Consider the following 57,325-nt stretch of genomic DNA (forward strand, 5'->3'; position numbering starts at 1 on the left):
CGTGTGGTTGTTGCTGCGAGCCTTTGCCGCCGGCTGTACAGCGATGACGGGGGTGGAGGCGGTGAGCAATGGCATGACCGCGTTTCGCGATCCGACAGTGAAATACGGTCATCGGACGCTCACAGCGATCGTCGGCGTCCTCGGTCTGCTGTTGGTCGGAATCGCGTACCTTGCGACAGCCTATCGAATCGGCGCGATGGATCAGGCTCAGGCAGGCTATCGCAGCGTGCTTTCGCAACTCGCGAGCGCCGTCGTCGGCAACGGTCCGCTGTATTACGTGGCAATCGGCTCGTTGCTCTGTGTGCTGGCGCTCTCGGCAAATACCAGCTTCGTGGACTTCCCACGTCTGTGTCACGTCGTAGCCGAGGATGGTTATTTGCCACGGCCGTTCGCAGTGGCGGGTCGCCGGTTGGTGTTTTCCGTGGGCATTCTGTATCTCGCCGTAACCGCCGGCGGATTGCTGATCGTGTTTGGCGGAATCACCGATCACCTGATTCCGCTGTTCGCCGTCGGCGCATTCATGACTTTCACCCTGTCACAGAGCGGCATGGTGATTCACTGGTTGCGTTTGTTGCGTAAACCCTCGGCGGGACGGACCAGGCGCAGTCAACAGATGCACCTCGCGATCAATGCCGTGGGCGCAGCGACCACGGGGACCGCACTCGTCGTCATTGTGGCGGCGAAATTCCTCGGCGGTGCATGGATCACGGTGCTGATCATTCCGGCCGTCATCCTGTTGCTCAAATCGATCCGCCGTTACTACGACGAGGTAGCGTCGCGCGCTCACCAGCCATCGCCGTTGCAAGTTGCCAACGTCGCGCCACCGGTCGTGCTGGTGGCCATCGACGATTGGAATTCGCCGGCGGAAAAAGCTGTCGCGCTGGCATTGAGCTTGTCTCCGCAGGTGATCGGTATTCATCTGGCGCACCTGGAAGGGCCGGATTCGGAGCAGCGACACAACGATTTGCGCGAGCAATGGCAGCGGAATGTGGTCGACCCTTGTCATGCCGTCGGACGCGAACCACCGGTGTTATGCATTTTGCAGGCGCAATACCGCACCATTCACCGGCCGATCCTGAGATTGTCACGTGAGTTGCAAGTGACACATCCGGGACGGGCTATCGCCGTGCTGATTCCCGAGTTGATAAAGCAGCACTGGTATCAGCGTCTGTTACACACGCAACGGGCCAGGCATTTGCGACGCCAGCTGCTGGAACATGGCGGCTCGCTACTCACTGTCATCGATATGCCCTGGTATCTGGACGAGGCGCAGGTGCGGGAACCACGCCAGCTTGGCGCGTCTTATGTGAGTACGGAGCGTGGCAACACGGGATAGTTGGCCGCGCATTCGCGAAAGCGAACATCGCCGAACCCATCTGGAGCAGATGTGAGAATCAGTCCTTCCGCTGCTGATTGCTGGACGGGGCCTCGGCCCGCCAACGCGGCGCGCGAAGCGAGCGACGAACTTCCCCAGCCGGGTGGGTTGGGGCGCCTGCTCGGCGAATGCACGCTGATGACGGATTTGTTTCATCGCTTGCAGCGGGTCGCACCCACGGCGGTCAGCGTCCTGCTCACCGGCGAGAGTGGCACGGGCAAGGAGCTGGTCGCCGAGACCATCCATTCCTTGAGTGCCGGTCGCGATGAGCCGTTCGTTGCCGTGAACTGCGGGGCAATCCCCGCGACATTGGTGGAGGCCGAGCTATTCGGTTATGAGCGCGGCAGTTTCACCGGTGCGGTCCGCTCACAGGCTGGCTACTTCGAGCGCGCCGGCCGCGGTACGTTATTTCTCGATGAAGCTGGCGAAATGCCGCTCGAAATGCAAGTGAAGCTGCTGCGGGCCCTGGAGACGCGACGTTTCTGTCGCGTCGGCGGCGATCGCGACATTCCACTGCACGCCAGAGTGATCGCGGCGACCAATCGGCCGCTCGCGGATGCGCTGGCCGAGAACAAGTTTCGCGCCGATCTGTTGTATCGACTCGCGGTGTTTCATCTGCACATTCCGCCGTTGCGGCGGCGTGGCGAGGATGTGTATCTGCTGGCGAAGAGTTTTCTCGATCGGCTGAACCAGGCCGAAGGCTCGAACAAGGAATTTTCGGTGGATTCGGTGCGCTATCTGCAGGAGCACAGCTGGCCGGGGAACGTTCGCGAGCTGCACAACACGATGCAGCGGGCTTTCATTCTCGCCGACGACGAAGTCGATCTGCGAGGCGCGTCGGAGTACGGAGCCGAGATCGCGGAGCCCGGTGTGATCGCGGATTCCGAAGTGACTTTCCGGCAGGGCATGTCGCTGTCCGCTGTCGAGCGCGTGGTTATCAAGGAAACATTGCGCCGCTGCTCGGGAAACAAGACCCGGACTGCGGCTGTGCTCGGCATCAGCGTCAAGACCCTTTATAACAAGCTCAACGAATATCGAGCGCTCGACTGAACGGGCTCAGTGCACCCGGTGCGCGAGCTCGTCATGCACCTGTTCGATGACCGTGCTCCAGTCGCCCGCCATGGGCTGACGAAACAGTCGCATCGTGGGATACCACGGCGTGTCGTCGCGGCCGAGCATCCAGCGCCAGTCGGCATCGTGGGGCAGGAGCAGCCAGACTGGCAGCCCGAGCGCGCCAGCAAGATGTGCCGTCATCGTGTCCACGGTGATGATCAGGTCGAGCAACTGCATGCGAGCCGCCATTTCCGCGATATCGAGGGAAGCGATCGGGGCGGCGGGTAGCGAACAGGTCGCGGGCGGAAACTGCAGACTGAACCAGCGTATGTCGCTCAGTTTCCCCCAGTAGCGCAGTTCGGCCGTACTCAGCGATCGTTTGGGATCCCATTCGCCAGCCGACCAGCACACACCGATCCGCCGCCGCCGCGAGGCCGCTGCCCGGATCGCCGAGGCAGGCACATAGATATAGGGCATGGGGCCGGGCAGCTCGTCCACGGCCAGCCGCAATGCATGCGGCAGTTCCATGATCTCTATGTCGACGTCGTAGTCCAGGCCCGGATTGCCCTCGTGCAGCGGCAGGATGCGATCGACGCCATGCACTGTTTGCAGCAGTTTGATCAGTGCGGGCTGCACCCATAGTGTGATTTCAGCAGCCCGCAAGCGGGGATGCGCGAGCAGTCGCACGAACTGCAATGTATCGCCCAAGCCGTGATAGCAGCGGACGAATATCCGCCGGCCGGTCAGTGGCTCGCCGTTCCAGACGAATTGCTCATGTCGGGGCAGGTGCGTGCAAATATCGCCACGACCGATGCGCTCGTGCAGAACGTGGTCGCTGATGGCCCAGGCGGAGCCAAAATCGCCTCGGCGCATGGCTTCGGTCCATGGATCCATGGCGGGCTACCATATAAATGAATGGCCACGGCCGCCTGCAGGCAGCGCCAGGTGCCGAGCGACCGTCGCGCCCATGTCCGCAAAGCTGGCGCGCTGGCCGAGCGATCGAGGTTGCGAAAGACCCGGGCCGAAGGCGAGCACCGGGACGCATTCGCGGGTGTGATCCGAACCGGTCCAGGTCGGATCGCAGCCATGATCGCCGGTAATGATGGCGAGATCGCCCGCGTCGAGCTGCTGCAGGAACTCGGGCAGGCGCGCATCGAAAGTTTCCAATGCAGCTGCATATCCCGGCACGTCGCGGCGGTGGCCGTACAGCGTGTCGAAATCCACGAGGTTCACGAACATCAGTCCCCCCTGGCCAAGCTGGCTCATCGCATCGAGGGCCTGATCGAACACTGCGTCGTTGTCCTTGCCGTGCAACTCGCGGCCGGTCGCAGTGTGGCAGAACAGGTCGCCGATCTTGCCGACTGAGATCACCTCGCGTTCGTCATCTCGAGCGCGGCTCAACAGCGTGGGGAAGGGAGGAGGCACTCCGTAGTCGCGACGATTCGACGTTCGCCGATAGCCACGCTCGGTGGTCACGAAGGGGCGGGCGATCACTCTACCGACGCGCATCTCGTCGAGCAGTGCGCGAGCAATCTCACATGTTCTGTACAGGCGCTCCAGGCCGAAGTGCTGCTCGTGAGCTGCGATTTGGAAGACGCTGTCCGCGGAGGTGTAGCAGATGGGCTTGCCCGTGCGCAGATGCTCGTCGCCGAGCTCGGCAATGATTTGCGTGCCCGACGCATGTTTGTTACCGAGCACGCCATCGAAGCCGCCACGCTCGCACAGCGCGGCGATCAATGGCTGCGGAAAGCACGGCTCCCGGCGAGGAAAATAGGTCCATTCGAAATCGACGGGACTGCCCGCGATCTCCCAATGGCCGGACTGCGAGTCCTTGCCGGTCGAAACTTCGGCCGCTGCGCCGGCATGCCCCTGTCGCCAGCAGGATATTTCCAGCCCCGAGGGCGCCGTCCCCGTGGCCACATGACAACACTCGCCGAGGCCGAGCGCAGCGAGATTGGGCACGTGCAAGGCGCGCCGACGGACACCGCTACGATCCGCATCGCCCTCGGCACAGCGTTTTGCGATGTGACCCAATGTGTCAGCGCCGACATCGCCATAACGGTCGGCATCCGGGGCGCCACCGACACCGAGTGAATCGAGCACGATGATGAACGCGCGTTTCATGCCACTGCCACTGCGTTGGTTATGGGCGTATCGCTCGCTGTCGAAGGTGCGTAGCGCTCGATCATCGACGCGCAGAATTCGGCGAATCGCTCCGGCTCGCGCGGCGCGCTGGTGTGATGAGGCATGATGCCCAGGTGCTCGGGCGTGAAGCAGAACGTCACGGTGACATCGAAGTCTCGTAACGCCTCCATCTGCCGATCGAACCAGGCGAGTGCATTCGGCCGGAAGCTGTCGGCCCAGGACAAGCCGGTGCGCAGATGGCGCACGCCCAGGCGTTTCAGCCAGACCACTGCGTCATCGAGCCTGTGGTCCTCGAAATGAAACCACTGACAGATGCCCATCGCCGGCGTGTGCTGTCCGAACCGTTCCAGCGACAGCTTGGGCGTGCCATCCTCACGCAGCAGGCCCATATAGAAATGTCTGTAATAGGAGGAGCCCTCGGCTTCGCGATGCCGCGTGGTCGCAGGCCAGGCTCGCGGCAAATCGTAAAGACTGTACCAGTGAATGCGCGGCGCCTTGCCGTGAAGCAATGAGGCCGTTCGATCCACGCCCCAGGCTTGCACCTCCTCGGCACCGAAGCTCGAAACGCCGACCTCCGTGACCCAGACAGGCAGGTGCGTTGCCGCTCGAATCTCTGCAATCTTCTGCGGCCACTCATCGATGCACCAAAGATTCCAGTCGAGCGGAAAACCGTGCACTGCCACCACATCGACCTGGTCGAGCGCGCCGCGCCCGGCGAGATTGTGCAGAAAGCACGGATCGATCGGCGACATGCCGCCCAGCACGCGGGGCAAGCGAGCGTTGGCGGATTGAATTGCCTGACCGGCGAGCCATGCCATCTGCGCGAAGCGAGCCCAACCCGGATCGACGTCCGGATCCCAGTGCGACTTGTTGTTGGGCTCGTTCCAGATCATGGCGGCTTCGATCATGTCCGCACCTCGATACGAGCGGACTCAGGTGCGGCCGAAGCCGGCATTGCGTCGCAGCCCGGCGATGTCTCGCTCAGCATCAGCATGGCAGCCCGATAGCCCTGCAACGTGCCGACATCGACGTAGGCCTCGCCAGCCTTGATGCCGAGTGCCTCTCCGCCATTCGCCAGATAGGCATTGATCAATGTGCCGAAGTATTCGTCACGCTCGTTACGCTGCTGCCATAGGTGATGCAGCTCGTGCAGAACCACGCCGGGCATCTTGAATGCGCCCCAGATCCAGTGCGTGCCCGGATCGGGTTGCTTGACCCGGATCTCGGTCACGTGCAATTGATCGTCGGCCAGCATCACCGCGTCGAATTGTTCCGGACGTTGCACCGGAAACAGCAGGAACGACAACTTGTCGGCAGGCAATGCGGCCAGGCCGTGATCTGGAAACCAAACGGTGTCCGGCAATCCGATAGCGACGGTATCGCTCGGCGCGATCAGGGCACGCGCGCGAAACACAGCGTCGCATAGCCCGGCAGGCTGGGGTTGCACGACGTAGGCGAGATCGGCGCCCCCAAATTGGCCGCCGAAGTACTCGAGAATGTCGGACTTGCCTGCGCCAATGACAAAACAAATCTTGTCGGCACCGCCGCGAATCATTCGCTCCAGCAAGTACTCGCTGACAGCACACGGACGCTGCGTGTCATTCAGCGTGCGCGACCCAACGGGTAGCAGCTCCTTCGAGAAAGCCAGCGGTTGGATGCGACTGCCACGACCCGCGGCAGGAACGATGCCCCACATGGTCATGGCCTCGCGTCGAAACTCGATAGGGGAGACTGCAGTATGCGAGCTCGCGATGGTGACCGAAGCTCCTCCAGGTAACCGATCAGCTGCTTGGCTCGATGCAGGCTGGTGTGCTCGTCCAAAGTGCGCTCGCGCGCGGCGCGCCCGATTGCCCGTAGCTCCGCGTCGCTCATGTTCAGGGCGGCCAACGTTTCGGCGCTGGTGCGCGCGACCAGAATCTGTTCGCCCGGTGCGTAGAACTCGTCCAGACCGCACCATTCGTCCGAAAGCACTGCCGCCCCGCATGCCGCGGCCTCGAACAGTCGCCCCGATGGACACCAGCCCATACGAGCCATCGGCTCGCGTGTGACATTCAATGTCAGGCGCGACGATGAAAAGAATGCGGCATGCTCCTGCGGCGGCAGGTGATAAACAAAGTAGACGTTGTCGCTCCAGGGAAAGTGATCCGGATACTGCGCACCGCCGATCAGGAATTTCTCGCGAGGACGCAGCCGGGCCGGCGCAACGAACAGCTCTTCGAGCGTCGCCTGTCGATCCGCGGAGTAGGTGCCTAGCCACGACAGCACGGCGCGATAGCGGTCTACCGGAGCAATCGATAGATGAACGTCCGGATCCACATGGCCATACAACGTACGAACCCGGCGCGCGGACAGGTCGCTTCGCAATGCGTCGAGCGCGGCGCCACCGGTGTAGCTGAGCACCAGATCGAAATCGGCGAGACCGCGCCAAGGCAGGTATGACACCTGCTTGCCCGAGCGCAACGCATCCAGCGTGACCGGCGTGTCCAGGTCGTAGAACACTGCTAGTGGGTCTTGGGCATCGAGGATGGCATCGGTCGCAGCTTGCGCGTCGAAACAGTACGACGAGACGATCGCGGTATCGCAGTCGGCCAGCTCACGACGTGCGTCCGCTTCGACACTGGCCCAGTCCGAGTACAACACCAGCTTGCTGTCACCCAGCGAGGGTGGCAGCGACGGCCAATCGCGACTGCTGGCGTAGTAGGGCATGTCGCGTTCGAAGAAGACGACCTCGTGTCCGAGGCGTGCCAATGCCTTGCACAGGCCCCGCCACAATGTGGCGTGGCCGTTGCCCCAGGAAGAGCTGATGGTCAAACCGAAGATGACGATTCTCATAACGGTGCCCGATGGTTGATGCCGTCGATGCGCGGACCCCGGTCGCTCAGACTCACGCGACTGACGGAAGCAGGGCTGATGGCCAGTCGTCGATAGGCATCTGCCGGCGCTTGCAGCCAATGCAGGAGCGCAGCGCGAATGACCTCCCCGTGCGTCACCAGGATCATTGGCCGGCCGGGAAAGGCCTCGCGCAGCTGATGCAGATGGTGCAGCACTCGTTCCTGCACGTCTGCGATTCGCTCGCCTGCTGGGGTCGCAGCGGTGTCGCGCTGCTCGTTCCAGCGACGCCAGGCTGGATCCTGGTCGAGCTCGCTGAATGTTTGCCCCGACCAGTGGCCAAAGTCCAGTTCGTCAATGTCGCAAGCGGTGACGAACTCGCACTGACTGCGTGCCGCGATGGCTGCCGCGGTTTGTTGCGCGCGGCGTCGCGGGCTGGCCACGAGCAATATTTCCTGCGGAGGTGCGAGCATGCAGGTCATTGCTTCGGCTTCCCGAAGGCCGAGGGCGGCGAGCGGTGCGTCGACCGTGCGTCCCAGCAACATCTCATCCATGTGCTCGCACGTGGCGTGGCGCACGAGCACGAGCTCGTTGGTCATGAGTTTGATCCTGAGGCTGGTCCTGAGTGGCTTTGCCTGCGATGAAGTCGAGCGTCAGCTGGCGTGCGACGTGATCCGTGAACTGCTGCGGCGGTGACTTCATGAAATAACTCGAAGGCCCCGTCAGTGCGCCGCCGACGCCGCGATCGAGCGCGAGCTGCGCGCAGCGTACAGCGTCGATCACGACACCCGCCGAGTTCGGTGAGTCCCATACTTCCAGCTTCAGCTCGATGTTCAGCGGCGAGCCGCCAAACGACGTGCCTTCCATGCGGATGTAGGCCCACTTCCGATCGCTCAGCCACTCGACGTGGTCGCTCGGGCCGACGTGAATATTGGCGGGCGCTACGTCGATCTGACTGGCGACCGAACGGGTCTTGGAGAGCTTCTTCGACGCCAGCCGCTGCCGCTCCAGCATGTTCTTGAAATCGGCATTGCCGCCGAAGTTGAGCTGATACGTATGATCCAGGCGCACGCCGCGCTCGCGAAACAAAGTGGCGAGCGCACGATGCACTATAGTTGCACCGACCTGGCTCTTGATGTCATCGCCCAGCAGCGGCAGCCGGGCCACTTCGAAACGACGTCGCCAGTCGGCATCCGAAGCTATGAACACCGGAATGCAGTTGACGAACGCACACCCCGCTTCGAGAGCGCGCAGTGCGTACCATTCCGTCGCAAGCTGCGAGCCCACTGGAAGATAGGAGACGAGGATCTGCGTACCGCTATCCCGCAGAACCTTTACAACGTCGGCTTCGGGGGCGTCCGACTCGATCAAGTCGTCTTCCAGGTACATGCCGATGCCATCGAGCGTGCGGCCGCGTGCGACCTTGACGTCCAGCGGCGGGATTGGCGCGAACACTCGTGTGTTGTTGGGCGCCGCGAGCAGCGCATCCGACAGATCTTTGCCGACCTTGGGCGCAGTGATGTCGAATGCTGCAGTGATTCGGATGTCACCGACGTGATACGGACCTACTCTGGCGTGCATCAAGCCCGGGATGTCCGCATCGTCGTCGACATCGCGGTAGTAGTGCAGGCCCTGCACGAAAGAAGATGCGCAATTGCCGGCGCCGACGATGCCAACATTCACTGTCTCTGCGTTCAATGCCGTCTCCCGCGAAGTGGGCCGGTCGCTATCGGTGACCGCGTACCAGACTGATGCACGAACCATGCAAGGTACAAACCCTCCGGTGCGCGTGCGAATGGCGCGTCACTACCCGCAGCGAAGTGTGTAAGCGCTCCGTAGCTCGGTAACTTTTTTTCCCGGTCGGTTGCGCGTGAGTGGTTCGTTCCCTGCTTTCGCGCTGCCTGCAGCATGTCGACAAGGCGGGCACGCTTGTTGCTACTTACCTTGCAGATCGGCTCAGCACTGGTGAGCCAGCACTGACAGGCATCGCGGAGACCCTAGTGGGCAAGCTTGGGACATCGGATAAAACCATCCAGTTCTCCGGGCACGACGGCAATGGCAGCGGTTCCAGGGATTCGCTCGTGCTGGTGACTGGCGGGGCGGGTTTCATTGGCTCGCATGTGGCGAATCTGCTCGCGGAAAGTGGCTCGCGCGTGCGCGTGATTGACGCGCTCGAAGCGCAGGTGCACGGCACGGCGCCGGGATTTCCATCCCATTTGCATGCAGATGTCGAGCGCGTCGAAGGTGATATTCGCAATCCGGATGCTTTGTCGACGGCGTTACAGGGGGTCACGCACGTATGTCATCTCGCTGCCGCGGTCGGCGTCGGTCAGAGCATGTATGAGATCGAGCATTACGTCGATGTGAACAACCGTGGCACCGCTTTGTTGCTGGAGGCGTTGATGGAGCGTCCGATTCGGCGATTGGTGGTTGCCTCGAGCATGAGTGTGTATGGCGAAGGGTTGTATCGGCAACCAGGCGGTAACGGCGCAGCGTGCTGCGAGCCGCCGCTGCGATCGCGTGAGCAGCTCAGTGAGGGCCGCTGGGAGATCGAGACCAGCCACGGCAGGCTCGAGCCGGTCGCAACTCCGGAAAGCAAGCACGTCGCGCCGGCCTCCGTGTACGCGTTGTCGAAGTACGATCAGGAGCAAATGTGCCTGATGTTCGGATTCGCCTACGCAGTGCCAACCGTGGCGCTGCGCTTTTTCAACGCCTATGGGCCGCACCAGTCGCTGTCGAATCCTTACACCGGCGTGCTGGCGATCTTCGCGTCGCGCTGTCTCAACAGCAATTCGCCGTTGATCTTCGAGGACGGCATGCAACGACGCGACTTCATCAGCGTTCGGGATGTCGCTCGCGCATGCCAGCTGGCACTCACGACAGCGGCGGTCGGCCAGACTTTCAACATCGGGTCGGGCGAGCCGCGCACCGTGTTGGAGGTCGCCAACGGCGTCATCGACGCGGTGAACGCACCGGTCGAGCCACTGGTCACGGGTAAATATCGGATTGGCGACATCCGGCACTGCTTCGCGGATATCTCGAAGGCACAGCGACTGCTGGGGTACCAGCCGCAAGTGAAATTCCAGGAGGGCCTGGTCGAGCTGGCCGAGTGGCTCGCGAGCACGTCGGCAAATGACAACTTCATGCGCGCCAGCGCCGAGCTCGATCGCAGAGGGCTGACCCTGTGACCGCGGCGGCCAGCAGCGGGCGACATTGCAGCGTCCTGATCACCGGTGGCGCCGGATTCGTCGGCGTCAATCTCGCGGCACATTTGCTGGCGAACGGTGAGCGCGTCCGCGTCCTTGATTCGCTGGTGCGGGCCGGCAGCGAACGAAACATCGAATGGTTGCGACGAAGTCACCCGCAGCAGGTCGACTTTGTCGAGGCAGATGTCAGAAGTCCGCAAGCCGTGGCTGCAGCAATGAACGGTATCGAGCACGTGGTGCACCTCGCCGCCCAGGTGGCTGTCACCAGCAGCCTCGTCGATCCGGCATTCGACTTCGACGTCAATGCATTCGGCACGATGAATGTGCTGGAAGCGGCACGACGGGCCACGCACGCGCCGTCCCTGATCTTCACGTCGACCAACAAAGTGTATGGCGGGCTGGACGATTTGCGAGTTCGATCCGAAGGGCGACGTTATATGCCTACGGGCCCGCGTGTGCGCTCACATGGCATCGATGAATCGCGCAGTCTGGATTTTCACAGCCCGTACGGCTGCTCGAAGGGGGCCGCCGAGCAATACGTGCTGGATTATTCACGCAGCTTCGGCTTGCGCACGGCAGTGTTTCGCATGAGCTGCATCTACGGGCCGCATCAGCATGGCAACGAGGACCAGGGTTGGGTGGCCCACATGCTGCGCGCCGCTCTGGCGGGCGAGCCCATCACGATCTATGGCGATGGCAAGCAGGTGCGCGACGTGCTGTTCGTCGACGATCTGGTGAATGCGTTGAGCCGCGCCCGACGCGATATCGATCGCTTGTCCGGACGCGCATTCAACATCGGGGGTGGGCCAGCCAACACCGTCAGCCTGCTGGAACTGATTGAGCAGTTGGAGCAGTTGCTGGCACGACGCGTCGAGCTGAGCTTCGCTAGCTGGCGAGTCGGTGACCAACGCTACTACGTGTCCGACACGAGTCGGTTCCAGACGGCGACGGGTTGGCTGCCGCGCACGACAGTGGCCGAAGGAGTAGAGGCTTTGTACGAATGGTTGACCTCTTCTGAGCTGCATCCTGCGCAGCGGCGGCCGGCGGCGATGCGCGTGCAGGAATTGGGCGCATCGGGGTAAGCGCATGCATCAATCGCAACACGCAGCCACGTTGATTCGGCCGATGACGACGCGAGTGAGTGAGGTACGGATGCCGGAACTCGGCGAGAGCGAAGTGCGCGTCATGCTGGAAGGCTGCGGCATCTGCGCTTCCAGCTTGCCCGTGTGGGAAGGGCGTGCGTGGTTCAAATATCCGCTCGAAGCAGGATCGCCAGGCCACGAAGGCTGGGGCATCGTCGCTGCCGTCGGCTCGGCAGTAAAGGACATCGATGTCGGGCAACGGGTGGCGTTGATGTCGGGTCATGCGTACGCCGAATACGACATTGCCTCGCGCGATTGCGTCGTGCCCCTGCCAGAGGAACTGGACGACGAACCGTTTCCAGGCGAGCCGTTCGGCTGCGTGATGAATATTTTCGAGCGCAGTGACGTTCAATCCGGTCACACGGTAGCGGTCGTCGGTGGAGGTTTCATCGGATTGATGTTGACGCAGCTGGCAGCCGATGCCGGCGCGCATGTGGTGGTGCTGTCGCATCGTGAGTCGGTGTTGCAGCTCGCGTTGACGATGGAAGCGGAGGACATCGTCGCCACGAAAGATGACGGTCACGATGCGCAGCGGGCCATGCAACTCACCAGCGGGCGGGGCTTCGATCGTGTGATCGAAGTGTCGGGTGTGCAAGCAGGTCTCGATCTCGCAAGTGACATCGCCGCGGAGCGTGCACGACTCATCATCGCGGGCTATCACCAGGATGGACCTCGTCACGTAAACATGCAGCAGTGGAACTGGCGCGGCCTGGATGTCATCAATGCGCACGAGCGCTCCATGGATCGCTACGTCGCCGGCGTGCAGAAGGCGATTCAGGCGGCGCTGGAAGGCCGACTCGATCCCTTTCCGTTACTGACCCACACGGTCTCGCTCAACTCTCTCGACCATGGGTTCAAGCTGATGCGGGAGCGGCCGGAAGGGTTCGTCAAGGCGCTGCTGCTCAACGAGGTCGATTTATGAGCGCGCGGCCGAGAGTGTCTCACTCGCCGCCGCGGGTGGGATTTGTGGGATTGGGTTGGATCGGACGCAAGCGTCTCGATGCGCTGACTGCAGACGATGCCGGCAGCATCGATGTTGCCGCCTTGGTCGATAGCGATGCCGATCGGCTGCGCGCGGCTGCGAGGGCTCATCCGGGCGCGGCGACCGCGCCGACTGTCGATCCCTTGTTCGACGCAGACCTGGATGCAGTCGTGATCGCGACGCCCAGCGGGTTGCACGCTCATCAAGTCATCGCCTGTCTCGAACAGGGCTTGGCCGTGTTCTGCCAGAAGCCGCTGGCGACGACGCTGCTCGATGTGCATCGAGCGCTGGCGGCGGCGCGGGCGTCCGATCGTCTGCTGGGCATCGACTTCTGCTATCGCCACATCACCGGCATGCCCGAGTTGCGACGTCGGCTCATGTCCGGCGCGATCGGCGAAATCATCGCGATCGATCTGGTCTTCAACAACGCGTATGGGCCGGACCAATCGTGGTGTCGGAATCGTGCACTCGCTGGCGGCGGGTGTTTGCTGGATCTGGGCGTGCATTTGCTCGATCTGGCGCTATGGGTGCAATGCATGCCGCCGATCGAGCGGGTGCGCAGCCGGTTGTTTGCTCACGGACAACCGACGCAGGGCTGCGATGGCGAGCTGGAAGATCTTGCGTACGCCGAATTCGTCCAGGCCAATGGCGCGATGGTGCGGCTGTGCTGCTCATGGCACGCACACATTGGTCAGCCAGCGCAGATTCAGATGGACATTACCGGCACCCGTGGCGGCGCTTCATGGTGCAACGTCAATGGCTCGTTCTATGACTTCGACGTCCATTGGCTTCAAGGCGCAAACCGCGAGCAGCTCGGGGCGTCACGGGACGATTGGGGAACTCGGGCGCTACGTGCGTGGCTGCGGCAATTGGCAGCGAGCAACCGCTTCGATGTCGAGGCCGAGAACATCGCTCGCAGCGCCGCTCTCATCGAAGAGGTCTATCGAGCATGAGGCTGCTGATGACAGCCGATGCGGTTGGGGGCGTGTGGACGTACGCGCTCGACCTGTGCTCGGCATTGGCCGAGCATGATGTCGAAGCGGTGTTGGCCACCATGGGACCGCGACCGACGGAAGCACAACGCCGTGGCGCGCGAGCACTCGACAATGTGCAGCTCATCGAATCCGACTATCGCCTGGAGTGGATGGCCGATCCTTGGGGCGATGTTGCTGCGGCTGGCGAATGGTTGCTCGATCTCGCGGCGTCGAATGCCGTGGACCTCATCCACGCGAATGGCTATTCACACGCCGCGCTCCCGTGGCGACGGCCAGTGGTCTGCGTGGCGCACTCATGTGTGTCGACTTGGTGGCGGGCGGTGTATGGCACGCGGACGCCGGGGCAATGGGATGAATACCGTCGCCGCATCACCGATGGATTGAACAGCGCAGATGCTGTGATTGCGCCAACGGCTGCTTTTCTGCAGGACCTCCGGTCCGCCTATGAGTTCACGCGCCCAGCGCGCGTCATTCGAAATGGTCGCGCATCGACTGCTTACAGCTGCGATGTCCCGCGCGAGCCCATCGTGCTGGCTTGCGGTCGGCCATGGGACACTTCTAAGAACATGCGTGTGCTCGACGAAGCTTCGCAGGGTGCGCCATGGCGTACATATGTCATCGGCCACACGGCCGGGCCGGAGGGTCAGATGTTTACGCCCTCGGCAGTGCGAGCCATCGGGGTTCAACCGGAGCATGAAGTTCGCACCTGGATGCATCAGGCGAGTGTATTCGTCCACCCCGCACTGTATGAGCCGTTCGGTTTGGTCGTGCTCGAAGCGGCTGGCGCTGGCTGTGCGCTCGTGCTCGCCGACATCCCGACTTTACGCGAGCTGTGGAACGGCGCGGCGGAGTTCTTCGAGCCCAAGAGCAGCAGCGAGCTACGCGCCACATTGGACGCGCTCCTGCGCGATCCAGCACGCCGGCAAGCGCTGGCGATGGCAGCACGAACCCGGGCCGATTCCTGCCGCATCGAGTCGGTCGCGCTGGAATATCTGGAAACCTATCGAACGTTGCTTCGCGAGCGCGACAACAAGGAGCGAACCGCCGCATGAAGTTCGTTCTGTTCTATCACTCGCTGATCTCGGATTGGAATCACGGCAACGCGCATTTCCTGCGGGGTGTCGTCAGCGAGCTGCTGCACCGTGGCTATGAGGTCCAGGTTTACGAGCCCGAGTCGGGCTGGAGCCTGACCAATCTGCGTCGGGAGCAGGGCGAGCGGGGCGTCGCTGACTTTCATGCGGCGTTCCCGGAGTTGAGCAGCACAGCTTTCGACGCGGCGTTGGACGTCGATGCGGTGCTGGATGGCGCTGATGTGCTCATTGTTCACGAATGGAACGAGCCTCGATTGATCCAGCGGCTGGGCGAGAGTGCCAGCCAGCGGGGTTGCACGGCGTTGTTTCACGATACCCACCATCGCAGCGTCACCGATGCATCGGCAATGAGCGCCTTGGATTTGCGTCATTACGATGGCGTGCTGGCGTTTGGTCAGGCAGTGGCGGATCAGTACACGCGTCACGGCTGGGCTGCGCATAGTTGGGTGTGGCACGAAGCCGCGGATCTGCGACGCTTCACGCCGCTGCCCGCTTCCGACGACCGTGCCGATCTGGTTTGGATAGGCAACTGGGGCGACGATGAGCGCAGCGCCGAGTTGCACGAGTATCTGATCGAGCCGGTGCGGCAGCTGAGCTTGCAAGCAACGGTACATGGCGTCCGCTATCCAGAGCATGCGCTCAAAACATTGCATGAAGCCGGGATCGGATATCGAGGCTGGTTACCGAATCATCGTGTGCCCGAAGTGTTCGCGCGCCATCGGTGCACCGTGCACGTGCCTCGACAAACCTATGCCCGCCAGCTGCACGGCATTCCGACGATTCGCATGTTCGAAGCCCTCGCTTGTGGCATTCCGTTGGTCACTGCGCCCTGGCATGACTCCGAGAATCTGTTCAGACCAGGCGTCGATTATCTGGTGGCCACCCGTGGCGAGGAAATGCAGCGTCACCTTTGGACCATTCTCAATGACGCCGGGCTTGCCGCCAGCCTTGCGCATCACGGCTTGGAAACCATCCGCGCCCGCCATTCCTGCGCGCATCGAGTCGATGAACTGTTGCAGATACTGACGACGCTGCAGACGGCTCCGCTGCGGCGCTCGGCTGGGGGATCGTTATGACGGCGAAAGTAACATTGGCCATGTTCGGGTCCAGTCTGGTGTCGGCGTACTGGAACGGTGCGGCCACTTACTATCGCGGCATCATCCGCGCCCTGGATCGATGCGGTTTCGATGTGACGTTCTACGAGCCGGACGCGTTCGATCGGCAGCAACATCGGGACATGCCCGAGCCAAGCTGGGCGAAAGTGGTGGTCTATCCCGCCACGGTCGACGGCCTGCACGGCGCGCTCGAGCGGGCGCGGCACGCTGACATTATCGTCAAGGCCAGTGGCGTCGGTGTCTTCGACGAGGAGCTGGAAGCAGAGGTGCCGCGGCTGAGGCGCGCGGCGAATCTGACTGTTTTCTGGGATGTGGATGCGCCGGCCACGCTGCAGCGCATGCGAGCCAACGGGTCGGATCCGTTCCGCGCGCAGGTGCCGAAATACGATCTGGTGCTGACTTACGGCGGCGGGCCGCCGGTGGTCGAGGCTTATTCGAACTTTGGGGCACTCTGCTGCGTTCCAATTTACAACGCGCTTGATCCGACAACCCACCATCCAGTGCAGCCGGACCCGAGGTTTAGCGGCGCGCTGGGTTTCCTCGGCAATCGGCTGCCCGATCGCGAGGCCCGCGTGCGCGAGTTTTTTTTCAAACCTGCGACGTTGCTGCCGGATGAGCAATTCCTGCTGGGTGGCTCGGGTTGGGATCGTAACGTTGCCGTCTCGCCCAACGTCGATTGGGTCGGCCATGTCTATACGCGCGATCACAACGCCTTCAACTGTTCGACGCTCGCGGTGCTCAATATCAATCGCGACAGTATGGCGCAGGTCGGATACTCGCCGCCGACCCGGGTCTTCGAGGCGGCCGGCGCGGGCGCTTGTTTGATATGCGATGCATGGCAGGGACTGGAGCAATTCCTGGAGCCCGGCAAGGAGGTTTTGCGAGTTGCGAGCGGCGAGGAGGTCGCGACGGTACTGCCCGGTCTGACTGCGGCCCACGCACGACGCATGGGCGAGCGGGCCCGGCAGCGTCTGCTGAGTGAGCACACCTACGAGCATCGCGCGATAGAAGTCAAAAGGCTGCTGGTGGAGCAGTTGTCCCGCTGCGTCGTTCCGACCCGATACGACCAGGAGGTGCACCATGCGGCGCTCTGACGAAATCATATTCATCGGCCTGTCCATCACCTCCTCATGGGGCAACGGCCACGCCTCCACCTATCGTTCGCTGATTCGCGGCCTGCATCGGCTAGGTCACAAGGTTTTGTTCCTCGAGCGGGATCAGCCGTGGTATGCGAGCAATCGCGACGCGCCCATTCTGCCGTACTGTCAGTCGCGTCTGTATCTGGACGTTGATGAGCTGTGTGCCAGGTACACGCCTCGCCTGCGCGCAGCAGCGGCCGTGATCGTCGGCTCTTACGTCGACGATGGCCGACGGGTCTGCGATTGGGTGCTCGATCACGCCAACGGCGTGAAGGCCTTTTACGACATCGATACCCCGGTGACCGTGGCCCGATTGAAGGACGACAGCTGCGAATATTTGCGCGCGTCTCAGGTTCCGGAGTTCGATCTGCTGTTGAGCTTCACGGGCGGTCCCATCTTGGAGCGCCTGGAGCGAGACTTTGGCGCGAGAGCGGCGCAAGCGTTGTATTGCAGTGTCGATGTCGACCAGCATCAACCCACAGGCTCTCATCGTGACATCGAGCTGGGCTATCTGGGCACCTACAGCGACGATCGTCAGCCGGCGCTGGAGCGCTTGTTGAATGAGCCCGCGCGTCGCCTGCCGAAGCGACGCTTCGCTGTCGTTGGGGCGCAGTATCCAGAGCAGCTGGTGTGGCCGAAAAATGTACAGCGCATCGATCACATGGCGCCGGGCTCACACGCGCAGTTCTACGGCCGCCAGCGATTTACGTTGAATCTCACGCGCGCCGACATGCGCAAGGCCGGGTACTCACCCAGCGTGCGGTTGTTCGAAGCGGCGGCCTGTGGCACGCCCATCGTTTCGGATGAGTGGGCCGGGATCGACGAATTGCTGGAGCCGGGCAGGGAAATCCTGCTGGCGAATTCCACGGAGGAGGTGACCCAGTTCATCGAGAATGTGAGCGACGCTGAAGCTGAGCGCATCGCTGCCGCCGCGCGGGAACGAATCTGCGCCGAGCACAGCAGCGTGCATCGTGCCGAAGAGCTGGAAAGCTATCTGCGAGCGGCGCGAGAATCCAAAGTTCATACGCCACTGTCAGCAGTCGCCGGGGTGTCCGGCGAGCGCGCCATCGCTGCGCATTGAGGGCTCGATGATGTCGCTGCAAAGCTCGATGCACGAGCAGATCGCCGGGCTGGGGCCGTGGTTTCACAATCTCCATCTACCCGACGGCACCCAAACCTCGCCCCATCATCCGTTCGGCGACTTTCCGAGTTTCAAATGGCAACACGTGGCGGGTGCAGTGCCCGACGATCTGTCGGGATGGTCGGTGCTCGACATCGGTTGCAACGCCGGGTTCTACAGCTTCGAGCTGGCGCGGCGCGGCGCGCATGTGTTGGGTGTCGATGTCGAACCGATGTATGTACGGCAGGCCCGATGGGCCGCGCGCGAGTTCGATCTGGATGATCGCGTCGATTTCATCGAAGGCGATGTGTATGGGCTGCTTGGCTCGAACCGGCGCTACGACCTGGTGTGGTTCACCGGCGTGTTCTATCACTTACGCTATCCAGCGCTGGCGCTGGATCTGGTGCGCCGGGCCACGCAGCGACTGATGGTGTTTCAGAGCATGACCCTGCCGGGCGACGTGCGCGACGTGGTGCCGCAGGATGTGCCATTGAATCGTCGCGAGCTGATGCTGGACGAGGCCTGGCCGAAGATGGCGTTCGTCGAGCATCGGGTTGCCGATGACGATAGCAACTGGTGGGTGCCGAACGCCAGTTGCGTGGAAGCGCTGCTACGCTCGGCTGGTTTCGAAGTGATGTCCCGGCCGGAGCACGAGTTCTATGTTTGCAGGCCGGTGCCGGTGCCGGCGGAATCCAGTCGAGATCTGGCGCGGATCACAACGACTTCAGCAGTGCGTGACTGTAGCGGTCCTTGATCAGGCCTTCGCCTTCCAGATGCAGATAGCCTGGGTCGAACATGGCCAGCGCGCGCAGGCCGGCGAAGTCATGAATGGCCAGCGACTTGCTGCTCATCGATACCAACCCCACGCGCCGCAGTTCTTTCAGCGTGCGGTTGACGTGTACAGTCGATAGCGCGACGGTGTCGGCCAGCTCCGATTGCGTCACGGGCAGCTCGCACCCGTCCGGTGTCGCAAGCCCAACGGACTGCAGCCGAACGTAGATCTCGCAGAAAAGGTGAGCGACGCGCTCCAGCGCCGTGCGCTGACCGATGCTGACCAGCCACTGGCGGCCGATCGCTTCCTCCACCAGAGTGTTCCACCAGAACGCGCGCGTCAGACGCGGAAAGCGCGATGTGATCTCGAGAATGGCTTCGCGCGACAACGTCGTCACCGACGAGGGAGCCAGCGTGCTGATGGTGTGGTCCATCTTCTTCAGGATGAACACACGCGCATCGCACATGTCGCCGGGCAGGAAATAGCCGATGATCTGGCGGCGTCCGTCGGGCAGCATCTTGTGCCGGCAGGCAAAGCCCGAGACGATCACGGAGACACCGCTGGCCTGCTCGCCCTCGCGAATCAGGTCCTCGTGCGAGCCGTACGTGCGCACCGGGCCGGCCGCATCCAACAACGCGATCTTCTCTTCCTCCGTCAGTTCCGCAAAGTTCTCCAGCTTGCGGATCAGCAGCTGAATGGGGCTGGTTTCGGACACGAACGCGCGCACTCTCATAGCGATATCCGGTCAGTGTTGACAGCGGTACGCTCGTTGATCGGCAAATCGATCTCGCAGTACGCACCCCCATCGGCAATGGTGTAGCGGGTGATGGCACCGAGCTCGTAAGGCAGCACGCGTTCGATCAATTCCATGCCGAAGCCGCGCCTGCGCGGTGTCGTCTGCACGATGGGTACGTTCGATTCGATCCAGCGCCAGCGCAAGTGCGGCGTCGGCGAGCCTTCGATACTCCACCTCACCTCGAGCCGTCCCTCAGGCGTCGCGAACGCGCCGAACTTCAATGCGTTCATGGTCAGTTCGTGCAGCGTCAAGGCCATCGTCTCAGCGACCTGCGGCGCCAGGCGCCACGATGGCCCGGCGATGACGACCTGGCTGTCTCGAATTGCATTCGCAGTCAGCTCGGCACGGATCAGGTCCTCGAGCTCCGGACCGGAGCGCTGATCGATGAGTAGAGCGCCCTGGGCACGGGCGAGCGCACTGATGCGCGCCTCTAGATGAGAGGCAAATTCGGACTCGCCCGTCTGGCCCGAGCGTCGGATGATCGAGCGCACGGTGGCGAGCAGGTTGCGGGCACGGTGTTCGATTTCGGCAAGCTGCGAGCGTTGCTCGATGCGCAGCTCGTGCACGTTGCTTTCCTGCTGATGCGAGCGGAGCGCCAGACAGCAGGTCCATGCCAGCCCCGACAAGAGCGTCAGCTGGGCGGCCGTGGGCATGAGGCCATCACGCCAGAAGAACGCCAGACCCTGGTAACCCGAGTCGTCGCTGGTCGGTACGGTGAGCAATGTCTCGGCAAGCAGACGTTGGCCCGACGCCAGCTGCACTTCCAGGAACGGACGGTGCTGCACGATCGTCTCGCCTTGCGCAGCCGCGTCCCTCACCAGTTGTTGTAGCGAAGAGTCGCCATCCAGCGTGCACACGCTGGCATGAGAGGGAGTTGATATCACGCAGTGAGATTGATCTGTCGACACGGCACAAAGTCCGGCTGTATTGGCCAACTCCCGCGCGGCGGCTGTGGTCGCGAGCAATATCGCATCCACACCACGAGCAGACGCAACGCGCCTCAGCCCGCTATTCAAACGGCGGGCGAGATCGAGGTCCGGACTATCCACGGATGTCATGACACGGATCTCAGGCTGGACGTCGGCCAAGGGCGGGAAACGGTAGGCGCCGCCGGGCAGGTCTGCCACTAAACGGCTCAGCATCTGAATTTGGTCCGCTCTATGTGATTAACCTATGTTAATTGCCGGCATTCTTTTCGTTGGGGTCGGGCCCCGTGCATTCAGCGCGGCAGCGGAGAGTAGTCCGCGCATCGCGCTACTCTCAATAACATAAGTAAATGCACCACGCTTTGCAGGGATTCGTGCGGATTGGGTCGAGATCCTGCTGAGGAACTTTGCTCTCGGACTTGGCTTCCTCGCATAAGCACCGGCGGAGCGTGAGCATGACAAATAAAGCTGGTCTGGTTTGCTTGGGAGCTTGCTTGGGAATATTCGTGAGCGTGCTGCCGCCTGCGCTCAGCGCGCCGCACGTGATTGCCAGGGAAGTTTTCGACGCGCCATCGACCATCGCCGTATCTTCCTCGGCGATTCCGGCCGGCGGCGCGATCGATGTGAGATACAGCGACTACGGTCAAGGCATCTCGCCGCCGCTGCAGTGGGCGTCGCTGCCGTCGGGCACGCGGTCAGTGGTGCTGGTGATGGAGGATCCCGACGCGGGCTCGCCGCCGTTCGTGCACTGGATGATGATCAATCTGCCGCCGTCGCCAAGCGCATTGCCAGAGTTGCACGGGCAGTCGGTACGGGAGGGAAGCAACTCAACAGGCAAGCGCGGCTATTTCGGTCCGCGTCCGCCGGTGGGCGATCCGCCCCATCACTATCACTTCCAGCTCTTTGCCCTGGATGACAAGCTCGACCTGCCGGCGGGCTTCAGCCGTGATGCGCTGTTGCAGGCCATGCATGGCCACGTGCTGGCCCAGGGCGAGCTGGTTGGATTGTTTCAAGCGCCGCAGGGCGCCGGCTCCCGCCATTAGCTAGCCTGTGATCTGATTCTCCGGTGCGGCCTGCTTTTGCTGGTCGGCCGCGTCTATCTCTTTCTCTGCCTGCAACCAGTCGCTCAGCTCGGCCCCTGGTGCGAAGCCGCGGTGTTGCGCCAGTTCATAGGCGCGCCGTGCAATGCGCGACCAGCGCGTCTGCGAGGTTTCCGGCGTGGTTTGTTGCACATTCGTGCGGACGACATCGGGTACTAAAGCTTCTGGCACGCTCTCATCAGCGTTGGCCGGTCGGTGCAGGCTGGGATCGACTTTGACGACAGGTTCCGAGAACGATTTTCTTGCCGGACGCATGGTGACTCCCCCCAAGAAAATACGGCGCTGGGTCCTCTGACTTATGCTCTTCCGCTTCGGAAACGCGGCGGAAGTCAATCGGATCCCTGCGTGAGCGAGGTTTCAGCATTTGCGCCGTTACTGCATGGCGCCATTGCGGCGCATGCTTCGTGGTCGGCGCGCTGGAAGCCAACCAGCCCGGTTGGCTTCCAGGCTCGTCTTACATCTTGCCGAGCTTCGCGTCGATCTGCTGCGCGTCCGACAGATGCTCCTGCAACGTCGGCAGCGTCTTTTTCGCGAACGTGCGCAACTGCGGATCCAGCGTCGTGTCGTTAGCCGCTGTCTGGAACAGCTTCACGTCCGTCTCGTGGTCCTTCACCATGTGTTTCATGTAGTCCTTGTTGAAGTCGCTGTCGGCCGAATGGTGCTTGAACTTTTCCATCGTGGCCTTTTGCATCATTCCCGGCTCGGTCGGCACTTCCAGGCCCTTGCCGGAAGCGACGGTCATCAGCTCCTTATTGGCTTTGCTGTGATCCGTCACCATTTTTTGCGCAAATGCTTTCACGTCGGGGTCGGTCGCCTTTTGCGCTCCGAGCTTGCCCAGTTCGACTTCCGCAACGCCGGATTCGCCGGCTTTCTTCACGAATTCCTTTGCTGAAATCGTGTCGGCGCCGAATGCAGCCATGCTGGTACTCAGGGCTCCTAGCAGCAACAGGGTTGAAAATCTCATGACCCACCTCGTTTATAACTTTTCGTAACAAGTGATACTCGACGTCATTGGTTCGGTATCAGGCGAACGCGCCGCGCGCAGGTCGGTTCCGATCAGGTTGCGGGCGGCGCACCGTCACCCGGTGGGTATAACAGTCGTCGCAACTCGATGCGGTTGCGCTCGCAAAACTCATCCATCGCACGGTCGCGCGGATAATTCTTCGCACCGGGCAGCGAAGGACTACTTTCGTAGTTGGAGCGAACGATACGTAGCCGTGGCAGGGCAGCAACGCAACGCGTTGCGCGCAGCGCCGAAATCGTTCTGGCATCGTCCCAGGTCAGCAGATCGAAATCGCGAGCGACCGCGACGTCCAGATCTTCCAGCCACCATTCAACGAGATAGACCAGATTGTCGATGGTCTCGTCGATCACGACGATAGGGTCACGGTAGTTCATGGCGAGGCAATGCAGCGGTCGGGGCCTGTTGTTATATACAGGTGATTGGGACAGTTCAATAGGCAGTGTTTGGGCGCCCGTCGTCGCTCCATGACGACTGTTCGGGCCGCCTCCAGTTGCGCTGAGATCGCGAATAGACGGACGGGAAGAATGCATGGAGACCAGGCAAATGAAGACATCGGGCAACCCGCTGGTGGTGCTTCTGGGAGCAGCATTGCTAGCGGCGGGAACGGCTGGCGCGGCGGAGGTCTATCGCGCTCATTACGAAATTCGCGTGGCCACCCAGGGCACCGACAACAAGGTGCGCTCCACGTTCGAAACGCGACCCGGCGAGCGCTTTACGTTGGATCTGCCGCCCAATGTAGTGGCCATGGCGGTGCGCCGCCTGGGCGCGGAAAACTATGAATTACACGTGACGGTGACGCCGGCCAAGGCGGACAGGAAGGTGGCCTCGTTCAGCCACACTTATCAGGGCGTGCTCGGCCGACCTTTGGAGCTGCGGAACAGCGTGGACGGCGTCAATGTGGATGGCGCGATTTCGGTGGTAGTGCTGAACCGCTGAGCGGATCGCGATGGCTCAAGTCACCACGATCGGGCGATCGCGCGTGATGATCATCGTATGTTCGAACTGCGCACCTCGGCTGCCGTCCGGGGTGCGCAGGGTCCAGCCGTCCGAAGCGGTCACTGCCGTGGTCGCGCGTGTCGTCAGGAACGGCTCGATGGTGATTACCCAGCCTTCCTGCAGCAGTCTGCGATCGCGCGGCTGAAACGTATTCGAAACGTGCGGCTCTTCGTGGATGTAACGACCCACGCCATGCCCGCCCAGATTGCGAATGACTCGGAAGCCACAACGCTTGGCCCGACGCTCCACCGCGCGGCCGATGTTGTGCAGCGGGGCGCCGGCGGTCGCCTGTTCCATCGCGTCTTGCAATGCCTGCCGGGTGGCTTTCAACAGCTGCGCAGACTGAACGGATACGGCACCGACGGCAAAGCTGGCACCGGTATCGGCCCAATAGCCGTCGAGCTCGGCGGAGACGTCGATGTTGACCAGATCGCCCTCACGCAGCACCCGCTGCGGGGACGGGATACCGTGCGCCAGATCGTCGTTGACGCTGATGCAGGTGGTGCCGGGAAAGCCGTACGCCAGTTGTGGGGCCGAGCGCGCGCCATGGCGATCCAGAACTTCCTTGCCGATCGCATCCAGCTCGGCCGTGGTGACGCCGGGCGCCACGCGGGCCCCCATAGCATCGCGCGCCTCAGCCACAATGGCGCCAATCCGCTGCAAACCCTCAACATCGTGCCGGCCGTCGATCGACATATCATTCACCCGAGCATTCGAGAACCGGAAGGGTACTCCACTCGGAGGTGATTTGCTGGCGTAGCTCGATCAGCGCGGACTGGCCCGCCGTGCGATCAATCCAAACAAGCGGCGCACGACTTCCAATAGCACCAGCGCCGCTGCACCGACTTCGAGCAGGATGGTTGTATTCATCATCGACGTGTGCGACGAGAGCGGCGCGACCACGTAGTGGCCGAGGCTGTCCAGTCCGAGCGCGGCGTACACCGCCAGCACCATCAGCCCGATCGATTCGCGTCCTCGGTATACCAGCAACGCACCGAGCCCGCCGATGGCCGTCATTCCAATCCAGGCCAGGTACACGCCGGCGCGCGACCACGAGTCCGGCAGCCCCGGGTAGTCACCGAGGAATTCGGCGTTGTGTACAAAATGAACCAGGCTTGCCGTTGCATAGACGGTGAGCAGCAGGAACAGGAGTCGGTTCGGGCGATCCACGGAATATTTCACTCGCGACGGCATATCGGTGACGTGTATGTAACAACGTTAGTGCGTATGGGTAAAGCACTTAGCAAACATCGCGGGTATCGGCAGCAATGCGTCTTGAATCGCCGCGTGCGTCGGCGTAGCGTCGGCCGAACGTGAGCATTCACGTACAAAGATCCGATGTGTTTCGGGCGCATCGTCGCCCCGATAACAACAACGATCTGGCCTCGTCGGAAACAAACACGGAGTAAGTTTCATGAGTAAGCATGAGGGATTGCGTTGGCTGCGATCCGGCGCATCGCGCCTGGCCGCGCCCACCCTGGTTCTAACAGCCGCAGCGCTGGGATTCTCGCCCCTGACCGTCGATGCCAAGCCCGCCGCGAGCAATCTGGGCGGCGGACTCGAACAGCTTGCGCAGCCGGCCGCCGCCGCACGCCGGGCCGCGGTTAGCGAACTTCAACTGATTCATCCAATCCAGTTCGACGATGCTGGCCGCGCGCTGGTTCGCATCTCACTCGATGGCAAGGTGCCTGCTGCAGCTGTGATAGAAAGTTTGCAGAGCACGGCGGGCGTCGAAGTGGCCGCCACCGACCTGAGTTACCGCTCGGGCGTGGTCGAAGCGTATGTTCCCAGCAGCTCGCTGTTGAGCATCGCCGGCAAAAAGGGCGTGCTCGCCGTCGTGCCGTCGAGCCCGATGGTGACCAACGTCGGCTTGACCGACAGCCAGGGCATCGTCCAACACCGCGTTGACAAGATTCCCGGCATCGAGGGCAAGGGCATCACGGTCGGCGTGATGTCGGACAGCTACGATACCAACATCGCACCGAACAGCGCCGCCGCCGATATCGCGACCGGCGATCTGCCGGGCGCAGGCAATCCATTCGGCAATACCCAGCCCGTCGTCGTGCTGCAGGATTGGCCGGCTTCGTCGGATGAAGGCCGCGCGATGCTGCAAATCGTGCATGACATGGCGCCGAAGGCGCGCCTCGGCTTTGCGACCGCCAATGGCGGCGAAGTGAATTTTGCAAATAACATTCGCGCGCTCGCCGGCTTGCCGGGGGCGCCGAACGCGGTGCCGGGTTTCAAGGCCGACGTCATCGTCGATGACATCATCTATCTGGCCGAACCGTTCTTCCAGGACGGCATCGTCGCGCAGGCCGTGGATGAAGTGGCAGCCAAGGGCGTGTCGTATTTCTCGTCCGCAGGCAATCGTCCGGCGACTCAGGCGTACGATTCCAAGCTGCGCCTGGTGCCGGGCAATGCGTCGTCGTGGACCGGCACGAATCTGGACTTCAGCGGCGTGGATCCGGCGTTGTATGCCGGCGGCTTCCACAATTTTGCCGAAGGCCGCGATGTCGACATCGCGCAGACCATCGCGTTCAACAGCGGCAGCACGATCGTGTTCCAGTGGAACGAGCCGTACGATCCGATACCGCCGAGGCCGGTGGGATCGCCGATCGTCTCCGGCGTGAGCACGGTGCCTCCGGGAGGAACGTCGACCTTCACCTTCCCGGGTGCGGTAGGACAGCTGGTGGAAATATTCGTCGATGCCGACAGCTCGACCACCGGCACGCCGAATCCGGATCTGACGCTCACCTTGCTCGATCCGAACGGTCAGCAGATCCAGTTTGTCGACACCGGTACCAATCCGGAATCGTTGACTCTGGAGCTGCCGCTGGCCGGCACATATACGGTGGTGGTGGACAGCTTCCAGCCGGCACAGTTTGGCGATTACTCCTATCGCGTGCAGCAGGTGGAAGTGGTCGAGCAGGTGCTCTCCGATTTCAACTTGCTGTTCTTCCTGTCGAACGGCACGTACATCGGCTCATTCGCCGAGCAGAACCGCTTCACCAATCGCCCGGTGGAAATCGGGCAGCTGCCGGGCGCGACGCTGCAGATGGTGATCGCGCGCGCCAATACGCCGAACAGCAAGAACCGGAATGTCGCCGATCGCATTCGCTACGTCGGCTTCAGCGGTGTGAATCCGCAGGAGTACTTCAGCTATCTCGGGCCGGTGACCTATGGTCACAATTCGGCGCAGGGCGCGATGGGCGTCGCGGCCTATGCGTTCTATGCGCCGTTCATTCCCGAAGCGTTTACGTCGCCGGGGCCGTCGACGATTTATTTCGACAAGAACAACAAACGGTATCGCACGCCGCAGATTCGCCAGAAGCCGGACATGGCGGCGATGGATGGCGCCAATACCACGTTCTTTAGCTCGGACTCGATCGTCGATCCGGATACGTTCCCGAACTTCTTCGGCACCAGTGCGGCCGCTCCCCATGCAGCGGCAATCGCGGCGCTGGTGCTGGATGCGGCGGGCGGGCCGGGCTCGGTGAAGCCGGACCGGATGCGCAAGATCCTGCAAGACAGCGCATTCCGTCATGACCTCGATCCGTTCTTCTCGTCGGGATTTGCGTTGTCGGGCGGCAGTCTGGTCGCGATCAACGCGGCGGCGGATCAGAACTCCATCAGTCAGTTCGATCCCAATGTGTTCACGATCACGCAGCTGGGCTTGAGGAAACTGGCCAGCCTGTCGATCAATGGCAGCGGCGGCAACGTGACCCAAGCGCCCAAAGGCATCGTGTTCGACGAGCGGACCACGCCGGCTCCGGCGCCGGGTCAACCGTTCGTTGTCGGTCGCACGGTGGGATTGAATGCGTCCGATGTCACGGCCTCGTTGTCGATTGCAGCGGATCTGCCGGGTGTCGCGGGACAATGGAAACAGCTGGATCTGAAATTCCGTCCGGGATCGTTCCGTAGCGGCGACTTGCTGTCGTTCGGTATCGATCGCGACGAAGCCGATGCGGCCGGGCCGAATCTCGCGGTCGGCGGCAATTCGGCCGACTTGTTGGGCGGCGGTGTGATGATTCCCTCGGGTGACGTTATCCCCGGCGGTGCCAGCTTCTTCGGTACCTACGAAGGCGGTGGCGGCTTCCGCGGCGAGTTCTTCAACCTGATCGGCAAGGGCTACAGCCCGCTCGACGGTTACGGCTTCGTCAATGCTGAAGCGGCTGTAAATGCCGTGCGCAAGAAGAAGTAGCCAGAGTTTTCACGACATCGTGAGGATGGGGAGGCCCGCAGCGTGAGTTGCGGGCCTTTTTATTTCGGATCCTCACCCGTTGGTGGGAATCGGGTCGTTAGATAGATTGACTGCCTGGATCGCAGAGGGACGCGACATGCTCCTCCGTAAGCTGACAATGACTCTGCTGCTCTTCGTTGCCTGCACGCCGGCCATCGCGGATGAAGCGGCGGACCGGCAGGCCATCGAGTCGCGCGCTCAACAATGGGTCGCTGCATTTGATGCGCAAAACGCCACCGTGCTTGTGTCACTCGCAACAGCGGACGTTACGGTGCTGGATGGCACCGACCGTCTCCTGCAAGGCGCGAATGCCGCCAGTCAGGCTTGGCTGCGTGCCGCTGCTATTACTGGCGATACACTTGTCTCCACGACCAAGGAAATCGTTGTCTCGCACGATGTTGCCTGGCGCGCCGGTCTGCTGTCGTATCAACGATCCGGCGCGCAGAAGCACTCCGGGCAGACACTGGAAATCTGGAAACGCACCAGTGAGGGTTGGAAGCTGCATCGACAGATGTCTTCCAATATCATCGACGCCTCCCTGCGACCGGCGCCGTCGGAGCCGATGCTCGACCGGCCGGCTCACTGACCGACTCCCATGATGTTTTTGTGACGGCGCCCCTGTCGCGCATTGCCTCCCGCATTTGTAATATCGCGCAGGGCCTGTGAACACTCATTGGATGGGCTGCGACGAGCTATTGCGGTTCAGGGCTAGGCGCGACGACCGCCGTGTACTCTCCGTACACAAGGGAGGAGTAACGACGTCCTGAACCGCAATAGCTCGTCCCATCTAAGGATATTTATTCATTAAATGGGTTGCGCCTCCAATCGCCTGCCGCTGCGTTACAAAGCTTGCCCTTATCGACATAAGGGCTGCGCTTTGCGCCTTGCTGCAGGCGATTGGAGGCGCAACGCAGTTCATCCAATGAGTGTTCACAGGCCCTACTACGGGAGGAGCGAATAACAATGCTGGTGGGCATCGACCTGGGCACGACCAACAGCCTGATCGGCGCGTGGGTCGACGATAAACCGCACCTCATTCCAAACGCGCTCGGGACGGTCCTGACGCCTTCGGTCGTCGGCCTGGACGATGCCGGCGGCCTGCTGGTCGGCGCCGCCGCCAAGGATCGATTGATTTCCCATCCGCACGTCACCGCAGCCGGTTTCAAGCGCTACATGGGCACTCAGTATGAAGTGCAGCTCGGCACGCGGCGCTTTCGCGCGGAGGAATTGTCGGCGCTGGTTTTGCGCTCGCTGAAGGAAGATGCGGAGGCATTTTTGGGCGCACCGGTCACGGAAGCCGTCATCACAGTGCCCGCGTATTTCAACGACACCCAACGCAAAGCGACGCTCGCGGCGGGCAAGCTGGCGGGCCTGCACGTGGAGCGCTTGCTCAATGAGCCAACGGCAGCGGCGCTCGCTCATGGCCTCGCCAACAAGCACGCCGAAACCAAATATCTGGTGTTCGATCTGGGCGGCGGCACCTTCGACGTCTCCATCGTCGAGCTGTTCGACGGCGTCATCGAAGTGCACGCCAGCTCCGGCGACAATTTCCTGGGCGGCGATGATTTTCGGGATCAACTGGTCAAGCTGTTTCTCGCCGAGCATGCCACCGCGCTGAAGATCGATCCGCTCAAGCCGCCGCAGGCATTGCTCGAGCGCACGTCTCGCCAGGCCGAGTTGGCCAAGCGCAAGCTTTCCAACGCGCAGGCTGCACAGATGTGCGTGACGTGGGAGGAGCAAGAACTGCGGTGGGATATCGCCGCGGCCGAGTTCGAGCGTCATTGCGAGGCGTTGCTGAACCGGCTTTCGCGTCCGATTCAACAAGCATTGCGCGATGCGCGGCTGCGTACCGGTCAGCTCGATGAAGTCGTGCTGGTTGGCGGCGCTACCCGCATGCCGATGATCCGAAAGCTGGTGACAAAGCTGTTCGGCCGGTTCCCGGTGGTCGACATCAACCCCGACGAAGCAGTCGCGCAAGGTGCGGCGATTCAGGCGGCATTGAAGGCGCGCAACTCGGCGCTGAACGATGTGGTGATGACCGACGTGTGCCCGTACTCGATGGGCGTGGAAATCGCGCGTCAGGTGGGCGAGCAGCAATTCGAGCAGGGCCTGTACGCGCCAATTCTCGAGCGCAACAGTCACATTCCGATCAGCCGTGAAGAGCGCTTCAATACCCTGCAGGACGACCAGACGATGATCAACCTGCGGGTGTTCCAGGGTGAGAATCCGCTGGTGAAGAACAACATCCTGCTCGGCGAGATCAACGTGAAAGTGCCGAAGGGACCGGCCCGGGAGCAGTGCGTGGATGTGCGCTTCACTTACGATCTCGACGGGCTGCTGGAGGTAGAGGTGACGGTGGTCGCGACCGGGCACAAGCAACGCCTGGTCATCGAAGGCAATCCCGGCGTGCTCAGCAAAGAGGAAATCGACCGGCGCTTCGCCGAGCTGGCCAAGCTCAAGCTGCATCCCAGAAACGATCTGCTCAACAAACAAGTGCTGGCTCGTGCCGAACGCGCGTACGAGGAATCGCTCGGCGCGGCGCGCGAGGCGATTTCGTCCCGGCTGGTGCATTTCCAGAATACGCTCTCGCGCCAGGAGCGGCGGGAGATCGCCCGGGTTCGCGAAGAGTTCGAAGCCTTCCTGAATCAGCTGGAAGCGGATCGGTAGCGCCATGAGCGAGACTCCCTGGAGCGTGCTCGGCATCGAGCCGACGACCGACGAGCGGGCGATCAAACGGGCTTACGCAGCGCGGCTCAAAGTCACTTCGCCGGAGCAGGATCCGGCGGGTTACATGAAGCTGCGCGAAGCTTACGAAAGCGCCAAGCAGTACGTGCTGATACAGGAGCATCTGGCCAGGGTTCGAGAAGTGGAGCGCCAGGCGGAAGAGCAACCGGAGGCTTCGCAGCCCGCAGCTTCTTCGCCAGTGGAGGAGACTCCTGAGCCGGTGGCGATCTCGCCGCAACGACGTGCATTTCAAGAGCTGCATGCGCTGTTGGTGCAAGGACAGACGGAGGCGTTTCTGCAGAAACTCGCCGCTGTCAAAAGCGAGAACCTGTTTGCGACCCTCGACGATCAGTACTTCTTTACAGGCGAAGTTGCGCGCCTGATTCAGGAGCTCGAGATCGAGAACGTCGAATGGTGCGGGCGGGTGGCCGAGCAACTCGGCGCTCGCGAGCACGAGAACATTTTCGACGGCGATCCGCGCTACTGGCACGCCTACCAGGCCCTGCTCGGATGTTACAGCGAGTTGTTGGCGGGTCGCGCGCAGGCGCACCTGGATCGGCAGGCGGGTGAGGAGGTCGCGCCCGGATATTTGCATGTCTATCACGTGCTCACGTCGCCGTTCGATGCCGAGCGATTGAGCGCTCTGACGCGCTCGCAAGCCTATCTGCGGCTCGCGGAACGCATTCTCGAACGGGCCAAGAGCGATGCGAGCGTCGTCATTCCGGCAGAGAATCGCGAATGGTGGGAGCGGACTGCCATGGCCGGACAGCACCGGCCCGTCGCGGAGCCGGCGTCGTTCACGATCACGGCGCCGGTGCCGATGAAGAGCGAGCGAAAGCTGCCGTTCTGGGCGATGTGGATGCTCTTCATCGTCCTGGCGCAATTCGCTCGTGCTTGTTCGAGCTCACAAGAGAGCGTCTCGTACAGCCCACAACCATACACGCGCAGCGAGCCTCTCAGCGTGCATCAGGAGGGGCTGAGATTGCGCAATGAACTGCAGGCCCGATCGGCCGAAGAAACATTGCGGCGCCGCCTGGCGGCCTGCGACAAGGAAACCCGCGAGGCCATCATCGCGCACACGTACGTCTCGGCGGCAAACAAGCGCTTCGCGGCGAGCTCCGATGTCACCACCAAATGGCTGACGCCCGTCGAGCCTCGCGCCTTCACCGATACCGACGCAGCTGCGCAATTGCCCCTGGATGAAAGCGATCCCGTCATCGCTTCCCTACTCGATAAATGCCAGGCCGCGCGCCTCTTCGACGGCGATGGCAGGCTGATTCAGATGCCCGGGGGGCGGTGAGCCGTGCCCCAGGTGTGCAATTTTAGTTGGACCAAGGCCGCATAGACCCCTCGACGAGGTTCGCTCACTTTGCGCACGTCATCCCTTGCAAAGGGGGCTGCCACGCGTTCGCACGTCCGTGGGACCGTGATGTGAAGCGGCCTTGCGGCAGGAGGTCTGTCATGTACCGACGAATCCTGGTTCCAGTCGATGGGAGCGCGGCAGCCTCTGAGGGGCTGGATGAGGCGATCGAGCTCGCACGTCATCTGCAGGCCCGCATTTGGCTCCTGCACATCATCGAGCCCGTGGTCATGATTCCGGTGGAAGCGATGGCAGGCGCCGTCCATCAAGTCATCGAAGGCGTACGTATTGCCGGCAAGGAGCTGCTGAAAGACTGCGAGCAGAAAGTCGCGAAAGCCGGCATCGAGGTCGATCAGGAGTTGATCGAGACAGTCGGACGCTCCGCCGGCGAGTGCATCGTGAACAAGGTCGAAGAAACAAAGTCCGACCTCATCATCTGCGGCACTCACGGCCGCCGCGGCGTTCGCAGATTGCTCATGGGAAGCGACGCAGAGTACGTCGCTCGCCGTTCGCCCGTGCCGGTGCTGTTAGTACGCCACGAGAGGTCGGCCGCCCGCGAGGCGGCGTGAATTGCTACGTCGTGCGAGCGGCCTAGACGAAAGCCACGGGTCGATCATGGGGTACGACTGTCGCGGTCGAGTGGTCAGTAGCACGAGCGGGAAATCCCCGAGGTGCCCAAGATTCATGACTGTCCCCGCTGATCAGGCCGTATCCAGAGATGGATCCAGTGCACTCGGTGGACGCTCGTCCGCACGCCCGGGTTCGCCCAGTAATTCTGACGGCTGAAGGACGTATGAAAGGTCGAAAAAACGGCCGAGCTGCACGGCGTGCCCCTGGGAGCTTGCGTCTTTCGACGCTTCAGAATTCCTCGAAAATGAGGCGGTCATTGCCGAGTATTTCACGGCTGCGCTCGAATATCCCCACCCTGATGCGCTTCCTCGCGCCTTCCGCCGGCGCAGGCGCGTGGGGCATGCCGTGATCGAGGCTACGTTGAGCGCGCGCGGAGACCACGAGGGTGGTGCATGCGAGCGCTTAAGCGCGCTGACGGCGTTTGCCTCGCATGTACGGCGCAACTGAATCCGGCTCCCGGAGGCCCTCTAGTGAGAAGGTCACAATCGCAGCCGGATCAGCGCTTTAAAGTGCATTTGAAGCCTCCCTGGGGTAGACTTCAACCGACCTGCGGCCAAAACTGTCACGACCACTAAGATGACGGAACTCGCATCTTCACAACTCGCCGCGATTTCCCGACTGTTCTCATCGAGCGTCATTTGTGAACTTGCGCGCAAGGGAAAATCACCGCTTTTTGCTAGGTTGGCGCAAGAGTCCCTGCTGATCAGTTCGCCTGCTTCAGGCAAGCATGTCTACAGTTTGTTCGACACGGCTTTCTCGGTTTTGCAGCGAGTAGGTTGTCGTGCCGAGTATGTCTACAAGGCTGCGTTGACGCATAAGATTCTGCTCGGGAAGCATTCACTGCAGACAGCTTCGATGCTGACTGAGTTTCGAGTTGGCGGCTGCAAAGCTGATACTGCCATCTTGAATGGCACTTCCACTGTCTACGAAATAAAGTCGGAGCGTGATTCGCTCGCTCGGCTTCAGCGGCAGATCTCTACATACGCGACGGTGTTCGCTCGTGTTTATGTCATTGCGGGGGAGAATCATGTCGCAAGTGTTCTAGCATCTGTACCGAGTTCTGTAGGCGTCCTGCGCCTCAATAGACGGAATCAGATTTCGACAGTGCAAGATGCTGCTGACCGAGCCAATCTCATCTCACCTGCAGCAATATTCGACTCAATTCGCCTGGCCGAAGCTCGTGCGATTCTCCTTTCCTTGGGTGTTTCGGTTCCGGTCGTGCCAAACACTGAACTAAGTCGGGCTCTTCGCGAGCTATTCCTTGGATTGAGTCCGCTTGAAGCACACCACGGTATGGTGCGAGTACTCAAGAAAACTCGGGACCTCAGGCCGTTATCCAGCCTGGTTTCCCAGCTCCCTCGTTCCCTCCAGCCCGCCGCTCTATCCATTCCTATGCGAAAAAGCGATCACCTGCGTCTTGTGAATGCGCTAAACACGTCACTGGATGACGCAATGGAGTGGGCATAGCAAATGTATCATCCGTACTTTCGAGGCAAGCAGTACGAGCTAATCACTGTTCGGGAAAGCGCAAAGATTCTTAAGAACGCCGGCTTCTGTCCGATTATTGAACCGGTTCGGGAGTCGCTGGGAGGATTGGAAAAAGCGCTAGACGCGGTGGTGGATGCGGATGGTCGCGCTATCGTCATTGTAAATCCTCATCACGGCGACGCAGGATCGGACGCTGTGACCGAGTTGCTGAGCGAACAGTATCTTAGTAAACCCCAAATCTCGGCAGGCATTCTCCTGAAAGCCGAGATGACGGCGGACGAGGCGGCGAAATGCTTCGAGGTGCACGTTGAGCATGCGCCCGTTGCGATCCATGCCGGTTTCAGCGATGCCAAAAAGCTGCTTGAGAAGCTGGGCGCCCCTAACCACAATCAAAGGCACGTATTCTTCGAAAAACACGGCAAGATCTACCAACGGCAGTTCAAGGGTTCTCAAAGGATTCTGCTGAGAGATGGATTCGTGAAGCGGAGAAACGCGGACTATGAAAAAGAAGAGGCGTTCTCCGATCTTCATCTGACATATGAAGACGAAGGGATGACGGGTTTCGGGGATTTTTTGATTGTGGGGGATGAGTACAGTGAGTCTGGTGGCCCCGCTTACGCTATTGCAATTCACCTGACCTTTATTGATCCGCAGCGCGATCACGAGATGCGTGTCTATCATTTTAAGTCAGATAGATTGGACACCCCGAGGGATCCGGCTGGCAAGTTCGCAGAAGCACTCGAAAAGATGATTGAGACGCTGGATGCGCCCAGCTCAAAGGTTTTGGAGTCAAGCGCAGTTCGTGAGTTTCGCTCCCTCCATGACCGAGGTCACTTCCCAGGGCTGGGCTATATAAAGAAGCTCTCCATGAATCATCACATAGAGACGCTTGCGCACTTCTTCGATCCGGCCAACTGACATGTCAGTGCAGCACTGTTGTCCAAACTGTTTTGGCGATCGAGGTCTTCGCCGGAACATATTCCCCATACGGGCTTTGGACTCCGGTGTTTGCTCCTTTTGCGAATCGGCAAGCACGCCAATCTTGGATCCGAGTCTACTCGCTGAATATTTCGAGCTGCTTGTAAGTGCCTACCGGCCTGATCCATCCGGCAAGCTCCTTGTGCAGTGGTTTCGCGATGATTGGGGGCTTTTTGATGGCCCGCGCATGGATTCGCATCGGGCGAAGGATCTGCTTGCTGAAATCCTGGATGATGGTGATGTCGTGCGCCGATTCTTCTTGCCCGCGCCCGTCGTGGACGCTAACCGGCTAAGTGTTTGGGAGAAGTTGCGCGACGAGCTCATGTACCACAATCGCTTCTTTCCGGCTGTAGAGTTTGATGAGGATCGGCTCCAGGCTCTTCTTTTTCATCTGACGATAGAGGCAGATGAAGTACCGCATGAGTGGCATAGAGCCAGAATGAGGCACGGAAGAGCTATGTTTACAGCTGATGAGATGGGGGCGCCGCCGAAAAGGATCGCATCACACGGGCGAGCGAACCCTGCAGGTATTCCCTATCTCTATCTTGGATCTTCTCCGACTACTGCCATATCGGAGATTCGTCCGCATACAGGTGAGATGGCCTGTGTTGCTTCCGTCAAGACGCCCGCAGATCTGAAAGTTGTTGATCTTCGCAATCCGCGCAAGACTGTCTCGCCCTTCCTGTTGGTGGATGCAGAAGACATCGGAAGAATGCGAAACGATCTTCCATTTCTCGAGCGTCTCGGCCAAGAGCTGACAACTCCGGTTGCCCCTCAGGCCGCCGCGGTCGACTACACGCCAAGTCAGTTCCTGTGCGAATTCATAAAGAAGTGTGGATATGACGGAGTGATATACCGGAGTTCGGTCAGCGATGGCATCAACCTGGCGCTGTTCAATCCAGCTCGAGCTGACGTTGGCTCCGTCGGGTTGTATGAGGTCGACCGCGTATCTGTGACCGTGTCGGCCAGCAAGATTCAGGGGTAGCCCACAGCCCCGCGGAGCGGGATAATTGCGGCTCTTCGGCCGGTGCGAGAATGGAGGAATCGATATGAAGCGAGCGAAAGTCAAGTCGCGCCCCGTGGGGCTTGCGCCTTTCGATGCGTCCGAATTCCTCGATAATGAGGAAGTCATCGCGGAGTATCTCTCGGCTGCTCTGCAAGATCCTAATCCCGATGTGTTCCTTAGAGCCGTCGCAAACGTGGCGAAGGCGCGTGGGGGTGTCAGGCTGACCATAGCGGCCTGAGCATTCGTAACCTCAGCCGACCTTGCGCAGCAGAGCAAAGGCGAAGGGTTGCGATGAGCCGGATGGAGTGCGGTGGATCTCTCGGCGGGATTGCACGAGTGTGAAGCTGTTTCCGAAGAGGGCGGCGATGTCTTCTGGATCGCGACGAGCGACGGGGAGGTTGCTGCAACGTTCCGGGCCGTCAGCAGCGAAACCGCCGATGACGGCATGCCCTCCGGCGGCAATCGATTCAGTGGCTAAACGAACGTAATGTCGTACCGCTTCTGCATCGATCAGGAAGTGCAGCGTTGCGCGGTCGTGCCAAAGGTCGATGCTCGCCGCGGGCAGAGTTAGTTTCGTAACATCGGCCACAATCCATTGCACGCTCTCAGCTCGAGGCCCAAGCCGGGCGCGCGCTATCTCTAGTGAGTTCTCGGCGATATCCACCGCAGTGATATGCGTCAGTCCGCGGTCGAGCAGGTCATCAACCAGCGTCGACGCCCCGGCGCCGATGTCGATCACACGCGACTGCGGTGAAAGCCCTGCGAGTTCCAGCAGCTGCATGGAGGTGCCCAAATGTGGGCTGAACCAGCTCACGGCATTGCTGCGCTTGGTCCGGTAAACGGACTCCCAATGATCCTGGCTACTCCGGTCGATCATCGATTGATCCTGACACAGCGCGCCACCAGTGTTGACGGTTCGCAGGAGTGTCGGTTCGAACAGGAGCCATGATAGACCTGTCGTCAGCGCCGCACTGACTCAATGGAGCCGCAACGAATGCAGGCGCATGGATCAGACGAAGGCCCTACAACGACAAACCTACTGCATCTTAGTGCCAAGGGCGCAATCAGAAATTGAATGTCGTTGGCTGCTCCAACGCGTCAATGAACCGTTTTGCTTTCGCAGGAGGCCACAATTTGGACGAAGCGATGCAGCTGCAAAGGGAATGTCTGAGGTGGTTGCTAATAGTGCCGCGAATCGCGGTCGGATCCTTCTCGACAGCCGATATCAACTGCTCCAGGTCATATCCGACAGGATAGGTGCAATCAACCCACGAGTCGTATTCAAGGAAACAATGGTTCAAGACGTCCATTACGATATGGTGTGCACGAAGATCATCCGTATTGTTCACGTAAGGATTTATATCCGAATCGATGAACAGCAGCATGGGCTTCGGTTCTATCGGCCCCAGGACTGCAAACTTCTTTTTCGGGGTCGGTTTGGTTATCGGAAACCACAGGTACAGCACCAATCCGGGGGTCAGTGCCACGAAGCTCTCTCAGCGTCGATCAGGATGCGGATCGCTGAGGTGCTGAATCAATTCGGCCGCGCGCTTGGTCGTAGCCGCTATCGATTCAACTGAAATCTGCCCATTCCGGGCAGTCGCGTTATATGCGTCGTCGTGAGTCAGTCTCTTGATTTCACCAAAACCAAGCTTACTGTACTTCTCTATAGCCTCATCCAGGCATTCCAAATCGCTGCGGCTCAACTCGTCCAAATCCGGCTCTCGCAAGATGGTGATCGCGTTAGTCTGCGGATCGACTCGCAGTACTGCGCGAGCATGCTTCGCTAGGGACACCGGGCGATCGCCACGCGCATGTTTCATGATGTCATACGCATGGCTTGCGACCGGGCCATACTCCAAGGCAGCGTACCAGTCGCCGAAAATAAACCGCCCGTATCGTTCGAGATGAAGTTTGTCGGCGAGATAGAGCAGCTTTAGCGTGACATAAAGGTCCGTGCCGGCACGGCTGGCCGTGTAGGCGATGACTTCCACGGCCTTCTCGGCATCAAACGCAGGCAAGTTGGCGGGCATGCTCAAATAGTACTCCCGTCAGCCATGGTTCGGCAGGGAGATCGGTGACTAATTTCACTATTTAGGGACAAATAGCGGCATCAGCAGAGCTGACTTGAGCGTCAAGCAATCAGTGCGCGGCCGCGGTTTGTAGAGCTTCAGCATTACCGTGCATTGGCGCGCGCCTTTCGCGATGCGGCCCGATCCGCGGTAGGTCCCGCGGAGATCGCGGAGCTGGTCTGGGCGAATCCAATCGTCGACCTTCTCAAGGTCGCGAAAAGACTTCGCCGCGAAGTCAGGGGAGATCGACAATGGCGCAGCGCTTCTGCGAGGTAAGCGATGAAGTCGCGGCGTGGACTTAGTGGATGCTGCCTCGGGTCGTTCGAGACATCATTTAAAGATAAGCGGACTCTAAGGGGAATCCCACGGACGCGGGAGGTGGTGCCGACTGAGGGACTCGAACCCCCGACCCACTGATTACAAATCAGTAGCTCTACCAACTGAGCTAAGTCGGCCCGAAAAAGAGGGCCGGGATTGTATGCCAGATCCGGCCCGGCGGGAACCACCCTAGTCCGACCAGCCGCCGCCGAGCGTCTTGTACAGGGTCACGGTATTGGTGAGCTTCTGCAGACGTGCATCGATCAGGCCTTGTTGGGCGGTGTACAGGGAGCGCTGCGAGTCCAGCACGTCCAGGTAGCTGTCGACGCCGCGGTCGAAGCGGGCTTGTGACAGGCGGAAGCTGGTCGAGGTGGCCTCCACCAGCGACTGGCGGGCGGCGAGTTGGTCGCCGAGGGTGTTGCGTTCGGCGAGGGCGTCGGCGACTTCGCGGAATGCGGTCTGAATGGCGTGCTCGTATTGCGCGACTTCGATCTGACGACCGACATGTGCAGCGTCCAGATTGGCGCGATTGGCGCCGCCTGCGAACAGCGGAATGCTGATCTGGGGCACGAAGCTCCACGCGCCGGAGCCGGGCTCGAACAAGCCGTTGAGATCACTGCTGCTGGTGCCGGCCGAGGCGGTCAGTGTGATACGGGGATAGAAAGCCGCGCGCGCCGCGCCGATGTTGAAGTTCGCCGCTTTGAGCTCGTGTTCGGCTTGCAGGATGTCGGGCCGGCGAGTCAGCAGATCGGAAGGCAAGCCGGCGGGCAGGTCGGCGACGCTGCTGACGGTGTCGCTCAACGATGTTGGCGTGAGATTTTCAGGGACAGCCGTGCCGAGCAGTAACACGAGAGCATTGCGATCCTGCGCGATCAGGCGCGTGTAGGTCGCGACGTTCACTCGCGCAGTGTCGACACTGGTTTGGATCTGTCGCAAGGTCAGTTCAGAGGCGCTGCCCAGTTCGAAGCGGCGCTTGGTCAGATCGTAACTTTCGCTCTGGCTCTTCAGCGTCTGTTGGGCGAGTGCGAGCTGCTCGAGATCGGCTGCCCAAGTGAGATAGGCATTGGCGACTTCCGAGATCAGGCTGATCTGCGTCGCCTTGCGCGCTTCGCTCGTCGCTAGAAATTTCTGCAGCGCCTGACCGTTCAAGCTGCGCACGCGACCGAACACGTCGAGCTCGTAGGAGCTCAACGCGATATTCGCGCTCACCGGCCGCAGCGTCATCGTCTGGCCAAACGCTGACGCGCTGGAGGGCACGCGACTGGCGTTTTCACTGACAACTGCGTCGATCTTCGGGAAGCTCTCCGAGCGCTGAATCCGATACTGCGCGCGAGCCTGATCGATGTTGAGAATGGCGACGCGCAGATCGCGGTTGTTGGTCAGCGCAAGATCGATCAGTTCACGCAGTTTGGGATCGGCATAGAACTCGCGCCACTGAAGGTCCGCAATCGTCGAGTTCGCGTCACCGGCCGGCTCCGGAAACTCCGCCGCGACTGGTGCGGCGGGGCGCTCATAAGTAGGAGCCATCGTGCAACCGGCCAGCCAGGACGCCGCCACAGTGCCGATCAACAGTTTGTTGTAACTCATATCAATGCGTCTCCGCCGCGGAGGCGAGGGCAAGAGGCGCGTCGCCCTGCGGAGCGGGGCGACGCGAGAACACTTTCATCACGACGACGAACAACAGCGGCACGAAGAAAATCGCGAGCACCGTGCCCGAGACCATGCCGCCGATCACGGCCGCACCGAGAGCGCTGCGTGCACCAGCGCCTGCGCCAGTGCTCAGCATCAGCGGCAACGCACCCAGCACGAACGCGAGCGATGTCATGAGGATCGGTCGCAGCCGCATGCGTGCCGCCGTGACCGCAGCCTCGATCAAGTCTGTGCCGCGGGCATACAAGTCCTTTGCGAACTCGACGATCAGAATCGCGTTCTTGGAGGCGAGGCCGATGGTCGTGAGCAGGCCCACCTGGAAGTAAACGTCGTTCATCTTCCACATCAGCATCGCGGCGATGAGTGCGCCGAGCACGCCGAGCGGTACGACCATAATTACCGACAGCGGAATGGCCCAGCTTTCATACAGCGCCGCCAGACACAGGAACACGACTGCGATCGAGAGCGTGTAGAGCAGCAGCGTCTGCGAGCCCGCTTCGCGTTCCTGCAAGCTCACGCCCGTCCACTCGAAGCCAATGCCCGGAGGCAGTTCCTTCACGTGACGCTCGACGATATCCATCGCTTCGCCGCTGGAGGCCATGCCCGGCATCGCCATACCGAGAATCTCGACCGACGGCACGCCGTTATAACGTTCCAGTCGCGGCGAGCCGGAGGTCCATTCGGTGCGCGAGAATGCGCCGAACGGCACCATGTCGCCGGTGGAGTTGCGCACATACCAACGATTGATGTCCTCGGGCAGCATGCGATACGGCGCGTCGGCCTGCATGAAGACTTTCTTCACTCGGCCGCGATCGATGAAGTCGTTGACGTACACGCTGCCCCAGGCGCTGGAGAACGTGTCGTTGATATCGGCGAGCGACAGGCCCATTGCGCCGGCCTTGTGAGTATCGATCTCGAGGCGCAGCTCAGGCGTGTCCTCCTGACCGTTCGGGCGCACGCCCACCAATGAGCGTTCCTGCATGAGCGCGCCCAGCAGCTGATTGCGAGCTTGAATCAATGCTTCATGACCGAGGTTGGCGCGATCCTGCAGCATCAGATCGAAGCCGCTCGCATTGCCCAGTTCGGAAACCGCCGGCGGCGCGAACGCGAACACCTGCGCGTCCTGAATGGTCGCGAAGTATTGCGACGCTTTGGCGATTACCGCGCCGACCTGCTGGTCGGGGCGAGTGCGCTCGTCCCAAGGACGCAGCTTGATGAACGCCATGCCGGCGTTCTGTCCACCGCCGGCGAAGCTGAAGCCCGCGACCGTGAGCACGGATTCCACGGCGTCTTTCTGATCTTCGAGCACATGCTGCTCGACCTGTTTGATTACTTCGAGCGTGCGGTCCTGTGTGGCGCCGGGTGGCAGCTGGACGATTGCGAAGATCGTGCCCTGATCTTCATCGGGCAGGAAGCCGGTCGGAATCTTCGTGAACGCCAGGGCCACGACGCCAACGATCACTGCGTACGCAATCATGTAGCGACGGCGACGACCGAGGATGTTGTGCACGCCGCGCTCATAGCGAGTCGTGCCCTTATCCATCCAGCGATTGAACACGCCGAAGAATCCCGTCGTTGCTCGCGCATGTGACGGATCGACCGGCTTGAGCAGCGTCGCGCACAGCGCCGGCGTGAGGATCATTGCGACCAGCACGGAGAGCGTCATCGCGGCGACGATGGTGATCGAGAACTGACGATAGATGACGCCCGTGGAGCCGCCGAAGAACGCCATCGGCACGAATACCGCAGCGAGCACGAGCGCAACGCCGACCAGCGCGCCAGTGATCTGGCTCATGGATTTACGAGTCGCATCGCGGGGCGACAAGCCTTCCTCGGACATCACGCGCTCGACGTTTTCGACGACCACGATGGCGTCGTCGACCAGCAAGCCGATGGCCAACACCATCGCGAGCATGGTGAGTGTGTTGATGGTGAAGCCGAATGCAGCCAGCACACCGAACGTACCCAGCAGCACGACTGGCACCGCGATCGTCGGAATCAGCGTGGCGCGGAAGTTCTGCAGGAACAGAAACATCACCAGGAACACCAGCGCGATGGCTTCGACCAGCGTCTTGACCACTTCCTGGATGGAGATGCGCACGAACGGCGTGGAGTCGTAGGGTTTGACGACTTCCAGGCCCTGCGGGAAGAACGGACGGAGCTGCTCGATCTCGGCGTCGATGGCTTTAATGGTGTCGAGCGCGTTCGCACCGGTCGCAAGCTTGAGTGCCAGGCCGGCGGTCGGCTTGCCGTTGTAGCGGGCTTGGCTGTTGTATGCCTCGCTGCCCAGCTCGATGCGAGCGACGTCGCGCAAGCGAACCTGTGAGCCGTCGGTCTGTGTACGCAGGATGATGTCTTCGAACTGCTCGGCCGTGCGCAAGCGGGTCTGCGCTGTAATCGTCGCATTGAGCTGCTGACCGGCGACCGCGGGCAGGCCGCCCAACTGACCGGCAGACACCTGCGCGTTCTGTGCCTTGATCGCGTTCCTCACATCCAGCGCGGTCAGGTGATAGTTGTTGAGCTTGCTGGGATCCAGCCAGATGCGCATGGAGTACTGCGCGCCGAACAGCTGCGTGTCGCCGACGCCTTCCACGCGGCTCAGTGCGTCTTGGATGTTGGCTGCGACGTAGTCGTTCAGGTCGGCTGAGCTCATGCTGCCGTCCTTCGACACGAAGGCCAGCACGCTCACGAAATTCCTGACCGCCTTCGCGACGGTGAGGCCCTGGCGCTGCACTTCTTCGGGCAGAGATGCGTTTGCCAGCGACAGTTTGTTCTGGACCTGCACCTGCGCCGTATCGGGATCGGTGCCGTTCTCGAACGTCAGCGTGATCGTCACCATGCCGGACGATTCGCTGGTCGAGGACATGTAGGCGAGGCGATCGAGTCCTTTCATTTTCTGCTCGATCACCTGCGTCACGGTGTCTTCCACCGTCTTGGCAGATGCGCCGGGATAGTTCGCCGTGATGGAGATCGCCGGCGGCGCGATATCGGGATACTGCGCGATGGGAAGCGTGGTGACCGCCAGCGTGCCGGCGAGCATCACGATGATCGCGATCACCCAGGCGAAGACGGGGCGGTCGATGAAGAAACGGACCATGGGGGTTCTCGATGACTGTTCTGATTACATCGCGACGCGCGAGGACGCCAGTTTCTGGCTGTCGCTCGCGGGCGGCTGATAAGGAATGGCTTCGACGAGGGCGCCGGGCTGCACTTTCTGCTGGCCCGCGACGACCAGCACATCGCCGGCTTGCAGGCCGCCCGTGACCAGCCACTGGTTGCCGATAGCGCGCTCAGTGAGGATCTCGCGCTGCTGAACTTTGCCGTCGCTGTCCACGACGTAAGCGCGCGGCTTGCCAGTCGCATCACGGCTGACAGCTTGCTGTGGCACCAGCAGCGCTTGCGACATCGTGCCTTCCTCGATGATCGCGCGGACGTACAGGTTGGGCAGCAGCTCACCAGTGGGATTCGGGAACTCGGCGCGCAAAGTCACAGAGCCGGTATTGGGGTCCACTGTGACATCCGAGAACTGCAACTTGCCTTCGACCGGATAGGTCGTGCCGTCGTCGAATACGAGCTTCACTTTTGCGGTGGCATCGCCGAGCTGGCCTTGCGCAATGGCGCGCTTCAGCTGCATCACGGCGTTGCTCGATTGCGTCACGTCCACATACATCGGATCGAGCTGCTGAACCGTCGCGAGGGAAGTGGTCTGGTTGGCGGTCACGAGCGCGCCCGCAGTCACTGAAGATTTGCCGATGCGACCTGTGATCGGCGAGATCACTCGCGTGTAGGCGAGATCGATGCGAGCGGTTTCCAGCGCGGCGCGAGCGGAGGCAACTTCGGCGTTCGCTTGTAACAGCGCGGCGTCGGCGTCATCGGCATCCTGCTGGCTGACGGCATTGATCGCTTTGAGCTCGCGATATCGCTCCGCCTTCAAGCGCGTCGTGTGTTGATTCGCCTGCGCCTTCGCGAGCGTGGCTTGGGCGCTGTCCACCGTCGCTTGATAAATCGCGGGATCGATCTGATAGAGCAGGTCGCCTTTCTTCACGGCGCTGCCTTCAACGAACTTGCGTGACTGCAGGATGCCGGTGACTTGCGGCCGCACATCGGCAACGAGCACTGCGCTGGTACGGCCGGGCAACTCAGTGGTGAGAACCACCGGCTTCGGCTGCACGACCACTGCGCTTACTTTCGGTGTGCCCTGCGCAGCGGCGCCCTGTGCCATTGGCGGTTTACCGCAAGCGGTCAAAACAGCGAGGCCAACCAGGCTGAGCGCGGCGGCCAGCGGTGCGCGGTAAGGAGGGCGAATCATGGGGGCTCCCGTCGTCGGCAAAATCAGGTCAAAAGTGTACTGTACGGTTTAGTTTAGAATTGACAGTCGCGTCCGGTCAAGCAAAAATGTACACCTCGGTTTAGTTATGTGACGGGTTCGACATGAAGGTTCGCACCGATGCGAAACGCGACGAAATCGTTGAAATCGCAAGAAAAACCTTTCTCGAGCTGGGCTACGAGCGGACCTCCATGGCGGAGATTTCGGCGCGGATGGGCGGCTCGAAGGCGACCTTGTATGGATACTTTCCGTCCAAGGAGGCGCTGTTCCTGGCCATCGTGAACAAGCTGGCCGAGCACTACGTATCGCCAGCGGTGCAGCGTCTGGAGCAGAGCGTCGATGAAGATGTGCGCGAGGCGCTGCAACGGTTTGGCGAGCAGTTCCTCGCGTTTATTTCCGATCGCGAGGCGGTGGCGGCGTTTCGCGTGGTGGTCAGTGAGGCCGCCCACTCCGACATCGGCGAGTCGTTTTATGAGACCGGCCCGAAGCGCACCATCGAATCCATCGGTCGTTTTCTCGCCGGTGCGATGGATCGAAAACAATTGCGCCGTGCCGATCCAGAGATCGCCGCTCAACACTTGACGGCGCTGCTCGCACACGCCGAGCCGTGGCATCAATACTTCTCACGCAAGGTACCGAATCCGACACGCGCTCAGATCAAGCGTATCGTTGAGCGCGCATTGGATGTGTTTCTTGGTGGATATAAAGCCTGACTCACGCTTTCCGGGTCAGCTCGGCGAGCCAGGTCGTTTGCCAGGTCGCGCCATTGTCCGCGGATGATGCTTGTTCCCAGCGAGCTGAAGACGGAGTGATGCGCGACCACTGCGATCGCACCTTGAGCGGCTTGCCATTGAGCGTGTCATCGCCAATGAAGGTGCCGACGCCATCCTTGAAGCTGCCGCGCTCTGACATTGTGATCTGTGACGGATTGCGTCCATCCATCCACCAGCGTAACCATTGTTTGGTGTCGCGATCGTAAGCTCGCAGACTCACGCCGCGATAAACGCCGCCAGGCGCGTTGAAAGTTTCGCTATCCACATTGCCGAAGCCGCCGAGCACGGACCAGTTGGTCAGCGTGTTGTCGAACCCTTCCCACTGATTGTCTCGTTTGAGACGTCGATTGCGGACCTGCCACGTCCCCGCCAGAAAATCCCAGTCGCGCGGCGCATCGTCGAGGCGAGGCAGGGAGGTCGGCCTGGCGTTGGTGCGTGTGAAGTAGTTGCGCCAGTTCACTTCCCAGGTCTTGCCGCCGTCCGGCGAGAACGCTTGTTCCCAATTCGGACGCTTGCTGTGGATGTCGAGCCAGCGAAAGCGCACGGTGATCGGCCGACCTTTGAAGGTGTCCTGACCGACGAAGGTGCCCGAGTCGGCTTCGATGCGGCCGAGCACCGGCGGATCGAGTCGGGTCGGATAACGACCATCCAGCCACCAGATCGCCCACTGCCGGGTCGCCGGATCGAAGGAGCGGATCGACAGCCCTCGATAAATTCCGTCGGGCAGCTCGACCACGTTGTCGTCGAGGTTGCCGAGCCCGTTCAGCGTGGTCCAGAAGACGCTCTTGCCGTTGAACTCCTGCCAGTCGTCGTTGCCCGCGAGGCGCTCTTTCAAACGGCGGTGCCAGACATCCCAGTTGCCGATCAGCCAGTCCCAGTCATGCTCGGATGCCGAAATATCCTTGGCGCCCGCCAGCACGGATTGACTGGCTGCGGCGGCTCCCGCCATTGCCATCGCGATCATGACATCTCGGCGATTCATCATCGGGGACATCCTCTGTAGTTGTTCCTCGGGAGCATGTTGGCAACAGCCGCGCGAAGTTGACCACGCGAAGATCGGACCTATACCCTAAGGCGAACTTATGGTGGGGGATCACCGCTTTCCGTCGCTGGTGTCGATCCGAGCCTTCGAAGCTGCGGCTCGTCTGCGCAGTTTTGCCAGGGCGGCCCAGGAGTTGGATACAACTGCCGCGTCGGTGAGTTATCACGTCCGGCAACTCGAGCAGCAGATCGGCGTGACGTTGTTCCGACGTCATCCCCATAAAGTCGAGCTCACCGAGCCTGGCGAGCTGATCGCCACCGAAGCGATGCATGCGTTCGCGGCGTTACGCGCCAGCTTCATTCGCGCGGCCGATTTGGATCAATCACGCCTCTCGATCACGACCTTGCCGACCATCGGCACGAGCTGGCTGACGCCGCGCCTCGGTCGCTTTCGTGCCAGGCATCCTGACCTTCAATTCGAATTGGATTTATCTGCCGAGGCGCAGGATCTCACCGCGGGCCGATTCGACGCGGCGATTCGTAACGGTCATGGTCGGTGGCCGGGACTGCGCGCGACCAAACTGTTCCCGAGCATCTTCATGCCGTTGTGTATTCCCGCGATGAAGGATGCGGCGGCCAAGCTCGCCGATCCGAAGCGTGCGAGTGAAGTGCCGCTACTCGGGCGCACCGACTGGTGGACGTTGTGGTACCAGCAGTTGGGGTTCAGCGAAGTCCCCGCGCTCAAAAGCATTGGCGCGAACCTGTCGGTCGAGTATCTCGATATCACACAAGCGTTGGCGGGCGATGGGGTCGCGATCGGCTCGCCGATTCTGTTCAAGGCCGAGCTCGACGCGGGCCGGCTGGTTGCTGCGCACGATCTGGTCGCGACCGATGGCCGGGCGTTCTGGTTCACGGTGCCGGTGGTGCGCCAGGACAGCCGCAAAATCAGCCTGTTTCGCGACTGGATCCATGACGAAGCGGCGGCCGCCTGCAGCGCGGCTGCGGAGTTCATTCGGCGGGCGAGGGCGGGTTAGCTTCAAGCGCTGTTGCTGGCGGGCCGGGGACCTGGGCTATACTCAGACAATTCGCCCGACTTCGGAGCAGTTCATGGCGTCACCCGTGTCTTCTCTCCCGGCCAGCCAGAGTGCCGGCATCACCAGCACGCAGAAATCGGCGCTCACGCTGCTCGCCAGTCTGTTCTTCATGTGGGGCTTCATCACGGTCATCAACAATACGTTGCTGCCCCACCTGCGCTCCGTATTCGACCTCACCTATACCCAGACCACCTGGATCGAGTCGGTGTGGTTCATCGCGTACTTCGTCGCCTCCATCCCCTCCGCCAAGCTCATCGAGCGCATCGGCTACAAGTATTCGATGGTGGTGGGACTGCTGATTATGGCGGCCGGCGCGCTGCTGATGATTCCGGCGGCGCGGATTCCTTCTTATGGCGTCGTGCTCACGGCATTGTTCATCATTGCCGCCGGCATCACGCTGCTGCAGGTTGCCGCGAATCCCTATGTCGCGGTCATCGGGCCGGCGGAAAGCGCATCGTCGCGTCTGAATCTCGTGCAGGCGTTCAATTCCATGGGCACGACGTTCGCGCCCTTGTTCGGCGGCTATTTGATTTTGAGCCGCAGTGCCTCAGGCAACGTCGAAGGCGGCGCCGCCATGTTGACGATGGAGCAGCGCCTGGCCGATGCGCAGTCGGTGCAGCTGCCTTATTTCATCGTGGCGATGGTGCTGGTCGTGTTGGCCGTCGTGATCGCGCGCTACAAGCTGCCGGACCTCGATGCCGCCGCGCGCCGCCTCGACGCGGCGGAGCGCAAGAACCACTCGCTGTGGAAGCATCGCAATCTGTTGCTGGGCATTCCCGCCATCTTCATTTATCTGATCGCCGAGATCGGCGTCAGCAACCTGTTCATCAACTTCGTGTCGGCGCCGGAGATTGGCAACCTGACGCACGCGCAGGCGTCCAATTATCTGTTTCTGCTCTGGGGCGGCATGATGGTGGGCCGCTTTGTCGGCAGCCAGTTGATGCGTAAGTTTGCGGCCGAGAACGTACTGGCCTGGGCCGCCACCGGCGCATTTATCGTCATGATGTTGACGGTCTTCGCGACCGGCCAGCTCGCGATGTGGAGCCTCATTTCCGTGGGTCTGTTCCACTCCATCATGTTCCCGACGATCTTCACGTTGGGCATTCGCGGCCTCGGCCCGCTGACGGAAGAGGGCTCGGGCCTGTTGATCATGGCGATCGCCGGCGGCGCGCTGGTGGTCGTGCAGGGACGGCTCGCCGACATGTTTGGGTTGCAGGCGTCCTTCCTGCTGACCGCAGTGTGCGAGTTGTATGTGCTGTTCTACGCGATGTGGGGCTGCAAGGTCACGTCAGCTGAGCCGGAGCAGCACCTGACGGCGCCGACGGGGAACTAGGGCCTGTTAACAGGCCCTAGAGGAACTCAACGCGCGCGCGGCTCTCGTCTGCTTCGATGCGCAGACGCTGATTGCGAGTCAGCGTCTCCCACGCGTCTTCCCAGAGCACGATAGGAATCTGGACGCCGTAGAGCTCCTCTGCGACCAGGGCGCCCATCACCAGAATGGGATCGTACTGGCCGAGAATGATTGCAGCAGGGGCGCGGCCGGCGCGGGCGATTTCCACCAGCGCGCTGGATGAGGACGAAGAGCCTCGTGCGGCTCGCATCGCCAGAATGCGATCGGCAATGAGCGTGCCCTGTTGCGGATGAGTTCGGTCGACGATCTCGCTGGACTGCAAATCGACGCCGCCCCACAGGCTCAACGGTGTGTCGAGCAGTAACAACTGGCCTTCCCGCGAGCCGGAAGTGAGTGCGCGAGCATCAGCGATCATCCGGCGCCACCTTTCCCAGTTCGGCAGAACGAATACAGCGCTGCAGCGTCATCAGACCGACGTGTCGGCGCAGGTTCCCTGGGCCGTAATGCGCATACTTCGCAGACGTTGTGACGATTGCGCCCGTCGTGTCTCGAACGACGGGAGACACATACGTGCAGGTGTCGACGACGACCTTCACGCCGAACTCGCGCAAAGGAGCGAGATGCTCATCTGCATCCACGGACGCGGCGATCTCGCGCGAGGTGGAGACGAAAACCTCAACGCCCGATGCCGCGCGACGACCGCGAACTGCCGCGCTCAGCGCTTGGAATTCCGTCATCGAGTAGTGCGGTGTGCCCAGGCACATCGCAGAGACCGGCTCGCCCTCGTTCAGTGGGCAGAGCTTTGCCGCGGCTTGATGCAAGTCTGCTGCAGAGATGGATTGGCCTGAGATCGAGGCTAGCGTGGCCTGATCTGCGAATTGCGCCGCTTCAGGCGTCAAACCTTCCGCATGAAACAGCGCCAATGCGCCCGACGATGCCGCCGCCGAGCCCAACGATTTCAACTCATCTTCATTCGTATCCGCGGGCAAGCCACGCAGCAGTGGCACGTGCCCTTGCGAAAGAGCGCCAAGCGCATAACCCACCGTCGCGAAATACAGATCGCGCGGCAGCTCCGATCGTTGCAGCGACACCGTGTCGATCACCAGCGTCGGGCGGCGGTTCTCCTCGAGATGCAAGCCGGCCAATGGCACGCGTCCAGTCAGTGCGGCACAGAGATCTGTGAAATCGCCGTAACGATCGGTTCTCGCGCCGAGCACAGAGTTCGCGAAGACGATCGCGTTCGATTCCGCCCAGGCGATGTGCTCGCCTGCGCGAGGACGAATGACGCGCTGATACGGCGCGCAGGTCAGTGTGGGTTTGCATCCCAGTTGCAGGTGTAATTCTGTGAGCTGGCGCTGTGCATCGAGGAGATTGGCGGGACCGCAGTGCCATTCCGGATGCGTCACATCGACGGCGGCGACATTGAGCGTCGTCGGTACGCGAACTCGACCGCCGAGCGACACGAAGCGCTCCACGAAGTCGATGCTCGAAGGCCCGTGATACAGGCAACCATCGATATGAGCGGATGCGACGCTCACGAATTCGCGCGCGCCTGAAGCTCGACCGTACCGGACCAGCATCGCCATCGCGCGTGCGGCTGCTTGGCCGTGGGTGCCGTCGAGCAGCGCCTGATCGATGGGAGCGAGCTCGATCAGTTCTGCTGCCATTTCTCGAATACCAGTTCCGCCGCGGCCAGATCTTCCAACGCCGCGCCGACGGATTTGAATAGCGTGATAGCGTCGCGATCGGTGCCGCGCCCGGCATGTTTCTTCTGACACAGCGCGGTCAGGTCTGCAGCAATGTCGTCGGCGCGAATGTGTCCGCCGTCGATCGCCTGGAGCAGGTCGCCTGCTTCCTCCATGGCGCCGGCGTACGTGTCGACGAATACACGCGCGCGCGAAAAGCACACGCCATCGGCTTCGCACATCTCCGGGCGGAATGCGCCGATCAAGTCGACGTGCATGCCCTCGCGCAGGTCGGCGCCGTGGATCAATGGTGACGTGGCCAGAGTGGCCGATGAAACAATATCTGCGGACGAGAGCGCTGCCCGGACATCGGTTACTGCTTCGGCTTTAAAGTTGCTGGCGCGAGCCTGTGCGGCCGCGGTAGCTGCGTTCTGTGGATCGCGTCCCCAGATCAGAATCGTCTCGATCGGAAAGGCGCTGGCATAAGCCTCGATCAGCGCGGGAATCATCGCTCCGGTTCCCAACAGCAACAGCCGTCGGGAATCCGGACGAGCAAGGAATGTCGCAGCCAGCACGGAGGCCGCAGCGGTGCGCCGCCTCGTGAGCGTCGCTCCATCCAACACTGCGAGCGGGCGAGCGGTGGCGCGATCCATCAACACGTAGCTCGACCTGACCGACGGCCGAGCCACGCGATCGACGTTGACGATCTTCACGCCAAGCCGTGAGCTCTCGTTCCAGGACGGCATGAGCAGGAGCGAGGACGTCTTGCTCATGTCGTGCGCGTACCTCGGCGGCGATTGATAACCGCCGTTCTCGAATGCGGCGCGCAACGTCGCGATCAACTCCGGCATGGGCGAGAGTCGTTCGACGGTGGCCGCATCGATCAGAGGGACGCTGTCGGTCATGGTCGCTTTTATCCGGCGGGTTTGCGGAGCTTCAGTATCTCACGCGTCTCCGCCGGCGTGGCTACGCTGTAGCCGCCAATGGAATCCACGATCTTGCGCGCGCGCTCGACCAGTTGTCCGTTGGTTGCCCACACGCCGCGCGAGAGATACAAGTTGTCCTCGAGCCCGACACGGATGTTTCCGCCGAGCAACAGCGTCTGCGCCAGCATCGGCATCTGCTCGCGGCCGATGCCGAAAGCACCCCAGATCGTGCCCGGCGCCATGAGGCCGCGCTGATAAAGAATGGTCTCGACACCGTGCGGCGCAGCCCACTGCACGCCCAACACCATCTGCATCATCGCCGGCCCGTCGATCAAGCCTTCTTCGACCAGTTTGTTGCCGAACAGAATGTCGCCGGCGCCGAACACTTCCAGCTCCGGCTTCACGCCCGCGGCCTGAAAGCGCTTGGCCATGGCGCGCAGCGTGTGGGTCGGGCTGAAATAGATGTATTCGGTTTTGCCTTCCACCTGATTGTTGGTGACGATGTCGAGCGTGGCGATCTCGGGTAGCAGTTCTTCGACGTGAGCGACGCGCTCATCGACGCCGACGACATCGCTGCCGGGAGCCATGTGGCCTTCGCGCTCGGGATCGGGCAGAAAGTAAGCGCCCATGCCGCACGTGAGATTCAGCACGATATCGACGCCGGTTTGACGCACGCGGTCCACGACTTCACGAAAGTGCGCGCGATCGCGATTGCCCTGGCCCGTCTTCGGATCGCGCACGTGAATGTGCACGATGCTGGCGCCGGCTGAGGCCGCTTCGATACACGCGTCGGCGATCTGCTTCGGCGTGATCGGCATCGACGGGTGTTTGGGATTGAAGGGCGCGCCGCCAGTGACTGCGCAGGTCAGGATGGTCTTCTTGTCGCTCATGATTACTCTTCCCATTCCATGTTGCCGCTCAGCGCGATCAGCTCGCCGGTGACCTTCTTGCCCTGCTCGGAAGTGAGGTACTCGACCAGATCGGCGAACTCGCTTGGCTCCACTTTGGTCCGTAACGAGACGTACTTCAGATAGTCGTTCTCGATGTCCTCGAAGCTGCGGCCGGTCGCATCGGCATTGCGCTGGACGATGAAGCGGAAGCGGTCATTGTTGATGATGCCCGGCAGGATGGCGTTGCAGCGGATGCCGAACGGTCCCAGCTCTCGCGCACTGTTGCGCGTCAGGCCTTCGACACCGGCCTTCGAGGCGATGTACGGAGCGCGAAACGGAATGCCCGTGCGAGTGGAGCAGGTAGAGAAATTGACGATCGAGCCGCCGCCATTCGCTTTCAACATGGGAATCGCGCGCTTCATGCAATAGAACATGCCGCTCAGATTGACGGCGATGGTCTTGTCCCACTCGTCTTCATTCATGTCTTCGATCGGGCCGCGCGGTCCGGCCATGCCGACCACGTTGACCAGAATCGTCAAATCGCCGATTGACGCGCGCACGTCGGCGAACAAACGATCGACATCGCCACGCACGCCCACATCGGCAGTGCTGCCGCTCATGCCGGGATTGGCGGCGAGCGTTGCTTTGACGGCGTCACCGCGCACATCGCAGATGTGCACCTTGTGGCCTTTGCCGGCAAAGCGCTCGGCAATGACTCTTCCGACGCTGTCACCGGCGCCGGTGACCAATACGCGCTCCATTGAAACTGTCCTCTAGCGATTACTGTGAATTGGCCGCCGCGGGCAGGAGCAATCGCTGCGCGATTTCTCGGGCGCCCGCATCGAGCGGAATGGATTTCCTCGCGTCCAGATCGAAGCGCACCGTGATGCCTTCCATCACGGTGCAGACGCGGCCGTCCGAGCGGCGTGACAGCTCGGTGCGGTGACGGATCGAAGAGTTGCCGAAGCTGATCAGGCCGCTGCGCAGGATGATGAGGTCGCCCGCGACCAGCTCGTGCTGATAGGAGATTTCATGACGCACATCGGCCCAGCCGAGGCGTCGGCCGTCGCGCACCTCGACCACCGGGCCGAATTCGCCCAACAGGTGATAGGCGGCGCCATCCAGCAGCGGCATCTGATGCTGGACCGAGAAATGCCCCATGGAGTCGCAGTGCCATGGGAACACCACGCCGCGAAAGGTCTCGATGCCATGCCCGGCCTGCTCGCCCATCCCGATCCTCCACCGTCCGCCAATAGTCGACAACAGTTATACAAATTGTTTTTTCAGATACTAGCGGCGTCTGCTTGACTTGTCGACATAGATTATACAGAGTGCTTCGGGACGATCCGGTAGCTATGAAGAGATGGGGCTCACATGCGTAAATCGCTTTCAATCGGCCTGCGTTGCGGCGTTACCGTCGCGCTTCCGTGGGTCGCTCTGGGCAGCCAGGCTGCCGAGCAGAGCGCCGATTCCGGCGTGCTGCAGGAAATCGTCGTCACTGCCAACAAGCGCAACGAAAGCCTCACCGAGGTGCCCTCGACCATCGCGCTGCTGACCGGCGACACGCTGGAGCAGCGGGGCATGCAGCAGTTCTCGGAGTACATCAAGGCGGTGCCCGGCTTGAGTGCCATCGACGCGGCGGCGCCGGGGCGCGGTCAGGCGGTGATTCGCGGCGTCACTTCGGGTGTGAAGCAGAACGCGCCGACGGTGGTGTTCTATCTCGACGATCTGCCGCTGACCGCCAGCAGCCCGCTGGCCGTGTCGGGCACCAACATCTTCGATCCGCAGCTCGCCGACGTGGAGCGCGTCGAAGTGCTGAAAGGTCCGCAGTCGACGCTGTATGGCGCCAGTGCCATGGGCGGCTTGATCAAGATCGTGACCAAACAACCCTCGTTCTCGGGTTTCGAAGGCTCGGTTCGCACCGAGTTCGGGGGCATCGAGGACGGCGGCGCCATCTATGGCGCGAACGCCTCGTTCAACCTGCCCCTGAGCGATCGAGTGGCATTGCGTCTGTCAGGCTATGGTCGTCACCGCGGCGGCTTCGTCGACAACGCGCGCTACAACGACAAAGACGTGAACGAGTCGGATTCCTACGGCGTGCGCGCAGCGCTGCGAATTCAGATCAATGATGTGCTGGAAACCAGCTTCTCCAGCATGTACCAGAAGACCGAAGGCGATGCGTACGCTTACGAGTCGCTGGATCCGGTGACGTTGAAGCCGATGTTCGGCCAGTATCGCTTCGATCTCAATTACAACACCGCATTCTCGTCCGAGTACCAGACCGTCGCGAATACCACGACCTACGATGCCGGCTTTGCGACCATCACCAACACACTGAGCTACTCGCAGACCGACGATTTCTTCCTGCGTGACTACAGCAACCAGTATTACGTCTTCATTCCGACGGCGCCGGACGGGGTCGGAATTCCGGGCCGCACGACGACGGTGACCGAGCGTGTCACCAACGAGTTTCGCATCGCGTCGAAGGAAGGCGAGAAGATCGAGTGGCTGGCGGGCTTGTTCTATACGCGCGAGAAGGATCGCTACGGCGCGCATATCAGCGCTAACGATCCGGTGACTGGCGCGGTGCTGCCGGGCGAGATCGGCAATGTTTATACCTTCGATCTGTTCGCCAACTTCGAAGAGTACGCGGCGTTCGGCGATGTGACTTACAACTTCTCGGATCAATTCGAAGTCACCGCCGGCATGCGCTACAGCAAGAACGAGCAGGATTTCCGCGCACCGCGCTCGGGCGTGATTTCAGCCAGTCCGCTGCTGACCGGCGACTCCTCGGACAGCGCGAACACGTATCTGGTGACCGCCAGCTATCATCCGACCGAGCGCTCGACGATCTACGCGCGCGCGGCCAGCGCCTATCGACCTGGCAGCACGCAGCCGCTGAACAACTCGGCGGCGCCGGCCGAGTACGGCCCGGATCATCTGTGGAACTACGAGGTCGGTGTGAAGGGCGACTGGCTCGGCGGCACGTTGAGCCCGGAGCTGTCCATCTATCACATCGATTGGAGCGACATTCAGCTCAACTCGCTCGTGAACGGCTTCTCGGTGATCTCCAACGCCGGCAAGGCCGAGAGCGAAGGCGTGGAGGCGTCGCTGACCTATCGGCCGATCAGAGGGCTTTCAATTGCCGGCGCGGCCGCGTACAACAGGGCCAAGATTCTGACCGACAACCCCTCGATCGGAGCCGTCGCCGGCGATACGCTGCCATTCAGCCCGAAGTGGACCGGCTCGCTATCGATTGACTACTCAATGCCCGTTTCCGCCGCTGCCGATGCCCTGTTCGGCGTGACCTATGCGTATCAAGGCGAGCGCTATACGGCGCTGTCCGGCGATGCGATCAACACGCGTTACGAGTTGCCGGACTACTCGACGTTGGACCTGCGAGCGGGCCTGGAGTGGAGCACGTACTCCGTGTCCTTGCGCATCGACAACGTGACGGACGAGCGAGCGCTCACGTCGGCGCAGCGTGTGCGTGTCAATGCCACGCAGAACAATCCTGTCATTGGTACGGTGCTACAACCGCGCACGGCCATGTTGGCCTTGGGTGTCAAATTCTGAGGAATGTCGGTGCCGGAATCAGTCGAAGCAACAGGGCTGCATAACCGCGTCGAAGCTTATTTCCGGAACCTGTACCGGCCCGGAACGCAGCAGTTTCACGCGGTTGTGCATGCGGTGGAGAACGCGAGCACCGGAGTCATCGCTTTCTCCGGTCCCATCTACGATGCGGACGGCGGATTTCCCGTCACCCGTCTCGGCATCATCGATGCCGACGGGCGCATGCAAGTGCTCAGCTCCGGCAGCGCCAACGACGCCGATCCAAAGTGGTCGCCGGACGGCAAGACATTGGCCTTCGTGTCGGATCGGGCTCGCGGCGGCGGCAACTTTCAATTGTTCCTGGCGAGCGCGAGCGATCTCGCGACGCAGCGTCCCGGGCCCATCATCGCAGGCGAGGTAGTAGAAAGCTTCGCCTGGTCCGGCGACGGTCAGCGCATTCTCCTGCAGACAGCCGAGGCAGGAGCGGACGCAGCGGGTTCGGCGAGCACCGCCCAGATTGGCAGCCGAACAACACAGCGAGCCAGCTGGACGCCGACTGTCGAGACGGGCTCGCATGATGGCCAGTGGCGTCGGGCTCGCGTTTGGACCGTTGCGACCAATGCGCTGACCGATATCGGCGGCGCCGATCAGAACGTCTGGGAAGCGGATTGGTGTGGCGACAAAGAAATCGCCGCGATCGTTTCGGCCAGTCCCACCGAAGGCGGCTGGTATCAGACTGAGCTGGGCGTCGCGCCGGCCAGCGGTGGACGATTTGTTTCTATCGCGCGCCCGCCGGTGCAGCTGGCCAAGGTGTGTGCCTCGCCGGACGGACAGCACATCGCGGTGATCGAGGGAAGATTCCATCGCACCGTGGCGCTGGGATCATTGACGATTTACGACAGCGCCGGCGCGGTCGCGTTGCGCCCGGTGCTGGGGGCGGAAGTTTCTTCGCTCACCTGGCGTGACAATGATCGACTGGCCTTTGTCGGCTTCCAGGCGCCCGGGACCGTCGCAGGAACGTTCCATCTGTCGACGCGGCAGGCTCGAATTGCATGGAGATCGTCGGGCACGGCGGGGCGCAAAGTGCCGTCGGGCTCGCCTGCTGGAACCGCCGGCTTTGTGCTTCCAACTCACGCTTTCGACGCCTATGCGCGCATCGTGCGTGTGGATGATGAAGGTCGCGAGCGCGTCGTTGCTGACTTCACGCACGAGGGTGCAAAGCAAGTCCTCAACGTGCTGGATACCGCCAAGGCGATCAGGTGGCGGGGCCGCGACGGGCTGGAGATTCTGGGCTATCTCGCCCTCCCGCAACACGTCGAGCGGCCGCCCCTTGTAGCGTTCATTCACGGTGGGCCGTCGCATCTGTTCCGCGACTCCTGGACCTTCGACAATCCGCTCGCGGCTTTGCTGGTCAGTGCCGGCTACGCGGTATTGTTTCCAAACCCGCGCGGCAGTTCGGGGCGAGGCTTGGAGT

At 61.6% G+C, this 57,325-nt stretch carries 53 protein-coding genes, 1 tRNA gene and 1 pseudogene (2 of these 55 only partly in view); 27 read left to right on the forward strand and 28 right to left on the reverse strand.

What is annotated here, in order from left to right; all coding sequences use genetic code 11:
- On the forward strand, positions 1–1,336 hold the 3' portion of the coding sequence (locus D0550_RS10540; protein ID WP_206606196.1) for an APC family permease. Its footprint begins 590 nt before the window's first position; 1,336 of the gene's 1,926 nt are visible here — the last part of the coding sequence; its start codon lies off the left edge, out of view; its stop codon occupies positions 1,334–1,336.
- Between the two features lie 51 nt (positions 1,337–1,387).
- Positions 1,388–2,425 carry a sigma-54 interaction domain-containing protein gene (locus D0550_RS10545; protein ID WP_153067111.1) on the forward strand — a complete coding sequence of 346 codons (1,038 nt, stop codon included), beginning with the start codon at positions 1,388–1,390 and terminating at the stop codon, positions 2,423–2,425.
- A gap of 6 nt (positions 2,426–2,431) precedes the next feature.
- On the opposite strand, the gene D0550_RS10550 is transcribed toward D0550_RS10545, so the two are convergent.
- From D0550_RS10550 to D0550_RS10580, 7 genes are read right to left on the reverse strand one after another with little or no spacing between them, the layout of a single operon-like run.
- A complete protein-coding gene (locus D0550_RS10550) occupies positions 2,432–3,322 on the reverse strand; it encodes a glycosyltransferase family protein (protein ID WP_116809151.1) in 891 nt (296 codons plus the stop codon).
- 6 nt (positions 3,323–3,328) lie between these two features.
- Entirely contained in the window at positions 3,329–4,552 is a 1,224-nt protein-coding gene (locus D0550_RS10555) for a phosphopentomutase (protein WP_116809152.1), read from the reverse strand.
- Positions 4,549–5,481, reverse strand: a complete 933-nt coding sequence (locus D0550_RS10560; protein ID WP_116809153.1) for a glycoside hydrolase 5 family protein — start codon at positions 5,479–5,481, stop codon at positions 4,549–4,551. Before D0550_RS10560 ends, D0550_RS10555 begins: the two co-directional genes overlap by 4 nt.
- Positions 5,478–6,269 (reverse strand): sugar phosphate nucleotidyltransferase, encoded by a 792-nt coding sequence (locus tag D0550_RS10565; RefSeq protein WP_116809309.1) that lies wholly within the window; start codon positions 6,267–6,269, stop codon positions 5,478–5,480. Before D0550_RS10565 ends, D0550_RS10560 begins: the two co-directional genes overlap by 4 nt.
- A gap of 2 nt (positions 6,270–6,271) precedes the next feature.
- The gene (locus tag D0550_RS10570; RefSeq protein WP_116809154.1) at positions 6,272–7,405 is read right to left on the reverse strand and encodes a CgeB family protein; all 1,134 of its coding nucleotides are present in this window, start codon (positions 7,403–7,405) and stop codon (positions 6,272–6,274) included.
- On the reverse strand, positions 7,402–8,001 hold the full coding sequence (locus tag D0550_RS10575; protein WP_116809155.1) for a histidine phosphatase family protein: 600 nt from the start codon (positions 7,999–8,001) through the stop codon (positions 7,402–7,404). Before D0550_RS10575 ends, D0550_RS10570 begins: the two co-directional genes overlap by 4 nt.
- Entirely contained in the window at positions 7,949–9,100 is a 1,152-nt protein-coding gene (locus D0550_RS10580) for an inositol-3-phosphate synthase (protein WP_116809310.1), read from the reverse strand. The genes D0550_RS10575 and D0550_RS10580 overlap by 53 nt, the downstream gene beginning before the upstream one ends.
- A gap of 383 nt (positions 9,101–9,483) precedes the next feature.
- Here D0550_RS10580 and D0550_RS10585 point away from each other — a divergent pair, with 383 nt between their 5' ends.
- From D0550_RS10585 to D0550_RS10625, 9 genes are read left to right on the forward strand one after another with little or no spacing between them, the layout of a single operon-like run.
- A complete protein-coding gene (locus D0550_RS10585) occupies positions 9,484–10,590 on the forward strand; it encodes an NAD-dependent epimerase/dehydratase family protein (RefSeq protein ID WP_116809311.1) in 1,107 nt (368 codons plus the stop codon).
- Entirely contained in the window at positions 10,587–11,690 is a 1,104-nt protein-coding gene (locus D0550_RS10590) for an NAD-dependent epimerase/dehydratase family protein (RefSeq protein ID WP_116809156.1), read from the forward strand. Before D0550_RS10585 ends, D0550_RS10590 begins: the two co-directional genes overlap by 4 nt.
- Before the next feature lie 4 nt (positions 11,691–11,694).
- Complete coding sequence (locus D0550_RS10595; RefSeq protein ID WP_206606199.1) at positions 11,695–12,672, forward strand: MDR/zinc-dependent alcohol dehydrogenase-like family protein; 978 nt, start codon at positions 11,695–11,697, stop codon at positions 12,670–12,672.
- A complete protein-coding gene (locus D0550_RS10600; protein WP_116809157.1) occupies positions 12,669–13,685 on the forward strand; it encodes a Gfo/Idh/MocA family protein in 1,017 nt (338 codons plus the stop codon). Before D0550_RS10595 ends, D0550_RS10600 begins: the two co-directional genes overlap by 4 nt.
- On the forward strand, positions 13,682–14,779 hold the full coding sequence (locus D0550_RS10605) for a glycosyltransferase family 4 protein (protein WP_116809158.1): 1,098 nt from the start codon (positions 13,682–13,684) through the stop codon (positions 14,777–14,779). The genes D0550_RS10600 and D0550_RS10605 overlap by 4 nt, the downstream gene beginning before the upstream one ends.
- Positions 14,776–15,894: a CgeB family protein gene (locus D0550_RS10610; RefSeq protein WP_116809159.1), complete on the forward strand. Its 1,119-nt coding sequence runs from the start codon at positions 14,776–14,778 to the stop codon at positions 15,892–15,894. Before D0550_RS10605 ends, D0550_RS10610 begins: the two co-directional genes overlap by 4 nt.
- On the forward strand, positions 15,891–17,027 hold the full coding sequence (locus D0550_RS10615) for a CgeB family protein (RefSeq protein WP_116809160.1): 1,137 nt from the start codon (positions 15,891–15,893) through the stop codon (positions 17,025–17,027). Before D0550_RS10610 ends, D0550_RS10615 begins: the two co-directional genes overlap by 4 nt.
- The gene (locus D0550_RS10620) at positions 17,014–18,153 is read left to right on the forward strand and encodes a CgeB family protein (RefSeq protein WP_116809161.1); all 1,140 of its coding nucleotides are present in this window, start codon (positions 17,014–17,016) and stop codon (positions 18,151–18,153) included. Before D0550_RS10615 ends, D0550_RS10620 begins: the two co-directional genes overlap by 14 nt.
- A 7-nt stretch (positions 18,154–18,160) precedes the next feature.
- On the forward strand, positions 18,161–18,946 hold the full coding sequence (locus tag D0550_RS10625; protein WP_116809162.1) for a TIGR04290 family methyltransferase: 786 nt from the start codon (positions 18,161–18,163) through the stop codon (positions 18,944–18,946).
- Here the strand turns inward: D0550_RS10625 and D0550_RS10630 are convergent.
- Both D0550_RS10630 and D0550_RS10635 read right to left on the reverse strand, forming a co-directional pair.
- Positions 18,906–19,697, reverse strand: coding sequence for a Crp/Fnr family transcriptional regulator (locus D0550_RS10630; protein ID WP_116809163.1), 792 nt, complete (start codon positions 19,695–19,697; stop codon positions 18,906–18,908). The two genes, D0550_RS10625 and D0550_RS10630, sit on opposite strands and share 41 nt — an antisense overlap.
- A complete protein-coding gene (locus D0550_RS10635) occupies positions 19,694–20,644 on the reverse strand; it encodes an HWE histidine kinase domain-containing protein (protein ID WP_161965756.1) in 951 nt (316 codons plus the stop codon). Before D0550_RS10635 ends, D0550_RS10630 begins: the two co-directional genes overlap by 4 nt.
- A 497-nt stretch (positions 20,645–21,141) precedes the next feature.
- Here D0550_RS10635 and D0550_RS10640 point away from each other — a divergent pair, with 497 nt between their 5' ends.
- The gene (locus tag D0550_RS10640) at positions 21,142–21,729 is read left to right on the forward strand and encodes a YbhB/YbcL family Raf kinase inhibitor-like protein (protein ID WP_116809165.1); all 588 of its coding nucleotides are present in this window, start codon (positions 21,142–21,144) and stop codon (positions 21,727–21,729) included.
- Here the strand turns inward: D0550_RS10640 and D0550_RS10645 are convergent, their stop codons facing one another.
- The 3 genes from D0550_RS10645 to D0550_RS10655 all read right to left on the reverse strand — a co-directional run bounded on the left by D0550_RS10645 (position 21,730) and on the right by D0550_RS10655 (position 23,184).
- Positions 21,730–22,119: a DUF2934 domain-containing protein gene (locus D0550_RS10645; protein ID WP_153067112.1), complete on the reverse strand. Its 390-nt coding sequence runs from the start codon at positions 22,117–22,119 to the stop codon at positions 21,730–21,732.
- Positions 22,120–22,240: 121 nt separating this feature from the next.
- The gene (locus D0550_RS10650; RefSeq protein ID WP_116809167.1) at positions 22,241–22,750 is read right to left on the reverse strand and encodes a DUF4142 domain-containing protein; all 510 of its coding nucleotides are present in this window, start codon (positions 22,748–22,750) and stop codon (positions 22,241–22,243) included.
- Between the two features lie 92 nt (positions 22,751–22,842).
- The gene (locus D0550_RS10655) at positions 22,843–23,184 is read right to left on the reverse strand and encodes a hypothetical protein (RefSeq protein ID WP_116809168.1); all 342 of its coding nucleotides are present in this window, start codon (positions 23,182–23,184) and stop codon (positions 22,843–22,845) included.
- A gap of 169 nt (positions 23,185–23,353) precedes the next feature.
- Between D0550_RS10655 and D0550_RS10660 the strand changes: the two genes are divergently transcribed.
- Entirely contained in the window at positions 23,354–23,746 is a 393-nt protein-coding gene (locus D0550_RS10660) for a hypothetical protein (RefSeq protein WP_153067113.1), read from the forward strand.
- 15 nt (positions 23,747–23,761) lie between these two features.
- Here the strand turns inward: D0550_RS10660 and map are convergent, their stop codons facing one another.
- Positions 23,762–24,502 carry a type I methionyl aminopeptidase gene (gene map / locus D0550_RS10665; protein WP_116809170.1) on the reverse strand — a complete coding sequence of 247 codons (741 nt, stop codon included), beginning with the start codon at positions 24,500–24,502 and terminating at the stop codon, positions 23,762–23,764.
- 69 nt (positions 24,503–24,571) lie between these two features.
- Positions 24,572–24,976: a hypothetical protein gene (locus tag D0550_RS10670; protein WP_153067114.1), complete on the reverse strand. Its 405-nt coding sequence runs from the start codon at positions 24,974–24,976 to the stop codon at positions 24,572–24,574.
- 244 nt (positions 24,977–25,220) lie between these two features.
- On the opposite strand from D0550_RS10670, the gene D0550_RS35445 reads away from it, so the two are divergent.
- From D0550_RS35445 to D0550_RS10715, 9 genes and pseudogenes are all read left to right on the forward strand, one after another.
- The gene (locus D0550_RS35445; RefSeq protein WP_153067115.1) at positions 25,221–28,007 is read left to right on the forward strand and encodes a S8 family serine peptidase; all 2,787 of its coding nucleotides are present in this window, start codon (positions 25,221–25,223) and stop codon (positions 28,005–28,007) included.
- A gap of 157 nt (positions 28,008–28,164) precedes the next feature.
- Complete coding sequence (locus tag D0550_RS10680; RefSeq protein WP_161965757.1) at positions 28,165–28,632, forward strand: YybH family protein; 468 nt, start codon at positions 28,165–28,167, stop codon at positions 28,630–28,632.
- Positions 28,633–29,009: 377 nt separating this feature from the next.
- Complete coding sequence (locus D0550_RS10685) at positions 29,010–30,713, forward strand: Hsp70 family protein (RefSeq protein ID WP_116809174.1); 1,704 nt, start codon at positions 29,010–29,012, stop codon at positions 30,711–30,713.
- Positions 30,714–30,717: 4 nt separating this feature from the next.
- Positions 30,718–32,070: a J domain-containing protein gene (locus D0550_RS10690; protein ID WP_116809175.1), complete on the forward strand. Its 1,353-nt coding sequence runs from the start codon at positions 30,718–30,720 to the stop codon at positions 32,068–32,070.
- 161 nt (positions 32,071–32,231) lie between these two features.
- Positions 32,232–32,699 carry a universal stress protein gene (locus D0550_RS10695; RefSeq protein ID WP_116809176.1) on the forward strand — a complete coding sequence of 156 codons (468 nt, stop codon included), beginning with the start codon at positions 32,232–32,234 and terminating at the stop codon, positions 32,697–32,699.
- Positions 32,700–33,336: 637 nt separating this feature from the next.
- Positions 33,337–34,227 carry a sce7726 family protein gene (locus D0550_RS10700; RefSeq protein WP_116809177.1) on the forward strand — a complete coding sequence of 297 codons (891 nt, stop codon included), beginning with the start codon at positions 33,337–33,339 and terminating at the stop codon, positions 34,225–34,227.
- 3 nt (positions 34,228–34,230) lie between these two features.
- Positions 34,231–35,166: a sce7725 family protein gene (locus D0550_RS10705; RefSeq protein ID WP_116809178.1), complete on the forward strand. Its 936-nt coding sequence runs from the start codon at positions 34,231–34,233 to the stop codon at positions 35,164–35,166.
- Positions 35,167–35,290: 124 nt separating this feature from the next.
- Positions 35,291–36,211 (forward strand): RES family NAD+ phosphorylase, encoded by a 921-nt coding sequence (locus D0550_RS10710; RefSeq protein ID WP_206606200.1) that lies wholly within the window; start codon positions 35,291–35,293, stop codon positions 36,209–36,211.
- Between the two features lie 64 nt (positions 36,212–36,275).
- A pseudogene (locus D0550_RS10715) lies at positions 36,276–36,443 on the forward strand (helix-turn-helix domain-containing transcriptional regulator); the annotation flags it as partial.
- A gap of 39 nt (positions 36,444–36,482) precedes the next feature.
- On the opposite strand, the gene D0550_RS10720 reads toward D0550_RS10715, so the two are convergent.
- The 7 genes from D0550_RS10720 to D0550_RS10755 form a co-directional block, all read right to left on the reverse strand.
- Complete coding sequence (locus D0550_RS10720) at positions 36,483–37,109, reverse strand: class I SAM-dependent methyltransferase (RefSeq protein ID WP_116809180.1); 627 nt, start codon at positions 37,107–37,109, stop codon at positions 36,483–36,485.
- Between the two features lie 187 nt (positions 37,110–37,296).
- Entirely contained in the window at positions 37,297–37,719 is a 423-nt protein-coding gene (locus D0550_RS10725; protein ID WP_116809181.1) for a hypothetical protein, read from the reverse strand.
- A 9-nt stretch (positions 37,720–37,728) separates the two neighbouring features.
- The gene (locus D0550_RS10730; RefSeq protein ID WP_116809182.1) at positions 37,729–38,265 is read right to left on the reverse strand and encodes a Panacea domain-containing protein; all 537 of its coding nucleotides are present in this window, start codon (positions 38,263–38,265) and stop codon (positions 37,729–37,731) included.
- A gap of 418 nt (positions 38,266–38,683) precedes the next feature.
- Positions 38,684–38,759: transfer RNA gene (locus D0550_RS10740), tRNA-Thr, on the reverse strand.
- A 52-nt stretch (positions 38,760–38,811) separates the two neighbouring features.
- Positions 38,812–40,209, reverse strand: coding sequence for an AdeC/AdeK/OprM family multidrug efflux complex outer membrane factor (gene adeC, locus D0550_RS10745; protein ID WP_116809184.1), 1,398 nt, complete (start codon positions 40,207–40,209; stop codon positions 38,812–38,814).
- Position 40,210: 1 nt separating this feature from the next.
- The gene (locus tag D0550_RS10750) at positions 40,211–43,369 is read right to left on the reverse strand and encodes an efflux RND transporter permease subunit (RefSeq protein ID WP_116809185.1); all 3,159 of its coding nucleotides are present in this window, start codon (positions 43,367–43,369) and stop codon (positions 40,211–40,213) included.
- A gap of 24 nt (positions 43,370–43,393) precedes the next feature.
- Positions 43,394–44,581: an efflux RND transporter periplasmic adaptor subunit gene (locus D0550_RS10755; RefSeq protein WP_116809186.1), complete on the reverse strand. Its 1,188-nt coding sequence runs from the start codon at positions 44,579–44,581 to the stop codon at positions 43,394–43,396.
- Positions 44,582–44,703: 122 nt separating this feature from the next.
- Between D0550_RS10755 and D0550_RS10760 the strand changes: the two genes are divergently transcribed.
- On the forward strand, positions 44,704–45,312 hold the full coding sequence (locus D0550_RS10760) for a TetR/AcrR family transcriptional regulator (RefSeq protein ID WP_116809187.1): 609 nt from the start codon (positions 44,704–44,706) through the stop codon (positions 45,310–45,312).
- A 1-nt stretch (position 45,313) separates the two neighbouring features.
- On the opposite strand, the gene D0550_RS10765 is transcribed toward D0550_RS10760, so the two are convergent.
- Positions 45,314–46,357: a hypothetical protein gene (locus tag D0550_RS10765; RefSeq protein WP_206606201.1), complete on the reverse strand. Its 1,044-nt coding sequence runs from the start codon at positions 46,355–46,357 to the stop codon at positions 45,314–45,316.
- 97 nt (positions 46,358–46,454) lie between these two features.
- On the opposite strand from D0550_RS10765, the gene D0550_RS10770 reads away from it, so the two are divergent.
- The gene (locus D0550_RS10770; protein WP_116809188.1) at positions 46,455–47,387 is read left to right on the forward strand and encodes a LysR substrate-binding domain-containing protein; all 933 of its coding nucleotides are present in this window, start codon (positions 46,455–46,457) and stop codon (positions 47,385–47,387) included.
- 73 nt (positions 47,388–47,460) lie between these two features.
- Complete coding sequence (locus D0550_RS10775) at positions 47,461–48,780, forward strand: sugar MFS transporter (RefSeq protein ID WP_116809189.1); 1,320 nt, start codon at positions 47,461–47,463, stop codon at positions 48,778–48,780.
- 16 nt (positions 48,781–48,796) lie between these two features.
- Here D0550_RS10775 and D0550_RS10780 read toward each other — a convergent pair whose 3' ends face one another.
- Genes D0550_RS10780 through D0550_RS10805 form a run of 6 tightly spaced genes read right to left on the reverse strand, consistent with a single transcriptional unit; the run spans position 48,797 to position 53,529 of the window.
- Positions 48,797–49,213 carry an aconitase X swivel domain-containing protein gene (locus D0550_RS10780; RefSeq protein WP_116809190.1) on the reverse strand — a complete coding sequence of 139 codons (417 nt, stop codon included), beginning with the start codon at positions 49,211–49,213 and terminating at the stop codon, positions 48,797–48,799.
- On the reverse strand, positions 49,203–50,465 hold the full coding sequence (locus D0550_RS10785; protein WP_116809191.1) for an aconitase X catalytic domain-containing protein: 1,263 nt from the start codon (positions 50,463–50,465) through the stop codon (positions 49,203–49,205). Before D0550_RS10785 ends, D0550_RS10780 begins: the two co-directional genes overlap by 11 nt.
- Positions 50,450–51,388 (reverse strand): bifunctional Delta(1)-pyrroline-2-carboxylate/Delta(1)-piperideine-2-carboxylate reductase, encoded by a 939-nt coding sequence (gene lhpI, locus D0550_RS10790; RefSeq protein ID WP_116809192.1) that lies wholly within the window; start codon positions 51,386–51,388, stop codon positions 50,450–50,452. The genes D0550_RS10785 and lhpI overlap by 16 nt, the downstream gene beginning before the upstream one ends.
- A gap of 8 nt (positions 51,389–51,396) precedes the next feature.
- Positions 51,397–52,299: a beta-keto acid cleavage family enzyme gene (locus tag D0550_RS10795; protein WP_116809193.1), complete on the reverse strand. Its 903-nt coding sequence runs from the start codon at positions 52,297–52,299 to the stop codon at positions 51,397–51,399.
- Between the two features lie 2 nt (positions 52,300–52,301).
- The gene (locus D0550_RS10800) at positions 52,302–53,060 is read right to left on the reverse strand and encodes an SDR family oxidoreductase (protein WP_116809194.1); all 759 of its coding nucleotides are present in this window, start codon (positions 53,058–53,060) and stop codon (positions 52,302–52,304) included.
- Between the two features lie 19 nt (positions 53,061–53,079).
- Entirely contained in the window at positions 53,080–53,529 is a 450-nt protein-coding gene (locus tag D0550_RS10805) for an acyl-CoA thioesterase (protein WP_116809195.1), read from the reverse strand.
- 144 nt (positions 53,530–53,673) lie between these two features.
- Between D0550_RS10805 and D0550_RS10810 the strand changes: the two genes are divergently transcribed.
- Together D0550_RS10810 and D0550_RS10815 are read left to right on the forward strand one after the other, a co-directional pair.
- Complete coding sequence (locus D0550_RS10810; protein WP_116809196.1) at positions 53,674–55,875, forward strand: TonB-dependent receptor; 2,202 nt, start codon at positions 53,674–53,676, stop codon at positions 55,873–55,875.
- Positions 55,876–55,884: 9 nt separating this feature from the next.
- Positions 55,885–57,325 carry the 5' portion of an alpha/beta hydrolase family protein gene (locus D0550_RS10815; RefSeq protein ID WP_161965758.1) on the forward strand. Its footprint extends 542 nt past the window's final position, so only the first 1,441 of its 1,983 coding nucleotides appear in the window; its start codon is at positions 55,885–55,887; the stop codon falls past the right edge of the window.

It is taken from the genome of Steroidobacter cummioxidans (assembly GCF_003104955.1).

Excerpts from the sequence above, each read along its gene's own strand:
- D0550_RS10595 (WP_206606199.1), top strand. The coding sequence starts at position 11,695 with ATGCATCAATCGCAACACGCAGCCACGTTGATTCGGCCGATGACGACG.
- D0550_RS10620 (WP_116809161.1), top strand. The coding sequence starts at position 17,014 with ATGCGGCGCTCTGACGAAATCATATTCATCGGCCTGTCCATCACCTCC.
- D0550_RS10690 (WP_116809175.1), top strand. The coding sequence starts at position 30,718 with ATGAGCGAGACTCCCTGGAGCGTGCTCGGCATCGAGCCGACGACCGAC.
- D0550_RS10560 (WP_116809153.1), bottom strand. The coding sequence starts at position 5,481 with ATGATCGAAGCCGCCATGATCTGGAACGAGCCCAACAACAAGTCGCAC.
- D0550_RS10660 (WP_153067113.1), top strand. The coding sequence starts at position 23,354 with ATGAAGACATCGGGCAACCCGCTGGTGGTGCTTCTGGGAGCAGCATTG.
- D0550_RS10765 (WP_206606201.1), bottom strand. The coding sequence starts at position 46,357 with ATGATGAATCGCCGAGATGTCATGATCGCGATGGCAATGGCGGGAGCC.
- D0550_RS10800 (WP_116809194.1), bottom strand. The coding sequence starts at position 53,060 with ATGGAGCGCGTATTGGTCACCGGCGCCGGTGACAGCGTCGGAAGAGTC.
- D0550_RS10720 (WP_116809180.1), bottom strand. The coding sequence starts at position 37,109 with ATGATCGACCGGAGTAGCCAGGATCATTGGGAGTCCGTTTACCGGACC.
- D0550_RS10700 (WP_116809177.1), top strand. The coding sequence starts at position 33,337 with ATGACGGAACTCGCATCTTCACAACTCGCCGCGATTTCCCGACTGTTC.
- D0550_RS10750 (WP_116809185.1), bottom strand. The coding sequence starts at position 43,369 with ATGGTCCGTTTCTTCATCGACCGCCCCGTCTTCGCCTGGGTGATCGCG.
- map (WP_116809170.1), bottom strand. The coding sequence starts at position 24,502 with ATGTCGATCGACGGCCGGCACGATGTTGAGGGTTTGCAGCGGATTGGC.
- D0550_RS10630 (WP_116809163.1), bottom strand. The coding sequence starts at position 19,697 with ATGAGAGTGCGCGCGTTCGTGTCCGAAACCAGCCCCATTCAGCTGCTG.
- D0550_RS10600 (WP_116809157.1), top strand. The coding sequence starts at position 12,669 with ATGAGCGCGCGGCCGAGAGTGTCTCACTCGCCGCCGCGGGTGGGATTT.
- D0550_RS10755 (WP_116809186.1), bottom strand. The coding sequence starts at position 44,581 with ATGATTCGCCCTCCTTACCGCGCACCGCTGGCCGCCGCGCTCAGCCTG.
- D0550_RS10555 (WP_116809152.1), bottom strand. The coding sequence starts at position 4,552 with ATGAAACGCGCGTTCATCATCGTGCTCGATTCACTCGGTGTCGGTGGC.
- D0550_RS10615 (WP_116809160.1), top strand. The coding sequence starts at position 15,891 with ATGACGGCGAAAGTAACATTGGCCATGTTCGGGTCCAGTCTGGTGTCG.
- D0550_RS10805 (WP_116809195.1), bottom strand. The coding sequence starts at position 53,529 with ATGGGCGAGCAGGCCGGGCATGGCATCGAGACCTTTCGCGGCGTGGTG.
- D0550_RS10610 (WP_116809159.1), top strand. The coding sequence starts at position 14,776 with ATGAAGTTCGTTCTGTTCTATCACTCGCTGATCTCGGATTGGAATCAC.
- D0550_RS35445 (WP_153067115.1), top strand. The coding sequence starts at position 25,221 with ATGAGTAAGCATGAGGGATTGCGTTGGCTGCGATCCGGCGCATCGCGC.
- D0550_RS10625 (WP_116809162.1), top strand. The coding sequence starts at position 18,161 with ATGATGTCGCTGCAAAGCTCGATGCACGAGCAGATCGCCGGGCTGGGG.
- D0550_RS10565 (WP_116809309.1), bottom strand. The coding sequence starts at position 6,269 with ATGTGGGGCATCGTTCCTGCCGCGGGTCGTGGCAGTCGCATCCAACCG.
- D0550_RS10760 (WP_116809187.1), top strand. The coding sequence starts at position 44,704 with ATGAAGGTTCGCACCGATGCGAAACGCGACGAAATCGTTGAAATCGCA.
- D0550_RS10775 (WP_116809189.1), top strand. The coding sequence starts at position 47,461 with ATGGCGTCACCCGTGTCTTCTCTCCCGGCCAGCCAGAGTGCCGGCATC.
- D0550_RS10705 (WP_116809178.1), top strand. The coding sequence starts at position 34,231 with ATGTATCATCCGTACTTTCGAGGCAAGCAGTACGAGCTAATCACTGTT.
- D0550_RS10770 (WP_116809188.1), top strand. The coding sequence starts at position 46,455 with ATGGTGGGGGATCACCGCTTTCCGTCGCTGGTGTCGATCCGAGCCTTC.
- D0550_RS10810 (WP_116809196.1), top strand. The coding sequence starts at position 53,674 with ATGCGTAAATCGCTTTCAATCGGCCTGCGTTGCGGCGTTACCGTCGCG.
- D0550_RS10650 (WP_116809167.1), bottom strand. The coding sequence starts at position 22,750 with ATGAGATTTTCAACCCTGTTGCTGCTAGGAGCCCTGAGTACCAGCATG.
- D0550_RS10695 (WP_116809176.1), top strand. The coding sequence starts at position 32,232 with ATGTACCGACGAATCCTGGTTCCAGTCGATGGGAGCGCGGCAGCCTCT.
- lhpI (WP_116809192.1), bottom strand. The coding sequence starts at position 51,388 with ATGACCGACAGCGTCCCTCTGATCGATGCGGCCACCGTCGAACGACTC.
- D0550_RS10655 (WP_116809168.1), bottom strand. The coding sequence starts at position 23,184 with ATGAACTACCGTGACCCTATCGTCGTGATCGACGAGACCATCGACAAT.
- D0550_RS10640 (WP_116809165.1), top strand. The coding sequence starts at position 21,142 with ATGACAAATAAAGCTGGTCTGGTTTGCTTGGGAGCTTGCTTGGGAATA.
- D0550_RS10730 (WP_116809182.1), bottom strand. The coding sequence starts at position 38,265 with ATGCCCGCCAACTTGCCTGCGTTTGATGCCGAGAAGGCCGTGGAAGTC.
- D0550_RS10780 (WP_116809190.1), bottom strand. The coding sequence starts at position 49,213 with ATGATCGCTGATGCTCGCGCACTCACTTCCGGCTCGCGGGAAGGCCAG.
- D0550_RS10570 (WP_116809154.1), bottom strand. The coding sequence starts at position 7,405 with ATGAGAATCGTCATCTTCGGTTTGACCATCAGCTCTTCCTGGGGCAAC.
- adeC (WP_116809184.1), bottom strand. The coding sequence starts at position 40,209 with ATGAGTTACAACAAACTGTTGATCGGCACTGTGGCGGCGTCCTGGCTG.
- D0550_RS10685 (WP_116809174.1), top strand. The coding sequence starts at position 29,010 with ATGCTGGTGGGCATCGACCTGGGCACGACCAACAGCCTGATCGGCGCG.
- D0550_RS10795 (WP_116809193.1), bottom strand. The coding sequence starts at position 52,299 with ATGAGCGACAAGAAGACCATCCTGACCTGCGCAGTCACTGGCGGCGCG.
- D0550_RS10550 (WP_116809151.1), bottom strand. The coding sequence starts at position 3,322 with ATGGATCCATGGACCGAAGCCATGCGCCGAGGCGATTTTGGCTCCGCC.
- D0550_RS10575 (WP_116809155.1), bottom strand. The coding sequence starts at position 8,001 with ATGACCAACGAGCTCGTGCTCGTGCGCCACGCCACGTGCGAGCACATG.
- D0550_RS10680 (WP_161965757.1), top strand. The coding sequence starts at position 28,165 with ATGACTCTGCTGCTCTTCGTTGCCTGCACGCCGGCCATCGCGGATGAA.
- D0550_RS10785 (WP_116809191.1), bottom strand. The coding sequence starts at position 50,465 with ATGGCAGCAGAACTGATCGAGCTCGCTCCCATCGATCAGGCGCTGCTC.
- D0550_RS10605 (WP_116809158.1), top strand. The coding sequence starts at position 13,682 with ATGAGGCTGCTGATGACAGCCGATGCGGTTGGGGGCGTGTGGACGTAC.